At 68.0% G+C, this 55,540-nt stretch carries 54 protein-coding genes (1 of these 54 only partly in view); 25 read left to right on the top strand and 29 right to left on the bottom strand.

What is annotated here, in order from left to right; translation table 11 throughout:
* Both AB7U46_RS06695 and der read left to right on the top strand, forming a co-directional pair.
* Positions 1-441, top strand: partial view of a PQQ-binding-like beta-propeller repeat protein gene (locus tag AB7U46_RS06695; protein ID WP_428336173.1) — the 3' end only. It extends 876 nt beyond the left edge of the window; 441 of the gene's 1,317 nt are visible here — the last part of the coding sequence; its start codon lies off the left edge, out of view; its stop codon occupies positions 439-441.
* Between the two features lie 79 nt (positions 442-520).
* Positions 521-2,077: a ribosome biogenesis GTPase Der gene (gene der, locus AB7U46_RS06690; RefSeq protein WP_428336172.1), complete on the top strand. Its 1,557-nt coding sequence runs from the start codon at positions 521-523 to the stop codon at positions 2,075-2,077.
* 144 nt (positions 2,078-2,221) lie between these two features.
* Here the strand turns inward: der and AB7U46_RS06685 are convergent, their stop codons facing one another.
* Positions 2,222-2,923, bottom strand: coding sequence for a hypothetical protein (locus AB7U46_RS06685; RefSeq protein ID WP_428336171.1), 702 nt, complete (start codon positions 2,921-2,923; stop codon positions 2,222-2,224).
* 82 nt (positions 2,924-3,005) lie between these two features.
* The gene (gene serS / locus AB7U46_RS06680; protein WP_428336170.1) at positions 3,006-4,295 is read right to left on the bottom strand and encodes a serine--tRNA ligase; all 1,290 of its coding nucleotides are present in this window, start codon (positions 4,293-4,295) and stop codon (positions 3,006-3,008) included.
* 209 nt (positions 4,296-4,504) lie between these two features.
* Between serS and AB7U46_RS06675 the strand changes: the two genes are divergently transcribed.
* From AB7U46_RS06675 to AB7U46_RS06660, 4 genes are all read left to right on the top strand, one after another.
* Complete coding sequence (locus AB7U46_RS06675) at positions 4,505-5,482, top strand: efflux RND transporter periplasmic adaptor subunit (protein ID WP_428336169.1); 978 nt, start codon at positions 4,505-4,507, stop codon at positions 5,480-5,482.
* Complete coding sequence (locus AB7U46_RS06670) at positions 5,472-8,735, top strand: efflux RND transporter permease subunit (RefSeq protein WP_428336168.1); 3,264 nt, start codon at positions 5,472-5,474, stop codon at positions 8,733-8,735. Before AB7U46_RS06675 ends, AB7U46_RS06670 begins: the two co-directional genes overlap by 11 nt.
* Positions 8,736-8,818: 83 nt before the next feature.
* Positions 8,819-10,897 carry a calcium-binding protein gene (locus AB7U46_RS06665; RefSeq protein WP_428336167.1) on the top strand — a complete coding sequence of 693 codons (2,079 nt, stop codon included), beginning with the start codon at positions 8,819-8,821 and terminating at the stop codon, positions 10,895-10,897.
* Positions 10,898-11,135: 238 nt separating this feature from the next.
* Positions 11,136-12,302: a calcium-binding protein gene (locus AB7U46_RS06660; protein WP_428336166.1), complete on the top strand. Its 1,167-nt coding sequence runs from the start codon at positions 11,136-11,138 to the stop codon at positions 12,300-12,302.
* Positions 12,303-12,376: 74 nt separating this feature from the next.
* Here AB7U46_RS06660 and AB7U46_RS06655 read toward each other — a convergent pair whose 3' ends face one another.
* From AB7U46_RS06655 to AB7U46_RS06645, 3 genes are all read right to left on the bottom strand, one after another.
* Complete coding sequence (locus AB7U46_RS06655; RefSeq protein WP_428336165.1) at positions 12,377-13,423, bottom strand: YeeE/YedE family protein; 1,047 nt, start codon at positions 13,421-13,423, stop codon at positions 12,377-12,379.
* A gap of 24 nt (positions 13,424-13,447) precedes the next feature.
* The gene (locus tag AB7U46_RS06650; protein WP_428336176.1) at positions 13,448-13,732 is read right to left on the bottom strand and encodes an ArsR/SmtB family transcription factor; all 285 of its coding nucleotides are present in this window, start codon (positions 13,730-13,732) and stop codon (positions 13,448-13,450) included.
* A gap of 233 nt (positions 13,733-13,965) precedes the next feature.
* Complete coding sequence (locus AB7U46_RS06645) at positions 13,966-14,403, bottom strand: hypothetical protein (RefSeq protein WP_428336164.1); 438 nt, start codon at positions 14,401-14,403, stop codon at positions 13,966-13,968.
* A 95-nt stretch (positions 14,404-14,498) separates the two neighbouring features.
* Here AB7U46_RS06645 and AB7U46_RS06640 point away from each other — a divergent pair, with 95 nt between their 5' ends.
* The 10 genes from AB7U46_RS06640 to AB7U46_RS06595 all read left to right on the top strand — a co-directional run bounded on the left by AB7U46_RS06640 (position 14,499) and on the right by AB7U46_RS06595 (position 23,877).
* Positions 14,499-15,239 carry a cytochrome c biogenesis CcdA family protein gene (locus AB7U46_RS06640; protein WP_428336175.1) on the top strand — a complete coding sequence of 247 codons (741 nt, stop codon included), beginning with the start codon at positions 14,499-14,501 and terminating at the stop codon, positions 15,237-15,239.
* 11 nt (positions 15,240-15,250) lie between these two features.
* On the top strand, positions 15,251-15,805 hold the full coding sequence (locus AB7U46_RS06635) for a thioredoxin family protein (protein ID WP_428336163.1): 555 nt from the start codon (positions 15,251-15,253) through the stop codon (positions 15,803-15,805).
* A 259-nt stretch (positions 15,806-16,064) separates the two neighbouring features.
* A complete protein-coding gene (gene soxX / locus AB7U46_RS06630; protein ID WP_428336162.1) occupies positions 16,065-16,469 on the top strand; it encodes a sulfur oxidation c-type cytochrome SoxX in 405 nt (134 codons plus the stop codon).
* Between the two features lie 26 nt (positions 16,470-16,495).
* Positions 16,496-16,915: a thiosulfate oxidation carrier protein SoxY gene (gene soxY / locus AB7U46_RS06625; RefSeq protein ID WP_428336161.1), complete on the top strand. Its 420-nt coding sequence runs from the start codon at positions 16,496-16,498 to the stop codon at positions 16,913-16,915.
* 21 nt (positions 16,916-16,936) lie between these two features.
* Positions 16,937-17,263, top strand: coding sequence for a thiosulfate oxidation carrier complex protein SoxZ (gene soxZ / locus AB7U46_RS06620; protein ID WP_428336160.1), 327 nt, complete (start codon positions 16,937-16,939; stop codon positions 17,261-17,263).
* 87 nt (positions 17,264-17,350) lie between these two features.
* On the top strand, positions 17,351-18,223 hold the full coding sequence (gene soxA / locus AB7U46_RS06615) for a sulfur oxidation c-type cytochrome SoxA (protein ID WP_428336159.1): 873 nt from the start codon (positions 17,351-17,353) through the stop codon (positions 18,221-18,223).
* Between the two features lie 121 nt (positions 18,224-18,344).
* Positions 18,345-20,036 carry a thiosulfohydrolase SoxB gene (gene soxB, locus AB7U46_RS06610; RefSeq protein ID WP_428336158.1) on the top strand — a complete coding sequence of 564 codons (1,692 nt, stop codon included), beginning with the start codon at positions 18,345-18,347 and terminating at the stop codon, positions 20,034-20,036.
* Positions 20,037-20,074: 38 nt separating this feature from the next.
* The gene (soxC, locus tag AB7U46_RS06605) at positions 20,075-21,379 is read left to right on the top strand and encodes a sulfite dehydrogenase (RefSeq protein WP_428336157.1); all 1,305 of its coding nucleotides are present in this window, start codon (positions 20,075-20,077) and stop codon (positions 21,377-21,379) included.
* On the top strand, positions 21,360-22,436 hold the full coding sequence (locus tag AB7U46_RS06600) for a c-type cytochrome (protein WP_428336156.1): 1,077 nt from the start codon (positions 21,360-21,362) through the stop codon (positions 22,434-22,436). The genes soxC and AB7U46_RS06600 overlap by 20 nt, the downstream gene beginning before the upstream one ends.
* A 472-nt stretch (positions 22,437-22,908) precedes the next feature.
* On the top strand, positions 22,909-23,877 hold the full coding sequence (locus tag AB7U46_RS06595) for a magnesium transporter CorA family protein (protein WP_428336155.1): 969 nt from the start codon (positions 22,909-22,911) through the stop codon (positions 23,875-23,877).
* A gap of 39 nt (positions 23,878-23,916) precedes the next feature.
* On the opposite strand, the gene AB7U46_RS06590 is transcribed toward AB7U46_RS06595, so the two are convergent.
* From AB7U46_RS06590 to AB7U46_RS06575, 4 genes are all read right to left on the bottom strand, one after another.
* Positions 23,917-24,387: a hypothetical protein gene (locus AB7U46_RS06590; RefSeq protein ID WP_428336154.1), complete on the bottom strand. Its 471-nt coding sequence runs from the start codon at positions 24,385-24,387 to the stop codon at positions 23,917-23,919.
* Between the two features lie 93 nt (positions 24,388-24,480).
* Positions 24,481-25,056: a retropepsin-like aspartic protease family protein gene (locus tag AB7U46_RS06585; RefSeq protein ID WP_428336153.1), complete on the bottom strand. Its 576-nt coding sequence runs from the start codon at positions 25,054-25,056 to the stop codon at positions 24,481-24,483.
* Positions 25,057-25,125: 69 nt separating this feature from the next.
* On the bottom strand, positions 25,126-25,770 hold the full coding sequence (locus AB7U46_RS06580; RefSeq protein ID WP_428336152.1) for a MarC family protein: 645 nt from the start codon (positions 25,768-25,770) through the stop codon (positions 25,126-25,128).
* A 9-nt stretch (positions 25,771-25,779) separates the two neighbouring features.
* Positions 25,780-26,226, bottom strand: a complete 447-nt coding sequence (locus AB7U46_RS06575) for a helix-turn-helix transcriptional regulator (protein WP_428336151.1) — start codon at positions 26,224-26,226, stop codon at positions 25,780-25,782.
* Between the two features lie 168 nt (positions 26,227-26,394).
* Here AB7U46_RS06575 and AB7U46_RS06570 point away from each other — a divergent pair, with 168 nt between their 5' ends.
* The 5 genes from AB7U46_RS06570 (at position 26,395) to AB7U46_RS06550 (ending at position 29,469) form a co-directional block, all read left to right on the top strand.
* Complete coding sequence (locus tag AB7U46_RS06570; RefSeq protein ID WP_428336150.1) at positions 26,395-26,607, top strand: twin-arginine translocase TatA/TatE family subunit; 213 nt, start codon at positions 26,395-26,397, stop codon at positions 26,605-26,607.
* A 22-nt stretch (positions 26,608-26,629) separates the two neighbouring features.
* Positions 26,630-27,208 carry a Sec-independent protein translocase protein TatB gene (gene tatB, locus AB7U46_RS06565; RefSeq protein ID WP_428336149.1) on the top strand — a complete coding sequence of 193 codons (579 nt, stop codon included), beginning with the start codon at positions 26,630-26,632 and terminating at the stop codon, positions 27,206-27,208.
* Positions 27,205-28,035 (top strand): twin-arginine translocase subunit TatC, encoded by an 831-nt coding sequence (gene tatC / locus AB7U46_RS06560; protein ID WP_428336148.1) that lies wholly within the window; start codon positions 27,205-27,207, stop codon positions 28,033-28,035. The genes tatB and tatC overlap by 4 nt, the downstream gene beginning before the upstream one ends.
* Positions 28,032-28,868: an ATP-binding protein gene (locus tag AB7U46_RS06555; protein ID WP_428336147.1), complete on the top strand. Its 837-nt coding sequence runs from the start codon at positions 28,032-28,034 to the stop codon at positions 28,866-28,868. The genes tatC and AB7U46_RS06555 overlap by 4 nt, the downstream gene beginning before the upstream one ends.
* Positions 28,869-29,049: 181 nt before the next feature.
* On the top strand, positions 29,050-29,469 hold the full coding sequence (locus AB7U46_RS06550) for a DoxX family protein (RefSeq protein WP_428336146.1): 420 nt from the start codon (positions 29,050-29,052) through the stop codon (positions 29,467-29,469).
* A 138-nt stretch (positions 29,470-29,607) separates the two neighbouring features.
* On the opposite strand, the gene AB7U46_RS06545 is transcribed toward AB7U46_RS06550, so the two are convergent.
* The 8 genes from AB7U46_RS06545 to gltX form a co-directional block, all read right to left on the bottom strand.
* On the bottom strand, positions 29,608-31,287 hold the full coding sequence (locus AB7U46_RS06545) for a putative transporter (RefSeq protein WP_428336145.1): 1,680 nt from the start codon (positions 31,285-31,287) through the stop codon (positions 29,608-29,610).
* Positions 31,288-31,415: 128 nt separating this feature from the next.
* Positions 31,416-32,654: a peptidoglycan DD-metalloendopeptidase family protein gene (locus AB7U46_RS06540; protein WP_428336144.1), complete on the bottom strand. Its 1,239-nt coding sequence runs from the start codon at positions 32,652-32,654 to the stop codon at positions 31,416-31,418.
* A gap of 61 nt (positions 32,655-32,715) precedes the next feature.
* Complete coding sequence (locus AB7U46_RS06535; protein ID WP_428336143.1) at positions 32,716-33,381, bottom strand: protein-L-isoaspartate(D-aspartate) O-methyltransferase; 666 nt, start codon at positions 33,379-33,381, stop codon at positions 32,716-32,718.
* Positions 33,378-34,166, bottom strand: a complete 789-nt coding sequence (gene surE, locus AB7U46_RS06530) for a 5'/3'-nucleotidase SurE (protein ID WP_428336142.1) — start codon at positions 34,164-34,166, stop codon at positions 33,378-33,380. The genes AB7U46_RS06535 and surE overlap by 4 nt, the downstream gene beginning before the upstream one ends.
* A 246-nt stretch (positions 34,167-34,412) precedes the next feature.
* On the bottom strand, positions 34,413-35,069 hold the full coding sequence (locus AB7U46_RS06525) for an SDR family NAD(P)-dependent oxidoreductase (protein ID WP_428336141.1): 657 nt from the start codon (positions 35,067-35,069) through the stop codon (positions 34,413-34,415).
* Positions 35,070-35,099: 30 nt separating this feature from the next.
* Positions 35,100-35,552 carry a DUF1284 domain-containing protein gene (locus AB7U46_RS06520; protein ID WP_428336140.1) on the bottom strand — a complete coding sequence of 151 codons (453 nt, stop codon included), beginning with the start codon at positions 35,550-35,552 and terminating at the stop codon, positions 35,100-35,102.
* A 59-nt stretch (positions 35,553-35,611) separates the two neighbouring features.
* The gene (gene gltA, locus AB7U46_RS06515; RefSeq protein ID WP_428336139.1) at positions 35,612-36,907 is read right to left on the bottom strand and encodes a citrate synthase; all 1,296 of its coding nucleotides are present in this window, start codon (positions 36,905-36,907) and stop codon (positions 35,612-35,614) included.
* Between the two features lie 75 nt (positions 36,908-36,982).
* Entirely contained in the window at positions 36,983-38,398 is a 1,416-nt protein-coding gene (gene gltX, locus AB7U46_RS06510) for a glutamate--tRNA ligase (protein WP_428336138.1), read from the bottom strand.
* A gap of 129 nt (positions 38,399-38,527) precedes the next feature.
* On the opposite strand from gltX, the gene AB7U46_RS06505 reads away from it, so the two are divergent.
* Positions 38,528-40,690: a ComEC/Rec2 family competence protein gene (locus AB7U46_RS06505; RefSeq protein ID WP_428336137.1), complete on the top strand. Its 2,163-nt coding sequence runs from the start codon at positions 38,528-38,530 to the stop codon at positions 40,688-40,690.
* 42 nt (positions 40,691-40,732) lie between these two features.
* On the opposite strand, the gene lexA is transcribed toward AB7U46_RS06505, so the two are convergent.
* The 6 genes from lexA to AB7U46_RS06475 form a co-directional block, all read right to left on the bottom strand.
* Positions 40,733-41,428, bottom strand: coding sequence for a transcriptional repressor LexA (lexA, locus tag AB7U46_RS06500; RefSeq protein ID WP_428336136.1), 696 nt, complete (start codon positions 41,426-41,428; stop codon positions 40,733-40,735).
* Between the two features lie 113 nt (positions 41,429-41,541).
* Positions 41,542-42,723 carry a molybdopterin molybdotransferase MoeA gene (locus AB7U46_RS06495; RefSeq protein ID WP_428336135.1) on the bottom strand — a complete coding sequence of 394 codons (1,182 nt, stop codon included), beginning with the start codon at positions 42,721-42,723 and terminating at the stop codon, positions 41,542-41,544.
* Positions 42,720-43,196: a cyclic pyranopterin monophosphate synthase MoaC gene (moaC, locus tag AB7U46_RS06490; protein ID WP_428336134.1), complete on the bottom strand. Its 477-nt coding sequence runs from the start codon at positions 43,194-43,196 to the stop codon at positions 42,720-42,722. Before moaC ends, AB7U46_RS06495 begins: the two co-directional genes overlap by 4 nt.
* Complete coding sequence (gene trpC / locus AB7U46_RS06485; RefSeq protein WP_428336133.1) at positions 43,193-43,987, bottom strand: indole-3-glycerol phosphate synthase TrpC; 795 nt, start codon at positions 43,985-43,987, stop codon at positions 43,193-43,195. The genes moaC and trpC overlap by 4 nt, the downstream gene beginning before the upstream one ends.
* Positions 43,988-43,994: 7 nt before the next feature.
* Positions 43,995-45,002 (bottom strand): anthranilate phosphoribosyltransferase, encoded by a 1,008-nt coding sequence (gene trpD / locus AB7U46_RS06480; protein WP_428336132.1) that lies wholly within the window; start codon positions 45,000-45,002, stop codon positions 43,995-43,997.
* Entirely contained in the window at positions 44,999-45,586 is a 588-nt protein-coding gene (locus AB7U46_RS06475) for an anthranilate synthase component II (protein ID WP_428336131.1), read from the bottom strand. Before AB7U46_RS06475 ends, trpD begins: the two co-directional genes overlap by 4 nt.
* Positions 45,587-45,738: 152 nt before the next feature.
* Here AB7U46_RS06475 and AB7U46_RS06470 point away from each other — a divergent pair, with 152 nt between their 5' ends.
* Entirely contained in the window at positions 45,739-47,385 is a 1,647-nt protein-coding gene (locus AB7U46_RS06470; protein WP_428336130.1) for a divergent polysaccharide deacetylase family protein, read from the top strand.
* A 107-nt stretch (positions 47,386-47,492) separates the two neighbouring features.
* On the opposite strand, the gene trpE is transcribed toward AB7U46_RS06470, so the two are convergent.
* The 6 genes from trpE to fabI all read right to left on the bottom strand — a co-directional run bounded on the left by trpE (position 47,493) and on the right by fabI (position 54,210).
* Positions 47,493-49,001, bottom strand: a complete 1,509-nt coding sequence (gene trpE, locus AB7U46_RS06465) for an anthranilate synthase component I (RefSeq protein ID WP_428336129.1) — start codon at positions 48,999-49,001, stop codon at positions 47,493-47,495.
* A 10-nt stretch (positions 49,002-49,011) separates the two neighbouring features.
* Positions 49,012-50,859, bottom strand: coding sequence for a SurA N-terminal domain-containing protein (locus AB7U46_RS06460; protein ID WP_428336128.1), 1,848 nt, complete (start codon positions 50,857-50,859; stop codon positions 49,012-49,014).
* A gap of 64 nt (positions 50,860-50,923) precedes the next feature.
* The gene (locus tag AB7U46_RS06455) at positions 50,924-52,102 is read right to left on the bottom strand and encodes an aminotransferase (RefSeq protein WP_428336127.1); all 1,179 of its coding nucleotides are present in this window, start codon (positions 52,100-52,102) and stop codon (positions 50,924-50,926) included.
* 151 nt (positions 52,103-52,253) lie between these two features.
* Positions 52,254-52,757, bottom strand: coding sequence for a xanthine phosphoribosyltransferase (gene gpt / locus AB7U46_RS06450; protein WP_428336126.1), 504 nt, complete (start codon positions 52,755-52,757; stop codon positions 52,254-52,256).
* 10 nt (positions 52,758-52,767) lie between these two features.
* Positions 52,768-53,379, bottom strand: a complete 612-nt coding sequence (locus AB7U46_RS06445; protein WP_428336125.1) for a LysE family translocator — start codon at positions 53,377-53,379, stop codon at positions 52,768-52,770.
* Between the two features lie 9 nt (positions 53,380-53,388).
* Positions 53,389-54,210 carry an enoyl-ACP reductase FabI gene (gene fabI / locus AB7U46_RS06440; protein ID WP_428336124.1) on the bottom strand — a complete coding sequence of 274 codons (822 nt, stop codon included), beginning with the start codon at positions 54,208-54,210 and terminating at the stop codon, positions 53,389-53,391.
* 130 nt (positions 54,211-54,340) lie between these two features.
* On the opposite strand from fabI, the gene pdxH reads away from it, so the two are divergent.
* Both pdxH and AB7U46_RS06430 read left to right on the top strand, forming a co-directional pair.
* A complete protein-coding gene (pdxH, locus tag AB7U46_RS06435) occupies positions 54,341-54,964 on the top strand; it encodes a pyridoxamine 5'-phosphate oxidase (protein WP_428336123.1) in 624 nt (207 codons plus the stop codon).
* 154 nt (positions 54,965-55,118) lie between these two features.
* Positions 55,119-55,540 (top strand): cold-shock protein (locus tag AB7U46_RS06430; protein WP_428336122.1); only part of this gene is annotated, 422 nt, incomplete at its 3' end.

The following is a 55,540-nucleotide window of genomic DNA, read 5'->3' as shown; positions in this document are numbered from 1 at the left end:
GACACGCTTTACGCCGGCTCTTCCGCGGGCAAGCTCGCCGCTTTCGAGGTGAGCTCGGGTCAGCAGATCTGGTCCGCCGATCAGGGCGCCAACGCGCCCGCACAGGTCGCGGGCGGCTCGGTCTTCCTCGTCTCCGATCAGGCGCAGCTGATCCGGCTCGACGCTGCGACGGGCGCGCAGATCTGGGCCGTGGACCTGCCCTATTACGTCAAGGAAAAGGTCAAGAAGCAGCAGGAGATCACCGTCAACCGCGGGCCGCTGCTCGCCGGCGGGCGGCTGTTCGTGGCCTCCTCGGATGGCGTGCTGCGGATCTTCGACCCGGCCTCGGGCGCGAAACTCGGTGAGGCGGCGATCCCCGGCGGGGCGGCGACCGATCCGGTGGTGGCGGGCTCGACCCTCTATATCGTCAACCGCGACGGCAAGCTGCTCGCCTATCGCTGAGCGGGCGTGTTGACGCGCGGGGCGAAAGCGGTGTAAGCGGGCGGCTTCGCGTGGGCCCGGCCCGCCAAAGGAGCAGGAAATGAGCTTTACCCTCGCCATCGTCGGGCGCCCGAATGTCGGCAAATCGACGCTGTTCAACCGGCTCGTCGGCCGCCGGCTTGCGCTGGTCGACGACACGCCGGGCGTCACGCGCGACCTGCGCGAGGGCGATGCGCGGCTCGGCGATCTGCGCTTCATCGTGATCGACTCGGCCGGCCTCGAGATGGCCGAGGACGACAGCCTGCAGGGAAGGATGCGGCGCCTGACCGAGCGCGCGGTCGAGGAGGCGGACATCTGCCTTTTCCTGATCGACGCGCGCGCGGGCGTGACCCCGGCCGATGAGATCTTCGCCGATATCCTGCGCCGCAAGAACGCCCATGTGATCGTCGCCGCGAACAAGGCCGAGGGCTCGGCCGGCGATGCCGGCGCGATCGAGGCCTGGAGCCTCGGCCTTGGTGAGCCGATCCGGATTTCCGCCGAACACGGCGAGGGGCTCGACGATCTTTATGACGTGCTGCGCCCGCTCGCCGATGGCTTCGCCGAGAAACACGCGCTCGACGCGCCCGAGGTCGACGTCGATCTCGACGAGGAGAACGAGGACGAGACCACGATCCGCATGCCGACCGCGGCGCGCCCGCTGCAGCTTGCGGTGATCGGGCGGCCGAACGCCGGCAAGTCGACGCTGATCAACAAGATCATCGGCGAGGACCGGCTGCTCACTGGCCCCGAGGCCGGCATCACCCGCGACGCGATCTCGGTCTCGACCGAGTTCATGGGCACGCCGATGCGGATCTGGGACACCGCCGGCATGCGCAAGAAGGCGAAGGTGGCCGACAAGCTTGAAAAGCTGTCCGTCGCCGACGGGCTGCGCGCGGTGCGCTTCGCCGAGGTCGTCGTGGTGCTGCTCGACGTCAATATCCCCTTCGAGACGCAGGATCTGCGGATCGCCGATTTCGCGGAAACCGAGGGCCGCGCCGTCGTCGTCGCCGCGAACAAATGGGATCTCGAGGAGGACAAGCCCGAGAAGCTCAAGGAGCTGCGGGAGAATTTCGAGAAATACCTGCCGCAGCTGCGCGGCGCGCCGCTCGTCACCGTTTCGGCGAAGACGGGCAAGGGGCTCGACCGGCTGCACAATGCGATCATCCGCGCCTATGAGGTCTGGAACCGCCGGATCTCGACCGCGAAGCTGAACATGTGGCTGCAGGCGATGACCGAGGCGCATCCGCCGCCCGCGCCCGGCGGGCGCCGGATCAAGCTGCGCTACATGACGCAGGCAAAGACGCGGCCGCCGGGGTTCGTCGTGATGGCGACGCATGTCGACAAGATCCCGGAAAGCTACGGGCGCTATCTGGTGAACGGGCTGCGCGCCGATTTCGACATGCCGGGCACGCCGATCCGGATCTATTTCCGCGATCAGGGCTCGAAGAACCCCTATAAGGAGCGCAAGAAGTCGATCCCCTCGCGGCTGACGAAACACGTCGAGGCGCGCAAGGCGGCCGAGCGCAAGGGGAAATCGGCTTCGGGTGGCGTCGCGCCGGGGGGCACGATGCGCCCCGACAAGCCGAAGCCCAAGGGCCAGCGCCCGCCGAAGAAATGAGAAAACCCGCCTCCGTCAGGGAGGCGGGTTTTTCCTTGCTCGGCGTCGGATGAGTATTTTTGCCAAGAAGAAGCCAAGGGTCTGGCCCTGGGAGGGCATGGTTTCTGCTTGGTGCAAATACTCCCGCCGGAGGCGTCCGCCTTCTCAACCCGCGCGGCGGATCCAGGCTGTCACGCCAAGGGCCAGGATCGCCCCGCCGGCTGCGGCGACCAGCGCGGTGTTCGCGGTATTCGCGGCGATGATGCCGATCAACGCCCAGATGACGCCCGCCGGATAGGCCACGCCGGGCGCGAGGCGGGCGGTGACGGCAAGGCCCACGATCACCGCCGCCGCGAGCACGACCCAGGTCGCGACGCCCAAGGGCAGCAGGCCATAGCCCACCAGCACCGTGCCGGTGGCGACCATCGTCGCCGCGGTGAGCCAGCCCGCGTAAAGCCCGATCGGTGCGGCGCGCGAGGTGAACTCCGCGCCCTTCGGCACAAGGGCGAGCGCGGCGAGCGAAAGCGCCGCCATCACCCAGATCTGCACCGTGGCGAGCACCGGCGCCTGCATCGCCACCGCAAGCCAGTTTGCGCCAAGCGCCATCGACAGGAAGAGCGCCCAACGCGGCGCGTCCCAGGCGCGGTCTTCGGCCCGGCGGAAGAGGCCGAACCCCGCCTGCACGATCAGCGCGAGAAAGATCACCCCCCAGATCGAGAAGGCCCAGGGCGCGGGCTGGAACGGCGGGTTCACGACCGGCACCGGAAAGGCCGCCGGGTCGTAGCCGCGGAAGTTGCGCGCGCTGTAGGAGGCGGCGGCGAAGGCCAGCGCGGCGGTGAAGGTCAGGATCGCTTTCAGACGCAGCATGATATCCCCTTGGTCTTTCAGTCAAAACGCAAAGGGCGCGGCCAGGTTCCCCCGCCGCGCCCCGGTTTGCAGGAATTTTCGCTCAGACGAGCTTGCCATCCACCAGCCGCGTCTTGCCGCCGAGATAGCGGTGCAGCACGGCGGGCAGCGTGACGGAGCCATCGGCCTCCTGACCGTTTTCCAGGACCGCGATCAGGCAGCGCCCGACGGCGAGGCCCGAGCCGTTCAGCGTGGCGACGAATTCGGGCTTGCCACCCGAGGCGGGCTTGTAGCGCCCGTTCATCCGCCGCGCCTGGAACTGACCGCAGGTCGAGACCGAGGAGATCTCGCGATAGGTGTTCTGCCCGGGCAGCCAGACCTCGAGGTCATAGGTCTTCTGCGCGCCGAACCCCATGTCGCCGGTGCAAAGGACGATCCGGCGATAGGGCAGGCCGAGCGCCTCGAGCACCGCTTCGGCGCGTTTCACCATGCCCTCATGTTCCGCGATCGCGTCCTCGGGGCGGCAGATCGTCACCATCTCGACCTTCTCGAACTGGTGCTGGCGCAGCATGCCGGCGGTGTCCTTGCCGGCGGACCCGGCTTCGGAGCGGAAGCAATTCGTATGCGCGCACATCCGGGCGGGCAGGGCGGCCTCGTCCCAGATCTCGCCCGAGATGAAATTGGTCAGCGTTACCTCGGCGGTCGGGATCATCCACCAGCCGTTCGTCGTCTCATAGCTGTCCTCGGCGAATTTCGGGAGTTGCCCGGTGCCGAGCATCGTTTCCGAACGCACGAGCACCGGGGTGATCGCCTCGGTCAGCCCATGGGTGTCGACATGCAGGTCGAGCATGAACTGCGCGAGCGCCCGGTGCACGCGCGCGACGCCCGATTTCAGCACGACGAAGCGCGCGCCCGAGAGCTTCGCCGCCGTTTCGAAATCCATCTCCTTGCCCACGGCGGGCAGCTGGTAATGCTCGAGCGGGGTGAAATCGTAATTCTTCGGCGCGCCCCAGCGGTGGATCTCGACGTTCTCCGCCTCGTCCGCGCCATCGGGCACGTCCTCGAGCGGCGCGTTCGGCACCCAGAGCAGCTTCTCGCGCAGGTCGTTGTCGAGAAGCCCGGCCTGCGCCTGCATCGCCGCGACCTCGGATTTCTTCTCGGCCACCAGCGCGCGCAGACGCTCGAATTCCGCCTCGTCGCCCTTCGCCTTCGCCGCCCCGACAAGCTTCGAGGCCGCGTTCTGCTCCGCCGTCGCGGTTTCGGCCGCGTGGATCGCCGCCCGCCGCGCCTCGTCGAGCGCGAGGATCTCCGCCGACAGCGGCGAGAGCCCGCGACGCGCAAGCGCGGCATCGAAGAGAGCGGGGTTTTCGCGGATCGCGCGGATATCGTGCATGGCTTCACCTCTTGCGGATTGCGCCCAAGGCTTTAGCGGGAAAAACTGCGGCGTGAAAGCCCCGACGCATCCGGGCCACAATGGCGCGCGCCGCGACCTTGCGCGGCGTAGCGGCCCTTGCGGCGGGATTGTATAATGGTGTAAAGGGTCACACATTCAAAAACCGGAATGTAATTCCGGACGACACCCGGAAGGGAAGGGATGCCGATATGAAATCTTTCGTTCTGCCGCTGGCGCTTGCCACGCTGGCGCTGCCCGGGGTGGCGCTGGCCGGCACCTTCACCGTCACGCCGACCGAAGTGGTCGACTGGAAGACGGTCTATGGCCAGATCGAGGCGCGCGATTCGATCCCGGCGCGCGCGCGGCTTGGCGGCACGCTGACCGAGCTGAGCGTGACCGAGGGCGATCTGGTGCAGGCGGGCCAGCCGCTCGGCAAGATCGTGGACGAGAAGATTTCCTTCCAGCTTTCGGCCTATGACGCGCAGATCGCCGCGCTCGAAAGCCAGCTCGCCAATGCGCAGACCGACCTGACGCGCGCCGAAAGCCTGAAGGCGCGCGGCGTGATGACGGCGCAGGCCTATGACGCGCTGCAGACGCAGGTGAACGTCTACACGAGCCAGATCGAGGCGCAGAAGGCGAGCCGCGCGGTGACCGAGCAGCAGGGCGCCGAGGGCGAAGTGCTCGCGCCGATCACCGGCCGCGTGCTCGAGGTGCCGGTGGCGAAAGGGGCCTATGTGCTCGCGGGCGAGAGCGTCGCGACGGTGGGCGGCGGCGGCTTCTTCCTGCGCGTCTCGGTGCCCGAACGTTTTGCGCCCTCGCTGTCCGCGGGCGACCCGATCACGATGGAGGGCGCGAAGGGCGTCGTCGAGGGCAAGATCGCCAAGGTCTACCCGCTGATCGAGAGCGGCCGTGTCAACGCCGACGTGGAAGTGCCTGATCTCAATTCGAATTTCGTGGGCGAGCGGGTGCTCGTGAAGCTGCCGCTCGCGCGCCGCGCGGCGGTGCTGGTGCCGGCCTCGGTGATGGTCACGCGCTCCGGCCTCGACTTCGTGCGCATCACCGGTGCCGAGGGGCCGGTCGAACGCGCGGTGGTGCCGGGCACGCATCGCACGCTCGACGGCGTCGACATGGTCGAGATCATCTCGGGCCTGACCGGTGGCGAAGAGGTCGTGACCGATGAGCAATGACACCGAAGCCCCGAAGGATGACGAGCACGCGCTCGGCATCGACGAGCACAAGCTCGGCATCGCCGGCCGGCTCACCCGCGCCTTCATTCGCTCGGCGCTGACGCCGCTGATCATCCTCGCCGCGCTGGCGGTCGGCCTCGTCGCGCTGATCTCGCTGCCGCGCGAGGAAGAGCCGCAGATCTCGGTGCCGATGGTCGACATCCACCTGCAGGCCCCGGGCCTGAAGGCCGAGGATGCGATGAAGCTCGTGACCGAGCCGATGGAGACCATCATCAAGGGCATCAACGAGGTCGAGCACGTCTATAGCCAGACCTCGGACGATTATTCCCTCGTGATGGCGCGTTTCATCGTCGGCACCTCCTCGGATGCCGCGATCCTGCGCGTGCATGAGAAGGTGAACGCCAATCTCGACCGGATCCCGACCGGCATCGACGCGCCGATCATCGTCGGGCGCGGCATCGACGACGTGGCGATCGTGGCGCTCACGCTTTCGGGCAAGCCCGGCGCGGATATTCCCGCCGCCGATCTCACCCGCATCGCGCGCGAGCTGCAGACCGAGGTCACCAAGATCGAGAACGTCGGCCTGACCTATATCGTCGGCGAGTCGACCGAGGCGATCCGGATCGAGCCCGATCCCGAAAAGCTCGCGCTTTACGGCGTGACGCTGCAGCAGCTTTCGAACAAGGTCGAGCAGGCGAACCGCGCCTTCAACACCGGCAAGCTGCGCGACAAGGGCCAGCAGATCGACCTCGTCGCGGGCAAGACGCTGACGGCGCCCTCGGAAATCGCGGGGCTGCTGCTGACGACGCGCGACAGCCGCCCGGTCTATGTCGCCGACGTCGCCAAGGTCGAATATGTCGGCGATACCGAGGACCATATCACCGCCAACGTCACGCGCGAGGGCGACACGCTCGACCGCCGCCCGGCGGTGACGGTGGCGATCGCGAAGCGTGCGGGCGCCAATGCCGTGGTCGTCGCGGAGAAGATCCTCGAGCGCGTGCATGAGCTCGAGGGCACGCTGATCCCCGCCAATGTCGAGGTGCAGGTCACCCGCGACTATGGCGAGACCGCGAACGAGAAGGCGAACGAGCTGCTGTTCCACCTCGGCCTCGCGACGGTCTCGATCATTGCGCTGGTGCTGTTTGCGATCGGCTGGCGCGAGAGCATCGTCGTCGCGATCGTGATCCCGGTGACGATCCTGCTCACGCTGTTCGCGGCGAATATCATGGGCTTCACGCTCAACCGCGTCAGCCTTTTCGCACTGATCTTCTCGATCGGTATCCTCGTCGACGATGCGATCGTGGTGATCGAGAACATCGCGCGGCACTGGGCGATGCCCGGCAAGGGCTCGCGCATCGCGCGCGCGATCGAGGCGGTGGCCGAGGTCGGCAACCCGACGATCGTCGCCACGCTGACGGTGGTCGCGGCGCTTCTGCCGATGCTTTTCGTGAGCGGGCTGATGGGCCCCTACATGTCGCCGATCCCCTCGGTGGCCTCGGCGGCGATGATCTTCTCCTTCTTCGTCGCGGTGATCGTGACGCCTTGGCTGATGGTGAAGATCGCGGGCGGTGCCGACATGTCGGCCCATGCCGATCACGACGAGGTCGGCGCCGATGGGCTGCAACACCACGGCGGCAAGCTTGGCGCGCTTTACGAGAAGGTCGCGCGCCCGGTGCTGGCGACGAAGCGCAATTCCTGGATCTTCCTGATCGCGGCGATCGTGCTCAGCTTCGGCTCGCTCGGGCTGCTTTACACCAAGCATGTCACGGTGAAACTGCTCCCCTTCGACAACAAGTCGGAGCTGAGCGTGGTGATCGACCTGCCCGAGGGTTCCTCGGTCGAGGATACCGATGCCGTCGCGCAGAAGGTGGCGGCGGAGGTGACGAAGCTGCCCGAGGTGATCTCGGTGCAGACGCACGCCGGCACCGGGGCGCCGTTCAACTTCAACGGGCTCGTGCGGCACTACTACCTGCGCGAATACCCCTATCAGGGCGATGTGCAGATCAACCTCAAGAACAAGGCCGATCGCGACCGCACCTCGCATGACATCGCGCTCGATGTCCGCGAGCGGATCAGCAAGCTCGAGGTGCCCGAGGGCACCAGCCTGAAGACGGTCGAGCCGCCGCCCGGTCCGCCGGTGATCGCGACGCTGCTCGCCGAGGTCTACGGCCCCGATGCCGCCACCCGGCGCTCGGCCGCGACGAAGATCGAGCAGGCGTTCAAGTCGGTGCCCTTCGTCGTCGACGTCGACAACAGCTTCGGCACCCAGACGCGCCGGCTGCGGGCGACGGTGAATTCGGACAATCTCGAATTCTACTCGGTCGAGGAAAGCGACGTCTTCGATACGCTCGGCATGCTGAACGGCTCGACGACGGTGGGCTATTCGCACCGCGGCGACGAGCGGATGCCGCTGCCGATCGTGATGGAGCGCGACAAGGGCGCGCGGGTGATGGACGAGGCGACGCTCTCGACCCCGATCCCGGCGAACGTGCTGCCCGGCGCGCGCGGCGTGGTCGAGCTGGGCGATGTCGTCGACGTGACCGAGGAGAAGGCCTCCTATCCGATCTTCCGCCACAACGGGCGCGAGGCGGAGATGGTCACCGGCGAACTTGCCGGCCAGTTCGAGGCGCCGCTTTACGGCATGATCGCGGTGGACGAGGCGCTCGACAAGATCGACTGGGCGCCGGGCGAGAAGCCCACGGTCTCGCTGCACGGCCAGCCCGACGACGAGAGCCATGTGACGCTGCTTTGGGACGGCGAGTGGGAAGTGACCTGGGTCACCTTCCGCGACATGGGCGCGGCCTTCGGCGTGGCGCTTCTGGGGATCTATATCCTCGTGGTGGCGCAGTTCGGCTCGTTCCGGCTGCCGCTGGTGATCCTGACGCCGATCCCGCTCACCTTCCTCGGCATCATGGTCGGTCACCTGATCTTCCACGCGCCCTTCTCGGCGACCTCGATGATCGGTTTCATCGCGCTGGCGGGCATTATCGTGCGCAACTCGATCCTGCTCGTCGACTTCATCCGCCACGGCGAGCACACCGGGCGCTCGGAGATCGAGGTGCTGATCGCGGCGGGCGCGATCCGGTTCAAGCCGATCCTGCTCACCGCGGTCGCGGCGATGATCGGCGCGGTGGTGATCCTCGCCGACCCGATCTTCCAGGGGCTGGCGATCTCGCTCCTCTTCGGGCTGCTGACCTCGACGCTGCTCACCGTGCTGGTGATCCCGGCGATCTACCGCATCTTCAAGACCTGAGGCCGCATTCTCGTCACAGTTGTGGTTAACAATAGATCACCCGGTGCTGCCCGCGCCGGGTGATTTCACTTGGAGACATAGGGATGGATATTTACGGGACCAACGCGAGCGAGGTTTTGACCGGGACGAGCGGGGCGGATCTGATTTACGGCGGCGGCGGGAATGACACGATCAACGGTAGCTATGGCAACGACATGCTGACCGGGGACGGAATGGATCCGCAGTGGAACGGCAGCGACGACGACGCGGTGCGTGGCGGTGCCGGCAATGACACGCTGCTCAGCGCGACGGGGGCGGATACGCTCTGGGGCGAGCTGGGGAACGATCAGCTTGGCGTATCGCATGACCAGGTGAATGCCGTCGATCTCTACGGTGGGGATGGGCAGGATTCGCTTTACGCGGGGCTTGCGGGGGGGGTACTCGACGGCGGTGCCGGCAACGACCTGATCGCGCTTGTCGGGGCGGATGGGGCGGATTACGCAATCACGCTCGGCACGGGTGACGATGTGGTGCAGGTCTTTGACGGCGTCGGAGCAGTCAGCGCGACCTATACTTCTGGCGCCTTCACCGCGACGATCTCGGATTTCAACATCTACGCCGATACGATCTCGCTCTACGGGCTCTTCGACGAAACTGCGAATGCCTTCGGTCAGCCCCGCGGCGCCACCGGTCCGGAGCAGTTCGCAATCTCCGAAGTGGCGGGCAACGCGGTGCTCGCCACGCCGACCGGCGGACAGATCACCCTGGTCGGCGTCTCGATGGAAGAGCTGATCACCTTCACCTCAATGACCTTTTCCAATGTCACCTACAACCCGATGCCGGGGCGACCGGTTTCGGGCACGGCGGGGGGTGACCTGATCGCCCTGGAGGACGGTGACGCCCTCGCAAATGGCTTCGGTGGCGATGACACGATCTTCGGGGGCACGGGAAACGACAGCTTCTCCGGTGGCGAGGGGAATGACTTGCTTTATGGCGGCATCGGTAACGATACGATCCACGGCGGGGCCGGCGACGACATGATCGACGGCGGCTGGTCGGAGGATTTCATCATCGCCGACGGCGGGAACGACACGATCTACGGTGGGCTCGATCACGACTTCATCATGGCGCTCGACAGCAGCGGTTCGCTCTGGATCGACGGCGGAGACGCACTCGACGAGATCTCGGTGATGCACGGGACCGGCGATGACACCATCTTCGGCGGGGGCGGCGACGACAGGATCACGCTTTTCACCGAATATGACAGCGCCTTCACCGTTACCGGCGGCGAGGGGCGCGACGCGATCGACATCGAAACTGCGAGCGGTACGCGCGTGGCGGGCGGCTATACCGTCCATGTCACCGATTTCACCCTGGGCGAGGATCGCGTCACCTGGGGGGCCGAGCAGAGCGCAAGCGCGGCGCGCCCCTTCACGCTGAGCGAGCAGGGCGGATCGGTCATGCTCGAAACCGGGGAGGGCGCGTGCGTCGTGCTCGACGGCGTGAGCCTGCGCGCCTTGCTCGAGACCCCGGAGGCGAGCCGCGGGATCCTGATCGCGGGATTGACCGAGGGCACCGCGGACGACGACCGGATGGTGAGCGCGGCGGGGACGGATGACGTGCTCTCCTGCGGGGATGGCGACGACCTCGCCAATGGCGGGGCGGGGAACGACATCCTGCTCGGGGGTGCCGGGGCGGATACGCTGGGCGCCAATGCCGGCGATGACACGATCGACGGCGGCGCGGGCGACGACGTGATCTATGGCCACAAGGGCAACAACCTGCTCCTCGGCGGCGATGGCAGTGACTGGATCTCCTCGGGCGATCAGAGCTCGACGCTCGAGGGCGGCGCGGGCGACGACATTCTCGATCTGCGGATGAAGGCGGGCGGCGATCATGTCGCCTCGGGCGGCGAAGGGGCGGACACATTCGTCTTTTCCTATCTCGACGCGCGCAAGCAGGGCGACGTCACGATCACCGATTTCGAGATCGGCACCGACAGCCTGGTGATCGCGGGGCAGAGCGCGGAGGACTACCTCGCAAGCCATGCCGGCGCGACGCTCGCCGACACCGGGGAGGGCGCGCTGCTGACGCTCGCCGAGGGCGACACGATCCTCTTTGCCGGGCTCGCCGCCGCCGATCTTGGCGCGGCCTTCGGGGCGGGCGATCTCCTTTTCGCCTGAAACGGGCGCGACACTCCGGGGAAGGGGCGCGGGACACCGCGCCCCTTTTGCATCTTTGTCGGGCAGATCGTTTCGCATTCTGTGCGAACCCCCGCGCCGCGCCGCGATTGTCGCTGCGATCGGGCCAAAACCACAGCAAATGCGGCAAAATCTGGGCCGAAGGCTTTGACGAATCGCCCGTTAACCAAGTTAACCTTTTCGCGAAAAGTCATTTTACCGCTCTTTCGGAGGCTTCCCGATGGCCCTTTCTGCGACGACATTCGACCAGATCCTCACCGGAACCGCCGGTGACGACAGCCTCACCGGCGGCGACGGCGCCGACTGGATCCTTGGCGACGGGGGCAACGATACGCTCAACGGCGGCAAGGGCAGCGACCTGCTCGAGGGCGGGGCGGGCGACGACAAGCTCTATGGCGTGCGCGGCGACGACACGCTCGACGGCGGCGACGGCAACGACCTGCTCGACGCCGGGCGCGGCAACGCGGTGCTCGACGGCGGCGCGGGCGACGATCTGCTGATCGCCAACCTCTTCTCCGGTGCGAGCCAGACCCTCTCCGGCGGCAGCGGCGCCGACACGTTCCAGATCACCCAGGCGGTGACCGGCACCGGCCATGTCACGATCACCGATTTCGAGACCGGCCTCGACACGCTCGACCTCGGCACCGCGACGGTGGCGGGCTTTGCCGCCGGCGCGGGTGGGATCGAACTCACGCTCGGCTCGGGCGACGGCATCACCCTCGCGGGGCTGAGCCTCTGGGACGGGGTGCAGATGTTCGGCGCCGAGCTTGCCGCGGGCGCGGTGATCGGCACGGCGGGGGAGGACCGGATCTTCGGCACGGCGGGCGACGACGTCACCACCGGCGGCGAGGGCGACGACCTGCTCACCGGCGAGGCCGGCAACGACATCCTGATCGGCGGCGCCGGCAACGACACGCTCGGCGGCAATCAGGGCAATGACACGCTCGACGGCGGCGCGGGTGACGACGTGATCTATGGTCACAAGGGCAACAACCTGCTCCTTGGCGGCGATGGCAGTGACTACATCTCCTCGGGCGATCAGAGCTCGACGATCGAGGGCGGCACCGGCGACGACGTGATCGAGCTCAGGATGAAGGCGGGCGGCGATCATGTCGCCTCGGGTGGCGAGGGGGCGGACGAGTTCGTCTTTTCCTATCTCGACGCGCGCAAGCAGGGCGATGTCACGATCACCGATTTCGAGATCGGCACCGACAGCCTGGTGATCGCGGGGCAGAGCGCCTCCGACTACCTCGCGAGCCATGCCGGCGCGACGCTCGCCGACACCGGGGAGGGGGCGCTGCTGACGCTCGCCGAGGGCGACACGATCCTCTTTGCCGGGCACAGCGCGGCGGAGATGTCGGATGCGCTCTTCGGGCTGATGGCCTGACGGCTGCGAAAACACCAGAAAGGAAAAGCCCCGGGGAAATCCCGGGGCTTTGACGTTTTTGGGGGGCGGGGGCCTCAGCCCGGCTGGAAACCGTGGATCAGCTGGCGCAGCCCGATCAGCCCGCCGATCGCGATGCAGGCCAGCGTGACGGGGGCGGAGAAGGCGAGCACCGACATCGCGCTCACGCCCTGACCGATCGAGCAGCCCATCGCCACCGTGCCGCCGATCCCCATCAGCGCGGCGCCGGTGATCTGCCGGCCCAGCTCGCGCGGGTCTTCGCAGGCCTCCCAGCGGAAGAGCCCGCGGATCGAGGAGCCGAGGAAGGCGCCGGCCAGCACGCCCGCGACGAGGCCGACGGAAAAGCTCAGCCCCCCCGCGGTCGAGGTCATGAAGTAAAGGATCGTGCGGCCGAGCGGCGCGGTGAAGGAGGGCGCCTCGACGCCGATCTCGCCCAGGCTTTCCGCCTCGAGCAGCGAGGTGCCGACGAGGCACCAGGTGATCGCGGCGCCCGCGGCCACGCCCCAGAGGAGGCGGCGCGGATCGCGGCGCAGCGGCGCATGGGCGAGCGCCCAGGCAAGGAACCCGGCCGCGATCGGCAGCGCGATGGCGAGATGCGGCAGCCCGGTCTTTGCGCTCAGCCAATGCGCGATGCCCTGCGGCGCGGCGGCCGGGGTCTGATCGAAAAGCGCGATGCGCAGCGGCGCGAGCGGGCCCGAAAGCGTGACGAAGGCGAAGATCCCCATCACCACCACGACGACGAGCGAGCGCAGATCGCCGCCGCCGAACCGCGCGAGCGCGCCAAAACCGCAATTGCCCGCAAGTGCCATGCCATAGCCGAAGAGCAGCCCGCCCACGATCGAGGCGAGCGGGTTCCATCCGATCGAGAGGTAAAAGCTTTTCTCCGGCGCGGCGAACCCCAGCGCCTCGGCGCCGAAGACCCCGGCGATCGCCACCGCGAGCACCACGCCCCAAAGCCGCAGCCGCCGCTGATCCTCCCCGTAGGCCGCGCTTTCGAGCGCGCCGAGCGTGCAGAAATCGCCCAGCCGGGCCGCGAGGCCCAGCACACCGCCGCCGATCAGACCGACCAGCGCGGCAAGAACCTCCACCGGCATTTCCGCCATCTCTCCCCCCCGGTTGCCCCCTCCTCAGGGCTGGTTGCAATACATCTCGTAGATCAGCTCGACGATCCGCGCCGCGCGTCGGTCGGCCAGCGAATAATAGATCGCCTTGCCCTCGCGCCGGCAGCTCACCAGCCCCTCGAGCCGCAGCCGCGCCAGCTGCTGGCTCACCGCGGCCTGGCGCGATTCGAGCAGGTTCTCGAGTTCGGTCACCGATTTCTCGCCCGAGGAGAGGTGGCACATGATCATCAGCCGCCCCTCATGGGCGAGCGCCTTGAGCAGGTTCGCCGCCTGCTGCGCGCGACCGATCATCTCCTCCGGGTCGAGCAGCGCGCAGCGCTCCGGCCCGCCGGCCGCCCCGTCGGTCAGCCCGGTCTCTGTCGCCACCGCCCCTTGCGGGACATCGCGCCCCTCTGCCGTCATCCGGCCAGATCCCCTCGTCATCCGTGTCGCATGTCATCATGCCGTTTCATCGGCGATAGCATGCCCGCGCGGGGGAATCGAGTCGCATCCCGCGCGCGGCGGGGGCCGTCGGCGGCGCGCCGTCAGTTGACGATCAGCTCCGCCCCCGCGCCGGTAAGCGCCTGATCGAGCAGCCCCCAGAAGAAGTCCTCGCCCGGGTAGCCCTCGATCCGGCCGACCTCGCGCTTGCCCTGAAGGAGCACGAAGGTGGGGGTGAAAACCGGCGCCGGCCCGGTTTCGAGCCCCGTGGCCCAGTCGTCATGGATGTCGACGCGGGTGAGCGGGGCGGCCTTGCCCTCGGGCGTGAGCGGGTATTTCGGCGCGATCTCGGCATTCCAGCGCGCACAATAGACGCAGCCAACGCGCTCGACCATGATCAGGCGGAAAGCGGGGGTTTCCACTTCGGCAGAGGGCTGACCGCTGGCCTCCGGGGCAGGGGGCGCGGGTGATTCGGCACGCGCCGCGGGCAGGGGGATCCCCAGCGCCGCCGCAGCCAGCAGCGAAAAAAATGCAATGCGCATGATTGACGCACCCCCCGTTACATATAAAGATCGTAATATGTTCAGCGGGGCGGATCAAGAAACGGATCCGGGGAGGCCCTGCGGGAGGGACCATGATCATCGACCCGACGTTCGGGGGCGCGCTTCTCGCGGGCCTCCTCAGCTTTCTCACGCCCTGCATCCTGCCGATGGTGCCGTTCTACCTCAGCTACATGGCGGGGATCTCGATGTCCGAGCTGCGCGGCGATGGTGCGATCGCGCCGGGGGCGCAGCGCCGGCTCGTCGCCTCGGCGGTGGCCTTCGCGCTGGGCGTGACCACGATCTTCATGGCGCTCGGCCTTGGCGCCACCGCGCTTGGCGCCGCCGTGCGGCAATGGATGGGGCCGCTGAGCCTGATCGCCGCCGCGGTGCTCTTCCTCTTCGGGCTGCATTTCCTGGGTGTGCTGCGCATCCCCTTCCTCTATCGCGAGGCGCGGATCGAGGCGAAGGCCGATCCCTCGACGATCCTTGGCGCCTATGTCACCGGGCTTGCCTTCGGCTTTGGCTGGACGCCCTGCGTCGGCCCGGCCCTAGCGGCGATCCTGATGGTCGCCTCGGGGATGAACGGGGATCTTTTGCGCGGCACCGCGCTTTTGTTCTTCTACGGCATCGGCATGACGGCGCCCTTCGTGATCGCGGCCTTCTTCGCGAAGCCGTTCCTCGCGCTGATGCGCCGGCATCAGGCGAAGCTCGCCTATGTCGAGAAGGCGATGGGGGCGATGCTGATCCTCTTCGCCGTGCTGATCGCCACCGGCAAGGTCAGCGTGATCGCCGATTGGTTGATCCGCGCCGTGCCCTCTTTCACCACGCTTGGCTAGGGAGGAACCCCATGCGTTCGATCGTCACCGCCGCGCTCACCGCGCTTGCGCTCGCGCTGCCCGCCGCCGCCTCCGACCTTGGCGACGACGGGCTGCACAAGGAAAGCTGGTTCCAGGACACGTTCAAAGACATGCGCGAGGATCTCGCCACGGCCAATGCCGAGGGCAAGCGCTTCCTCGTGATCTGGGAGCAGCGTGGCTGCATCTACTGCAAGAAGATGCATGAAGAAGTGTTCTCCGACCCCGAGATCGCCGGGCTGATCGAGGACGGCTATTACGTCGTGCAGATGAACCTTTTCGGCGATGTCGAGGTCACCGATTTCGACGGCGAATCACTGCCCGAAAAGCAGATGGCGATGAAATGGGGGATCATGTTCACGCCGACGATGATGTTCTTCCCCGAGGAGGTGCCGGAGGGCGAGAGCGCGCAAAAGGCCGCCGTCGCGGCGATGCCGGGAGCCTTCGGAAAGGGCACGACGAAGGCGCTTCTGACCTGGGTAAAAAATCACGGTTACGAGAGCGGCGAGAATTTCCAGAAATACGTCGCGCAGCAGATGGGCCAGTGAGGGCGCTGCGCTGCGGCGGGAAAATCCGCTGCGGCGCAGAAATTATGATTTGAAATCAGTGTGTTGATTCGACCCCCGTTATGTTTCGCGGAACACAATGTTAAACATATAGATCTGTGAATTTAACTGTTGCGTCACTCCGCCGCATACGACTATCGTCGATGCAGGGAGAAGAAATGGGAGGTCTTCGATGAAACGCCATCTTGCGCTGCTTGTCGGCGCAACCGGATTCGCTGCGACTCTTGCTCACGCAGATGTGATGCCGACCGATGTTGCTTTCGGGGAAACGGGGGAGGTCGAGACCTCGCTCACCGGTGCGCCGGGCAACCCCGAGGAAGGCTCGAAGATCGCCACCACCCGCGCGCTCGGCAACTGTGTCGCCTGCCATCAGATCTCGTCGAACAAGGCGGATTTCCAGGGCAATGTCGGCCCGGTACTCGACGGCGCCGCCGACCGCTACAGCGAGGCGCAGCTGCGCGGCATCGTGATCGACGCCAAGCACACTTTCGCGGAGTCGGTGATGCCCGGCATGTACAAGACCGGCCCCTTCATCCGCCCCGGCGACGGCTACACCGGCAAGGCCGCGCCCGCCGATCTGCCGCCGATCCTCACCGCCGCCCAGGTCGAGGATGTCGTGGCTTACCTCATGACGCTCAAAGAGTGATCGACGCAATTCCAGGAGGACACTACATGAAACTGACGAGACGTGACGCGCTGACGCTGGCCGGGGCCGGCCTCGCCGCCACCGCGCTGCCCGGCGCGCTTTGGGCCGATGCCGCGACCGACGCGATCGCCGCCTTCACCGGCGGCGCCACCCCGGGCACCGGCGGGCTGACGCTCACCGCCCCCGAGATCGCCGAGAACGGCAACACCGTTCCGGTTTCGGTCGATGCGCCCGGCGCCACCGCGATCGCGGTCTTCGCCACCGGCAACCCGACGCCCGCCGTCGCCACCTTCACCTTCGGCCCGGCCGCCGGCTCGCAGATGGCCGCGACCCGCATCCGCCTGTCGAAGACGCAGGACGTGCTGGCGATCGCCAAGATGGCCGACGGCAGCTTCGTTCAGGCGAGTTCGACCGTGAAGGTCACCATCGGCGGCTGCGGCGGCTGATCTCGGTTCAGGGAGAGAAAAATGGATAACGTCAAACCCCGCGTGAAAGTCCCCTCCAAGGCGAAGGCCGGCGAGGTCGTCACCCTCAAGACGCTGATCTCGCATCCGATGGAATCGGGCCAGCGCAAGGACGACAAGGGCGCCCTGATCCCGCGCGAGATCATCAACCGCTTCACCTGTGAATTCAACGGCGCGATGGTGATCGACATCACCCTCGAACCGGCGATCTCGACCAACCCCTATTTCGAATTCGACGCCAAGGTCGATGCCTCGGGGGAGTTCAAGTTCACCTGGTATGACGACGACGGCTCGGTCTACGAGGACGCGAAGAAGATCGAGGTGGCCTGAGGCCGGAGCGGGGGCAGGGCGCGGGGGAGCGCGCCCGCCCGACATCCCGGCGCCGCAGATGCGCCGGGCAATCAGGGAGGAAAAAGCATGACTTCGCGCATCCGCGCCACCACTCTTGCCGTGGCGCTCGCCTGTCTGGCGGCCCCGGCGCTCGCCGACGAGATGGCGGACAAGCAGATCTCGACCGAAGAGCTCAACATCAACGGCGACACGCCGATCACCACGGTCGCGCCCGCCTCCGAGCTGCTCAAGGGCCATCTCGACACCGTCTATTCCGGCTGGCTCTTCCGCGAGGCGGACACCCGCCAGATGGAGCAGGACGATTTCGAGAACCCGAATTTCGTCTTCGTCGAACAGGCGCAGGACGTCTGGAACACCGCCGAGGGCACGGTCGGCAAGAGCTGCGCCGATTGCCACGGCACGCCGGAAGAGGGGATGAAGGGCGTGCGCGCCACGATGCCCAAGATCAACGCCGGCGGCGATCTGTGGTCGCTCGAGGACTACGTCAACGACTGCCGCGTGACCCGGATGGGCGCGGAGAAGTGGAAGTGGAACTCGCCCCAGATGAAGAACATGACCGCGCTGATCTCGGTGCAGTCGCGTGGCATGCCGGTGAATGTCGCGATCGACGGGCCCGCCGCTCCGCATTGGGAGAAGGGCAAGGAGATGTATTACACCCGCTATGGCCAGCTGGAGCTGAGCTGCGCGAGCTGCCATGAGCAGAACTACGGCAACTTCATCCGCGCCGACCACCTGAGCCAGGGCCAGGTCAACGGTTTCCCGGTCTACCGGCTGAAGGACGCGGGGCTCGTCTCGATCCATCAGCGCTTCGTCGGCTGCATCCGCGACACCCGCGCCGAGACCTTTGCCGCCGGCTCGCCCGAGTTCCACGATCTCGAGCTCTACGTCGCCTCGCGCGGCACCGGGCTCGACATCGAAGGCGCCGGCGTCCGTCCGTGATCCCTGACGCGGAGGGGCGACCCTCCGCGTTCTCCCCCCTGAAAACATTCACATATCGCTATGTCTCGGAGGTCTCCCGATGCCTCCGGCCGGTGGCCCCCGCAAGGGGAAAGGAGAGAGCATGATTTCGCGGCGCGAATTCCTTCAGGCGGGTCTGGCCGCCTCGACCATCCTCGGTGCGACGGGGCTGTCGCGCTGGTCGCGCGTGATGGCGCAGCAGGCGCTGACGCAGGACCAGCTTCTGCAGTTCGACGCTTTCGGCAATGTCACGCTGATCCATATCACCGACCTGCATGCGCAATCGGTGCCGATCTTCTTCCGCGAGCCGGAGGTGAATATCGGGGTGGGCGACGCCCGCGGCCAGCCGCCGCATGTGACCGGCGCCGACTTCCTGAAGATGTTCAAAATCGAACCGAATTCGCCCGAAGCCTACGCCCTGACCTATGAAAACTTCACTGATCTTGCAAAATCCTATGGCAAGATGGGCGGCATGGACCGCGTCGCCACGGTGGTGAAGGCGATCCGCGCCGAGCGCCCCGAGGCGCTGCTGCTTGACGGCGGCGACACCTGGCACGGCTCGCTCTCCTCGCTGAAATCGGCGGGGCAGGACATGGTCGACATCATGAACACGCTGAAGGTCGATGCGATGACCTCGCATTGGGAATGGACCTTCGGCCAGGACCGGGTGAAGGAGATCGTCGACGGGCTGCCCTTCGCCTTCCTCGGCGCGAATATCTTCGACGTGGAATGGGACGAGCCCGCCTTCGAGCCCTACAAGATCTTCGAGACGGGCGGCGTGCGCGTCGCCGTCATCGGCCAGGCCTTCCCTTACCTGCCGATCGCGAACCCGAAATGGATGTTCCCCGATTACTCCTTCGGCATCCGCGAGGAGCGGATGCAGGCGGTGGTCGACGAGGTGCGCGCCGAGGGCGTCGATCTGGTCGTTTGCCTGTCGCACAACGGTTTCGACGTCGACCGCAAAATGGTGAGCCGCGTCAAGGGGATCGACGTGATCCTGACGGGCCACACCCATGACGCGGTGCCCGAACCGGTGCTGATCGGCGACACGATCCTGATCGCCTCGGGCTCGAACGGCAAGTTCGTCAGCCGCGTCGATCTCGACGTGCGCGAGGGCAAGATGATGGGCTTCCGCCACAAGCTGATCCCGATCTTCTCCGACGTGATCACCCCCGATGCCGAGATGACCGCGGTGATCGAGGCCGGCCGCGCCCCTTACAAGGCCGAGGCCGAGGAGGTGATCGGCACCACCGAAAGCCTGCTTTACCGGCGCGGCAATTTCAACGGCACCTGGGACGATCTGATCTGCGACGCGATGCTGACCGAGCGCGACGCGGAGATCGCGATGTCGCCCGGCGTGCGCTGGGGCACGACGCTGCTTCCGGGCGACAAGATCACCCGCGAGGACATTCTCAACTGTACCTCGATGACCTATGGCGCCTGCTACCGCACCGAGATGACCGGCGAGACGATCAAGACCGTGCTCGAGGATGTCGCCGACAACCTCTTCAACACCGACCCCTATTATCAGCAGGGCGGCGACATGGTCCGCATCGGCGGCATGGGCTACGCGATCGACGTCTCGAAGCCGATCGGGCAGCGCATTTCCAACATGACGCTGGTCAAGGACGGCTCGGCGATCGACCCGGCGCGCAAATACACCGTCGCCGGCTGGGCCTCGGTCAACGAGGGCACCGAGGGGCCGCAGATCTGGGACGTGATCGAGGATTACGTGCGCAAGCAGGGCACGATCACGCTTACGCCGCGTGAGAACGTGACCGTCACCGGCGCCTGAAGATCGCCGTGCAAGAGATTGAACCAAGGGAGAAAAAGATGGACGAGAAGGAACGCGACAGCGCCGTTTCCGGCTCCCCGGTGATGGGGCGGCGCGGCTTTCTGCGCGCGGGCGCCTCGGTCGGTGCGCTCGCCGTGGGCGCGGGCGCCGGGGCCAGGGCGATGGCCGAGGGCACGCCCGATCCGCTGATCACCGAGCAGCAGCCCTGGGCGAGCCAGTGGGGCGACGGCGTCGACGCCACCCCCTACGGCCTGCCGATCCGGTTTGAGGGCGACGTGATCCGGCGCAACGTGCCCTGGCTCACCGCGGATGTGGTCTCCTCGATCAACTTCACGCCGATCCACGCGCTTGACGGCACGATCACGCCGACCGGCTGCGCCTTCGAGCGCCACCACTCGGGCGCGATCGAACTGGCGAAGGAAGACTACCGGCTGATGATCAACGGCCTCGTCGAGACGCCGCTGGTCTTCACCTACGAAGACCTCGAACGCTTCCCGCGGGTGAACCGCACCCTCTTCCTCGAATGCGCGGCGAACTCGGGCATGGAATGGGCGGGCGCGCAGCTCAACGGCGTGCAGTTCACGCAGGGCATGATCCACAACATGCAATATTCCGGCGTGCCGCTGCGCACGCTCCTCGAAGAGGCAGGCGTCAAGCCCGAGGGCAAATGGGTCTATGTCGAGGGCGCCGATGCCTCCTCGAATGGCCGCTCGATCCCGCTCGAGAAGGCGATGGACGACGTCATCGTCGCGATCAAGGCCAATGGCGAGGCGCTGCGCAAGGAGCATGGCTATCCCGCGCGGCTCTGCGTGCCGGGCTGGGAAGGCAACATGTGGGTGAAGTGGCTGCGCCGCGTCGAGGTGACCGACGAGCCGGTGCAGTCGCGCGAGGAGACCTCGAAATACACCGACACGCTCGCCGATGGCACCTCGCGCAAATGGACCTGGGTAATGGATGCGAAATCGGTCATCACCTCGCCCTCGCCGCAGATGCCGATCCGGCATGGCAAGGGGCCGCTGGTGATCACCGGCCTCGCCTGGTCGGGCCGCGGCGCGATCACCCAGGTCGATGTCTCGATCGACGGCGGCAAGAGCTGGCAGGTCGCGCGGCTCGCCGAGCCGGGCGTCGCGATGGCGCTCACTCGCTTCTATCTCGACTTCGACTGGGACGGTTCGGAGATGCTGTTGCAATCCCGCGCCCATGACGAGACCGGCTATGTCCAGCCGACGAAGGACCAGCTGCGCGCCATTCGCGGCGAGAACTCGGTCTATCACAACAACGGGATCCAGACCTGGTGGGTCAAGCCGACGGGGGAGGCCGAGAATGTCGAAGTGTCTTCGTAATCTGATGCTGGGCGCGGCGCTGCTCGCGCCGCTCGCGGCCCCGGCGCAGGCCGAGAAGATGGGCCTTGGCCGTCCGGCGCTGCCCGAGGAGATCGCGGCCTGGACGGTCGAGGTTTTTCCCGATGGCAAGAACCTGCCCGAGGGCTCGGGCTCGGTCGCCGATGGCGAGGAGCTGTTTTCGGAGAAATGCGCGGTCTGCCACGGCGAGTTTGCCGAGGGCGTCGACAACTGGCCGAAGCTGGCGGGCGGCGACGGCACCCTTGCCGACAAAGATCCGCTGAAGACGGTGGGCAGCTATTTCCCTTATCTTTCAACGGTCTGGGACTATGCACACCGCTCGATGCCGTTCGGCAATGCCGGCACGCTCAGCACTGACGAGACTTATGCGATCGTCGCCTATATCCTCTATTCGAACGATCTCGTGGAGGATGACTTCGTGCTGTCGAAGGAGAATTTCCTCGACGTGAAGATGCCGAATGCGGAGGGGTTCATCGTCGATGACCGGCCGGAAACGGAATATCCGGAATTCTCGAAACCGGCCTGCATGACCGATTGCAAGACCGACGTGAAGATCACGCGGCAGGCGACCGTGCTCGACGTGACCCCGGACGAGGCGAAGGGGGAGGCGGTGGCGGCCGCCGAACCGGCCGCAGAACCGGCCGCAGCCGCAGCCGACACCCCGGCCGAGGCGGCCCCGGCCCCGGAGGCGCCCGCCGCGGCGGCGATCTCCGAGGATCCGGCGGTGATCGCGCAGGGCGAGAAGATCTTCGTCAAGTGCAAGGCCTGCCACATGATCGGCGCGGGCGCGAAGAACAAGGTGGGCCCGGTGCTCAACGGCGTGATCGGCCGCACCGCCGGCACCGCCGAGGGCTTCAAATATTCGCCGGCGATGAAGGATGCCGGCGCCGGCGGGCTCGTCTGGAACCCCGAGACGATCGCCACCTATCTGCATGATCCGAAAGGTTTCGTGCCGAAGAACAAGATGGCTTTCGCCGGGCTGAAGACCGCCGAGGAAGCCGCCGCGGTGATCGCCTATCTCAATTCCGCCGGGAAGTGATCCCTGAAACCCGGCGTCCCTGGCCCGCCCCCTCGGGGGCGGGTTTTTCGTTCGGGCCCCGGCCCCGGGCAAATGCGAAACGCCCCCGAAGGGGCGTTGCAGCGTCTTGCGGACGCGGGCGGCGCAGGGACGGAGCGGCCGCCGGAAACGGTCCGATCAGGCGCGCGCGGCGCGCTTGTCGGTGGGGGCGGTCGGATGCAGACGGATCATCACTTCGCGCGCGGCCGCGATGCCGATGACGATAAGCGCGATCGTGTCGAAGCTGAGCATTTCCATCTGGTCCTCCATCCGGCGTTTCTTTCGGTTGCTTAACCATTCGCTTCCGATTGCGGCGGAAACAAGGCGCAACTTCGGTCATTCCACGACGGGCCGGGCGGCGGATCACGCGCCGGATCACGGGGAGGGCCGCGCGCGGGGGCTTGACCTCGGCGGTGCCTCCGATACCGATGGGGCAGCAATGACCGGAGGCCCCATGCTCTACGCCTTCACCGCGGGAACGCGCGGCCTTGCCCGGATGGGGCAGGAAACCCCGATGTCGCCCGGGGCGCAGATCTCGCATGCGCTCTGGATCGACCTCTATCGCCCGCTCGACAGTCAGATCGCGGCGGTCGAGGGGCTTGGCGTCGAGGTGCCGACGCTCGCCGACATGGAAGAGATCGAGATCTCGAACCGGCTTTACCGCGAGGACGGCACCGATGTGATGACCGTGGTGCTGCCCGGGATCACCCCCGATGGCGGGCAGATCTCGGGCCCGGTCACCTTCATCCTGAACAAGGAGCGGCTGATCACCGTGCGCCACCACGCGCCGCGCAGCTTCGACACTTTCCCCGAGCGCGCCGACCGCTCCACCGCCGGCTGCACCACGCCCGAACGCATCTTCCTGGGCCTGATCGAGGAGATCGTCGCACGGCAGGCCGACCTGCTCGAGGGGATCGGCCGTGCGCTCGACCAGGTCTCGGCGCATGTGCTGGGGGACGCGAATTCGGAGGAGCTGCAACGCGCGCTCGGCGATGTCGGGCGGCAGGGCGAACTCCTCGGCCGGATCCGGCTTGCGCTGCTCACGCTCGAACGGGCGCTGTCCTTCTACGATCAGACGCTGAGCACCAGCCCGCAGGGCAAGGATCTGCATGCGATCGTGAAAAGCCAGATCCGCGACATCGGCTCGCTCGCCGTGCACGGCGATTTCCTCTCCTCGCGCGTCTCGCTTTCGGTCGATGCCACGCTCGGCATGATCAACCTCGCGCAGAACGACACGGTGCGGATCGTCTCGGTCGTCACCGCCTTGTTCCTGCCGCCGACGCTGATCGCCTCCGCCTATGGCATGAACTTCGCCTCGATGCCCGAGCTCGACAAGAGCTGGGGCTATCCTTTCGCGATCGGGCTGATGGTGGTTTCGGCGGTGGGCACCTGGGCCTTCTTCAAGTGGAAGAACTGGCTCTGACCGCGCGTTCGAGTATTTTTTCCAAGAAAAAGCAGCGGCTTACTTGCAAAGCTTCATCTGCGGGTCGAGCCGGTGATATTCGCGCCCGCTGATCGTCTGCATCTTCGTCGAGCGGCTCCAGACCGCGTTCCACTTCTGCAGCACGCCGGCGCGGTAATAGCGCGCCATCAGCTGGTTCATGATCGGCGCGGGCTTGCCCGAGGCGATGAAATGCGGCGCGTGGAAGCCGATCAGCGCGTCGGGGGCGACGCAGGCATTGGGGATCGTCATCAGGAGCGTGCAGGCGGAGGCGCAATAGCCGCGGAACTCGACCCGGCGGCCGGAATTGGCAAGCTCGTCGCGGCGCATCACATAGCCGGTGACATTGCCGCCGTCGTCGTCGCGGATCACGATCGGCCCCTTGCTCGAGACCGTCGCGCTTTGCCGCGCGCTGGCGGGGGCGGCGGTTTCGGTGACGCAGCCGGCAAGCGCCGCGACGGTGAGGAGAATCGGGAACAGGGTCGATCGCATCAGGGCCTCCGTTTTGGCGGCAGGATAGCGGTGGCGGCGCGGGGGGCAAGGCCGGGGCAGGGGGCTCGGCGGCGGCCCGCTCAGCCGGGTCGCTCAGCGGGTGAGGACCATCCGCGTGCCGTCGAACTCGACCTTGGCGAAACCGGTGAGATAGCTCATGCCCAGAAGCGAGGTGTCGAGCTCCCCGCCATTCACCGCCGCGCGCACGTTGCTCGCATGGATCGGGCCGAGATCGAGCGTGTCGAGCCGCACCGGCGCCATCGCCACTGTGCCATTCGCGGTGCTCGCCATCCCGGTATAGGCGAGGTTAGCGGTGTCGATGCCGACGCGGGCGGCGTCGCGCTGGGTGAGCGTCACGCCACTCGCCCCGGTGTCGACGAGAAAGCGCAGATCGACCCCGTTCACCGTCGCGGTGAGGTAGTAATGCCCGTCCATCGCGAGCGGCGCCTCGATCCGGCCGTCGCCAAGCACCGCCTGCCGCGGCAGGAGCGCGCCCTTGATATCGGTCCACATCCCGGCGACCGCGACGAGGCCAAGGAAGATCAGCGCCCAGATCATGATCTGTTGCAGCGTCTGGCCCGGGCGGCGGCGCAGGCTCGCGATCACCGAGGCGCCCACCACCATCAGCAGCAGGACGAGATAGACGATGTTCGGTGTGTTGCTGCCCATGTCCGGCCTCCTCGCCCCGATGTAGGGGCGGGGGCGCGGCTTGTCACCCCCCGCGCGGGCGCGCGCCGCTCAGCGCGCGATCGGCAGGGAGGCGATGATCCCCGCGCCGCGCAGCCCGTCGAGGATGAATTGCACCGCAAGCGCGGCGAGCAGCATGCCGAGCAGCCGGGTCACCACCATCGTGCCGGTGCGTCCGAGCGCGCGTTCGAGCGGCGTGGCGAGCAGGAAAAGCGCCAGAACGCAGGCGAGCACCGCGAGCATCACGCCATGCACCTCGAAAAGATGCAGCCCGCCGTGGCCCGAACCGGCCAGGAGGATCATCGTCGCCATCGCGCCCGGGCCCGCGATCAGCGGCGTGGCGAGCGGAAAGACCGAAGGGTCATGCGCGGGCTCGAGCGCGGCCTCGGCCGATTGCCCCTCCCGCCGCTGGGTGCGCCGCTCGAAGAGCATGTCGAGCGCGGTGAGGAAAAGCAGCATGCCCCCCGCGATGCGGAAGGCGGGCATCGAGATGCCGATCCCGGCGAGCAGCCGGTCGCCGAAGAGGCCGAAAAGCGTGAGCAGGATCGCCGCGATCACCAGCGCGCGCAGCCCCACCGCAAGCCGCGCCCGGGCGTCCATCCCCTGCGTCAGCGCAAGGAAAAGCGGCACGAGGCCGATCGGATCGACCACGACGAAAAGGGTGACGAAGGCGGTGATGAATTCGCTCGTGGTCATGGCCGGAGCCTAGCGGCTTTCGCCGCGCTCCGCCAGCGGCGGCGCGGCGTCACCGGGGGCATCACCGGGGGCGTCGTCGTCCGGGGCGTCGTTGTCAGGGGCGGTGTCACCGGGGGCGGGCTCGCGTGGCAGGGCGGCGGCGATCTTGCGCGCAAGGCTCGTCGCGCCCGCGCCGATGCGGGTATCGGCATGGGCCTCGGCGAGGCGCAGCAGGTGATCGAGCGCGGCGAGCTCGTCTTGCGTGAGCACGAGCGGCGGCAGCGCGACCGCGCGGCGCAGCATGTAGCCCATGCCGCGGCTGCCCACCACCGGCACGCCGAACTCTGCCAGCGCCGCCATGTCGCGCCAGATCGTGCGCTCGGACACGCCGAGCCGCGCCGCCATGTCCGAGGCGCGCAGCACCGCACCGTCGCGCAGCATCTCGATCAGTTTCTGCAGCCGGTCCGGTCGTGCCATGGCGCCCTCCGCCCGCGAGATTAGCCGATCGCGGCGCAACTGACAAATAACTGTCAGTAATCTGCGCTACGGGGGCGGGCCGCGCCGGAATCGCTCTTTGCCGGCGCGCCGCCAGACCGTAAACCGGAGAAAACGACAACCGGCGCCAGGGCGCCAAAGGGGAAAGACATGCTCAACAACATCGGTATTCCGGGCCTTCTGCTGATCGCGGTCGTGGTTCTCGTGCTTTTCGGCAAGGGCAAGGTCAGCTCGCTCATGGGCGAGGTCGGCAAGGGCATCACCGCCTTCAAGAAGGGCGTGGACGACGGCGCCAAGGAAATCGAGAGCGCCAAGGCCGACGAGGCGAAGGACGTCACGCCCGCCGACAAGGACAAGGCCTGATCCGGCGCCCGGGGGCTGAAAGATGTTCGATATCGGTTGGAGCGAGCTTCTGCTGATCGGCGTGGTGGCGCTGATCGTGGTGGGGCCGAAGGATCTGCCCGTGATGTTCCATTCGCTCGGGCGGATGACCGCGAAGGCGCGGGCGATGGCGCGCGAATTCTCGCGCGCGATGGAGGATGCGGCGAAGGACACCGGGCTCGACGCGGCCGCGGCGGATCTCAAGGACATCGCCTCGAAGAAGTCGCTCGGCATCGCCGCGCTCGAACGCGCGACCGAGAAATTCGAGAAATGGGAGCCGAAGCTGCCCGGCGCGACCAAGGTCGCGGGTTGCGATACGGCGGCGAAGCCCGCCTTCGAGCCCGATCCCGACCTGCTGGCCGAGCTTGACGCGGCCGAGCTCGAGGGCGAGCCGGAGATCGAGGCCGCCCCGGCGCCCGCCGCCGCCCCCGTCGCAGCCCCGGCCCCGGCGGCGAAGGCCGCGAAACCGAAGGCCGCGAAGCCCAAGGCGGAGAAATCCGCCGAGGCAAAGCCCAAGGCCCCGCGCAAGACCGCCGCGAAAAAGGCGCCGGCGAAGAAATCCGCGCCGAAGGACGAAGCATGAGCACCGAAGAGATCGACGATTCCGCCGCCCCGCTGGTCGAGCATCTGGCCGAGCTGCGCACCCGCCTGCTTTACGCGCTCGGCGCTTTCGTCGTGGCGATGGTGATCTGCTACACCTTCTGGCAACCGGTCTTCAATTTCCTGACCCATCCGATCTGCGAATCCCTCGCCGAGCGGCACCAGCAATGCGGCCTTTACCTGATCAAGCTGCAGGAAGGCTTCTTCGTCGCGATCAACATCTCCTTCCTCGGCGGCTTCGCGATGAGCTTTCCGGTGATCGGCTATCAGCTCTGGCGCTTCGTCGCGCCCGGGCTCTACCGCTCCGAGAAACAGGCGTTCCTGCCGTTCCTCGTCGCTTCGCCGGTGATGTTCTTCGCGGGCGCGGCCTTCGCCTATTACGTGATCCTGCCGATGGCCTTCAATTTCTTCCTCGGCTTCCAGCAGGGCGGCCTCGGCGAGGAGGGCACGAACCAGCTCGCCTCGATCGGGTTTCAGGGCTCGGTGCAGGAATATCTGAACCTGACGACGAAATTCATCCTCGCCTTCGGCATCTGCTTCCAGCTGCCGGTGCTGCTCACGCTGATGGGCAAGGCGGGGCTCGTTTCGTCGAAGGGCCTCGCCAGCGTGCGCAAATACGCCGTCGTCATCATCCTGATCGTCGCCGCCGTCGCCACGCCGCCCGATGTGATCAGCCAGGTGACGCTGTTCTCGGTGGTCTACGGGCTTTACGAGATCTCGATCCAGCTCGTCGCCCGCATCGAGCGCAAGCGCAAGGAAAAGGCGATCGCCGAGGGCACCTGGGACGAGGACGAGGAGGAGGGCGAATGACCGACGCGCTCAAACGCATCGCCGAGGCGCTCGAGCGCCTCGCGCCGGCGCCGCGCCCTGCGCCTGACTTCGGGCAGGCCGAGGCCTTCCTCTGGCACACTTCCCCCGACCGGCTTGAACCGGTCGCAAAGGTGAACCGGGTCGATCTGAACCTGTTGCAGGGGATCGACCGCGCGCGCGACACGCTTCTGGCGAACACGCTGCAATTCGCGCGCGGCGCGGCGGCGAACAACGCGCTCCTCTGGGGCGCGCGCGGCATGGGGAAAAGCTCGCTCGTGAAGGCGGTGCATGCCGAGGTGCTGCGCCAGGGGCTCTCGCTCAAGCTCGTCGAGCTTGCGCGAGAGGATCTGCCCTCGGTCGGGCGGCTGCTGACGATCCTGCGGGCCTCCGGCCAGCGCTTCGTGCTTTTCTGCGACGACCTGAGCTTCAGCCATGACGATCAGCATTACAAATCGCTGAAAGCGGTGCTCGACGGCGGCATCGCCGGGCGACCGGCGAATGTGCTCTTCTACGCCACCTCGAACCGGCGCCATCTGATGCCGCGCGACATGATCGAGAATGAGCGTTCGACCGCGATCAACCCCTCCGAGGCGGTCGAGGAGAAGGTCTCGCTTTCGGATCGCTTCGGCCTCTGGCTCGGCTTCCACCCCTGCGGGCAGGACGAGTTCCTGAGCATGATCGAGGGCTATTGCGCGGCCTATGGCGTCGAGATCGGCGCGGAGGAGCTGCGCGCCGAGGCGATCGAATGGCAGGCGACGCGCGGCGCGCGCTCGGGCCGTGTCGCCTGGCAATATTTCACCGATCTCGCGGGCCGGCGCGGCATCGCGCTCTGATCCCCAGACCCCGGAACCCCGAACCCCGCGGCCATAACCGCGGGGTTTTTGCTGCGCTGATTACGAATGAATTGGCGAAAGTCATCCAATAACTCCGCCATTTCATACGCAATCACCGGGGCGTATCTCCTGCTGCATCGAACACAGCCACCGCGGGACACGGTGCATCAGGAGAATGAAAATGACCAATCTGCTTCAGGACTTCGGCTTCGGCTCGGCTGGCGGCATCGCGCTTGCGGCGCTGCTTCTTCGGCTTGCGCTGGGCGGGCTCTTCCTCGCCCATGCCGGGCTGAAATATTTCGTCTTCACCCCGGCCGGCGCCGCGGGCTACTTCAAGTCGCTGGGCCTGCCCGGTTTCTTCGCCTATCTCACCATCGCGGCGGAAACGCTGGGCGGCATCGCGCTGATCCTCGGCTTCCAGACGAGCCTCGTCGCCCTTCTGCTCGTGCCGGTGATCGGCGGCGCCACCTTCTTCGGCCATCGCAAGAACGGCTTCTGGTTCACCAATGCGAATGGCGGCTGGGAATATCCCGCCTTCTGGACGCTGGCGGTTCTGGTGCAGGCGCTGATCGGTGGCGGCGCGCTGGCGCTCACGGCCTGACCGGGGAGGGGGGCGCTGCCCCCCGCTGACGCTCCCCCCGAGGTATTTTTGGCAAGATGAAAGCCTTTTTCTTTTCATCTTGCCCAAAATACCTCGGGGGTGAATGCCGAAGGCAGAGGGGGCAGCGCCCCCTTTCTGCTACATCAGCAAGAGCACGATGATCTGCGGCGCGAGGATGCGCAGACACATCACCAGCGGGTAGACGCTCGCATAGCCGATCGACTGCGCCGCCGAGGGCGACATCGCATTGGCGAAGGCGAGCGCGGGCGGATCGGTCATCGAGCCCGCCAGCACGCCGACAAGGCTCAGATAGTTCACTTTCCACACGATCCGCGCCGCAAACCCGACGAGAAGCAGGGGCAGAAGGGTGATGATCGAACCATAGAGCATCCAGCTCAGCCCGTCGCCCGAGACCAGTGTCTCGACGAAATGATCGCCCGCCTTCAGCCCCACCGCGGCGAGGAAGAGCACGATGCCAAGCTCGCGCAGCGCGTGGTTCGCGACCGGCGGCATGAAGAAGACGAAGGGGCCGAAGAAGCCGATGCGCGAGAGCAGGATCGCCACGACGAGCGGCCCGCCGGCCAGGCCGAGCTTCAGTGGCGCGGGCAGGCCCGGCACCAGGATCGGGATCGAGCCGACCAGAACGCCGAGGATGATGCCGAAGAACACGCCCGAGAACTGCACGATCTCGAGGCTGCCCTTCTTGTCGCCGATCAGCGGCTTCACCGCTTCGATGTCCTCCTTCGCGCCGACGACGGTCAGGATGTCGCCGAATTGCAGCGCCAGCCCGCCATCCGCCGGCAGCTGCGTGCCCGCCCGCATCACCCGCGAGATCGTCACGCCGCGGCCCTCGAGCCCGAGATCGCGGATGTGCCGGCCAAGCGCCTTCTGCGCGGTCACCGCGACGCGCTGCCAGGCGAGCGCGGTGCCCTTCGTCGTGGTCGCGCCGCTCTCGACCTCCTCGCCGAGGATCAGCACCATCGCATGCAGCCGCTCCGCCGGGCCGACGAGATGCAGCACGTCACCCAGCGCGAGCTTCATCCCGCGGTCGGGGTGCATCAGCGTCTCACCGCGCCGCAGCCGGGAGACGACGACGCCGCGGTCGTAAAGATCGGGCACTTCGCCAAGCGTGATCCCGGTGAAATTCGGGTTGCGCACGGCGACGTTCAGCGCCGGCAGCTCTGCCGCGCCGCGTTTGCGCGCGGCGTCGAAGGCGGCCTCCTCCTCGGTCAGGCGGATGCGCAGCACCGCGCGGATCACCAGCATCGCGGTGAGAATGCCGACGATGCCGAAAGGATAGGCCACGGCATAGCCGAGCGGGGGCGCGGCGAGCGCCTCGGGCGGGGCGCCGATTTCCTTGAGCACCTGCGTCGCGGCGCCAAGGCCCGGCGTATTGGTCACCGCGCCCGACATCAGCCCGACGAGCGCGGGCACCGGGATGCCGGCGATGAAATGCAGCGCGACGGCGGTAAGCACGCCGACCACGACGATCGCCGCGGCGATCAGGTTCAGCTGCAGCCCCGCCTTTTGCAGCGTCGCGAAGAAGCCGGGGCCGACCTGGATGCCGATCGTGAAGACGAATAGGATGAGCCCGAATTCGCGCGTGAACTCGAGCATCTCGGCGTTGAATTCGATCCCCGCAGCGGAGGCCACATGGCCGACGAAGATCCCCGCGAAAAGCACGCCACCGATGCCGAGACCGACCCCGCGCCAGTTCAGCCCGCCCAGCAGCAGGCCGAGCGCGGCGGCGAGCGAGAGCCCGGCGGAGACGAGCGCGACGGGAGAAAGCGCCTGGATGAAGGCAAGAATCGCAGCCATCGACGACACTCCGGACAATGATGGGCCTAGGGCGGAGGCTGCGCTGCTTTGCAGCACAAATCAACGGGCGGCTTCCTCAAATGCAAAAAAGCGGGCCAATGGCCCGCTTTTTCAGCGTGTTAGCCCTCTCATTGCAGATAGGGCACCGGATCGACCGAGTTGGTGAAGCCCTGCCGCACCTCGAAATGCACGAAGCTCGGATCGCCGGCATGCACCTTGGCGATGCTCTGGCCGCGCTTCACCGTGTCGCCCTTCTGCACCGAGATGCCGTCGATATTGGCATAGACGGTGACGAGGTCGTTCGCGTGCTTGATCGCGAGGAAATAGACGTTGTCGGTGTCGCGCGAGATCAGCAGAACGGTGCCCGCCTCGGCGGCCTGCACCGCGGTGCCGGGCGCGGCGGAGATGTCGACGCCGTCATACTTGCCCTTGACATAGGGGCGGATGATCGAGCCCGCGACCGGCATCGCCAGCTTCGATCCGCCCGAGGCGGCGGTGCGGTTCGCGCCGAGATCGGGGGCGGCGGACTTGTCGACCGGCGCGCTCGCCTTCGGCGGGTTCTCCGCGGGCAGGGGCTTGGCGGCCGAGGGCGGCTCGGGCGTGGGCGAGCCCGCGCCGGGCTGGGTCACCTCGGTCGCGGCGACCTTCGGCGCGGTGCCGGAGGCGACCGGGATCAGCAGATATTGCCCCTCGCGCACCGACATGTCGGCGGGCAGGCCGTTCCATTCGGCGAGCGATTTCGCCGAGACGTTGTAATAGCGCGCGATCGAATAGGCGGTCTCGCCGCGGGCGACCTTGTGCCGGACCGGCTCCGAGGCGGCGGGCTGCATCCCGGTCGCGGGCTTTGCCGCGGGGGCGGCGGCGGCCGTGGTCGTGGTCTTGCTCACCGCGCTCGTCTGCGCCGGGCGGTTCGCCTCCGCGCGGTCGATCGCACCCGAGGCGAGGGTGGTGATGTCGATCTTCTCGCTGCCGGTGGTGGCGCTTGCCACAGCGGTGCTGGCCGCCGGCTCCGCGACGCGCCGCGGCAGGGCGAGCACCTCGCCCTTGTTGAGCGTGCTCGCCGCGGTCACCGCATTGTATTTCGCCAGCTCGCCGGCATCGACGCCGACGCGGGAGGCGACCGAGGCGACGGTATCGCCGCGCCGCGCCACCGCGACCTGATAATTCGGATAGGAGATCACGCCGCGGCTGTCGGGCTCGGGGCGCGGGGCGGTGGCCTGACGCGCGGCCTCCGACGTGTCGAGGCCGATCTGGCCGAAGCGCCGCAGATCGGGGTCGAACTGGCCGTTGCTGCAGGCGGTGAGCGCGGCAAGGGCGCAGCCGGCCAGCAAAAGCCGGGGGAATTGGCGGGCGGGGGCTCGATTCATCGCTCTGTCCTCGTCTTGGCGGACCCCTGTCGCCGGGGCCTTCGTCCGGTTTCGCCCCGGTTCAGTCGCTCGCCATACCCTCGACGAGGGGAACGAAACGCACCGGGCGCAATTCCTCGTAATTCAGTCCCGTTTCGGTCCGGGTCACCCGGATCAGGCTTTGCACCGTGTCCGACTGCCCGACGGGCAGCACCATGATACCGCCGATCTTCAGCTGGGACAACAGAGGGCCGGGCGGATCCTCGGCCGCGGCGGTGACGATGATGCGATCGAAAGGCGCCTGATCGGGCAGCCCGCGGGTGCCGTCGCCCGCGATCGCGACGATATTGGGCAGGCCGAGCCGGTCGAAGAGCGCCGAGGCCTCGCGCACGAGGCGGCGGTGGCGGTCGATCGTGTAGACGCGCCGCGCGATCTGGCTCAGTACCGCGGCCTGGTAGCCCGAGCCGGTGCCGATCTCGAGCACGGTGTCGCGCGGGCCGACGGCGAGCGCCTGCGTCATCAGCCCCACGATCGAGGGCTGCGAGATCGTCTGGCCGCAGGCGATCGGCAGCGGCATGTCCTCATAGGCGCGCTCGGCGAAGAGGCCGCGCACGAAGGGGCCGCGATCGACCGCCTCCATCGCGGAAAGCACCCGCGCCTCCGTCACGCCCTTCGAGCGCAGCGCGAAGAGGAAGCGCATCTTGCGCTCGGCGAGGTCTTCGCCTTCCTCTTCGGGCTGCTCGGTCATGCGAGACGCGCCTCCAGTTCGGCCAGGACGTCATGGGCGGTGAGATCGGCGCGCATCGGCGTGACCGCGATATAGCCCTCGAGATTGGCGGCGGCATCGGTGCCCGGCGCGGTCGCGGTGTGCTGCGGGCCGCCCTTGATCCAGAGGAAACGCCGCCCCGTCGGCGAGCGATGCGGCTCGACCGTGAAGAAGCTGTCGGTGCGATAGCCCTGAGCCGCGACGCGCGTGCCCTTCACCTGTGCGGCCGGCACCGGCGGGAAGTTCACGTTGTAGAAGACGCGATAGGGCCCGTCGTCCCAGACGCCGTTCTCCCAGAGCCGCCGCACGAGGGCGGGGCCATGCACGCGCGCGGCCTCGAACGGGTCGATCCCGGGGCCCATGCAGTCGGGGCCGAGGAACTGGCTCAACGCGATCGCCGGGATGCCCTGCAGCGCCGCCTCCATCGCGCCGCCGATCGTGCCGGAATAAAGCGCGTTCTCGGCGGCGTTGTTGCCGCGGTTCACCCCCGAGAGCACGAGATCGGGGCGCCCGCCCTCGAGCACGTCGTAAAGCCCGGCCAGCACGCAATCGGCGGGGCTGCCTTCGGCGGCATAGCGGCGCTCGGAGAGCCGCGCGATCATCATCGGATGGGTGTAGGAAATGCAATGCCCGACGCCCGATTGCTCGAAGGCGGGGGCGACGGTCCAGACCTCGCCCTCCGGCCCGGCGAGATCGCGCGCGATCATCTCGAGAACCTCGAGCCCGGGCGCGTTGATGCCGTCGTCATTGGTGATGAGAATGCGCATGTGGTCCCCTTTCGCCCCTGCTTAGCGTGGCCCGGGCAGGGCGACAAGCGCCGGGGGGGAGCGGGGTGAATTTGGGGGGAACTGTGCCCGATGGGACTCGGTCGGGCGGCCGGGGAGGGGGGCGCTGCCCCCCGCTGCCGCTCCCCCCGGGATATTTCCGCTCTATAGAAACAGCTTTCTACAGAGTGCAAATATCCCGGGGGTGAAGGCGCGGCACGCGCCGAGGGGGCAGCGCCCCCTTCCGGCTCAGAGTTCGGAAAGCAGGCGCAGGGCCTCGGCGCGGAAATCGGCGAGTTTCGTGCGGTCTTCGGTCGGGAAGAAGCGGGCACGGGTGGCGGTGGCCATCGGCTGCGGTTCGGCGATCACCACGCGCGGGCCGATCTTCACCGTCTCCGCCTGCCAGCTGCGCGCAAGCGCGATCTGCCCGGCCTTGGTCGCGCCGTAGCTGCCGAAGAACTTCTGCCCGCCGCGCGGATCGTCGAAGAAAAGCGCGGTGCCCTGACCGGCCAGCAGCAGCGGCTCGATCAGCGGGATCAGCGTCGCGGTCGCGGTCATGTTCGTCGCCACCGATTTCGCGAAATCCTCGGCGTCGAGATGGCCCGTCGGGCAAAGCGGCGCGGCGTGGATCGCGGCATGCACCCAAAGCTGCAGCGCGCCCCAGCGCCCGGCGATCGCATTCGCCATGTAGTCCATCTGCTTCGGATCGGTGATGTCGAGCGGCGCGAGCGTCGCCTCGCCGCCCCGTGCCTGGATCCGGTCGTCGAGCTCCTCGAGCCCGCCCTGGGTGCGCGCGACCGCCATCACATGCCAGCCCTGCGCGCCGAGCTCCTCGGCGATGGCGCAGCCCAGCCCGCGCGAGGCGCCGGTGACAAGGGCGAGTTTCTTCGGCTCAGTGGTGCTCATCGGGCATCTCCCTTCGGTTGGCGCCTTCTGTCAGAGCGCATCCCGGCTGGCAAGGGGCGAGAGGCCGCAGGGGGCGGCCTGCAACCGGGCGAGCGCCGCGGCGCACATGCCAAAGCCGAGCCAGGGGCATTCGGCGCAGATCGAGCGGTGGATCTCGGGCGGCAGGGCGCGCATCCGGTCGAGCGCGGCGCCCCAGCTCAGCCGGTCTCCCTCGGCAAGGCCGAGCGTCTGCGCATGGGCGGCATCGAGCGCGGCGATCCGCGCGCCGCTTTCGCAGCCGGTGCCGCGGCGCGAAGGGCAGGGGGCGCAGACCGCATCCGCCGCGAAGGTGACCTCGATCACCTCCGCCGCGCCGCCCGGCGCGCGCAGCCGTCCCTCGACCAGGGCGGCCATGTTCGCGGTGAATTCGGGGCTGTAGCCCTTGCCCTCGAAACCGAGCGCGCAAAGGAAATGATGCGGGCGGAAGCGGATCGGATCGCTCATCGGAGTTTCCATGCGAAAGGCCGGGGTTTCCCCCGGCCCTGTCCGTCGTTTCGACCGGTTCAGCGCTTTTCGACCGGGACGTAGTCGCGGAAGGTCGCGCCGGTGTAGAGCTGGCGCGGACGGCCGATCTTGCCGGTGGGATCGCCGATCATTTCCTTCCACTGCGAGATCCAGCCGACGGTGCGCGAGAGCGCGAAGATCGGGGTGAACATCGCGGTCGGGAAGCCCATCGCCTCGAGGATGATGCCCGAGTAGAAGTCGACGTTCGGGTAGAGCTTCTTCTCGATGAAGTAGGGGTCCTGAAGCGCGATCTTCTCGAGCTCCTTGGCGACCTGGAGCGTCGGGTTGTCGTGGATGCCGAGCAGGTCGAGCACCTCGTCCGCCGATTCCTTCATGACCTTCGCGCGCGGGTCGAAGTTCTTGTAGACGCGGTGGCCGAAGCCCATCAGCTTGAACGGATCGTTCTTGTCCTTCGCGCGGGCGATGAACTCGGGGATACGGTCGACGGTGCCGATTTCGCGCAGCATCTCGAGGCAGGCCTGGTTCGCACCACCATGCGCCGGGCCCCAGAGGCAGGCGATGCCGGCCGCGATGCAGGCAAACGGGTTCGCGCCCGAGGAGCCCGCCAGACGCACGGTCGAGGTCGAGGCATTCTGCTCGTGGTCGGCGTGCAGCGTGAAGATGCGGTCCATCGCCTTGGCGAGCGCCGGTTCCACCGTGTAGGGCTCGGCCGGGACCGAGAAGCACATGTGCAGGAAGTTCTCGGCGTAGCTCAGCTCGTTGCGCGGATAGACGAAGGGCTGGCCGATCGAGTATTTGTAGGCCCAGGCGGCGATCGTCGGCAGTTTCGCGATGAGCCGCATCGAGGCGACTTCACGCTGCCACGGATCGTTGATGTCGAGAGAGTCGTGGTAGAAGGACGAGAGCGCGCCGACCACGCCGACCATCGTCGCCATCGGGTGGGCGTCACGACGGAAACCGCGGAAGAAGTACTGGATCTGCTCGTGCAGCATGGTGTGCCGCGTGATCCGGTATTCGAAATCGTACATCTGCTTTTCGGTCGGCAGCTCGCCGTTCAGCAGCAGATAGCAGACCTCGAGGTAATGCGACTTCTCGGCCAGCTGGTCGATCGGGTAGCCGCGATAGAGCAGCTCGCCCTTGTCGCCGTCGATATAGGTGATCGCCGACTCGCAGGCCGCGGTCGAGGTGAAGCCGGGGTCGTAGGTGAACACGTCAGCCTGGCCGTAGAGCTTGCGGATGTCGAGGACATCGGGGCCCACGGAGGGCGAAAGCACCGGAAGATCGTAGGTCTTGCCGTCGAGCGTAAGCGTGGCAACGCGCTTGGTATCTGCCATGAAGTTCCCTTTCCTGTCGTCCGGCAAGGCCCCGCCGGTCTCTCGTTCCGGTTTCCCGGCTAAGGCGGCCAGGCCTCAGGCCACCTGATCGTTCAGTCGGGCCAGCGTTTCCTCCCGGCCCAGCAGCACCATCATCTCGAAGATGCCGGGGGTGACCGTCCGACCCGTCAGCGCAGCCCGCATCGGAGCCGCGAGCTTACCGAGCCCGAGCCCCTGTGCCTGTGCTTCCTGGGTGATGATCGCCTCCAATTCCTCGCGCGTCCAGCTAGCATTTTGCAGCTGCGGCGTCAATTGTTTCAGTATACCACGGGATACCGGATCGAGCTGTTTCGCCGCCTTCTCGTCCATTTCCACGGGGCGGGAGATCAGGGTAAAGCGCGCCTTTTCAAGCAGTTGCGGCAGGGTCTTCGCGCCCTGCTTGACCACCGGCAGCGCCGCCAGAAGCGCCGTTTCCTGCGCCGCGCTCAGCGCCGGCAGCTCCGCCGCCGCGAGATAGCCGGAAATTTGGGCAAGCAGCACGTCATCGGGGGTCACGGCAATGTGCTGGCCGCAGATGTTCTCGAGCTTCTTGAAGTCGAGCCGGGCCGGGGCGCGGTTGATTCCTTCCAGCTCGAACCAGCTTTTCGCCTGCTCGTCGGTGAAGAATTCGTCATCGCCATGGCTCCAGCCGAGTCGCGCAAGATAGTTGCGCATCCCCGGGGCGGGGTAGCCCATCGCCTGATATTCCTCGAGCCCGACCGCGCCGTGGCGCTTCGAGAGCTTCTTGCCATCGGGGCCGTGAATGAGCGGGATATGGGCGAAGACCGGCACGTCCCAATCCATCGCGTGATAGATCTGCATCTGCCGCGCGGCATTCACCAGATGGTCGTCGCCGCGGATCACATGGGTCACGCCCATGTCGTGATCGTCGACCACCACCGCATGCATATAGGTCGGCGTGCCGTCCGAACGCAGGCAGATCATGTCGTCGAGCTGGTCGTTGCGGATCGTGACATCGCCCTGCACCGCGTCGCGGATCACGGTGACGCCCTCGCGCGGGGCCTTCAGCCGGATCACATAGGGCGCATCGGGGAAGGTCGCGGGGTCCGCGTCGCGCCAGGGCGAGCGGAACAGCTGCGAGGTGCCCGCGGCCTTCGCCGCTTCGCGGAAGGCGGCGATTTCCTCCTGGGTGGAGAAGCACTTGTAGGCCGCACCGCGGGCCAGCATCTCGCGCGCGACCTCGGCATGGCGCGGCGCGCGTTCGAACTGGCTCACCACCTCGCCGTCATGGTCGAGGCCGAGCCAGTCGAGGCCCTTGAGGATCGCCGCCGTCGCCTCGGGGGTCGAGCGCGCGCGGTCGGTATCCTCGATGCGCAGCAGGAACGTGCCGCCGTGGCCGCGGGCAAAGAGCCAGTTGAACAGCGCGGTGCGCGCGCCGCCGATATGGAGATAACCCGTCGGCGAGGGGGCGAAACGGGTGACGATCTTCTGTTTTTGCGGTGCTTGCGACATTGGCGCCTTTCCCGCGCCTTCGCCGCCAGAGGGCAGGCGCGTTAACCTTTTGGAAACCATGAAGCCCGTAGGCTGTTCGCGGCTTTCCTAATGCACGAAGGGGTTCGAGGACAAGTGGCAGAGCCAGCGGTGAGTGCATCTCCCCCTGTGCGCGGGCGCAGGGTCTGGCCGGCGGCACGGCCGGGCGCCGATCTGCCGGTGCCTTTCGCGCTGCGCCGCGCGCGGGCGGGGCGCTGGCTGCGCCGGGCGCTGACGCGCGGCCTTGCCGATCCGCTCACCACGCTCGACGAGGCGCGGGGCGAGGTGGTGCTCTGGGCGCCGATCGCGCTCGCCTGCGGGATCGGCGGCTATTTCCTGCTGCCGGCCGAACCCGGGGCGGGGCAGATCGCGCTTGCCGTTGCACTTGCGGGGGCGGGGCTTCTCGTCTGGGCGCGCGGTCCGGGGTCGGCGAAATTCCTCGCCGCCCTCGTCGCGCTCACCGCGATCGGCCTCCTCGCCGCCGTGCTGCGCGCCCAGTCCGTCGCCGCGCCGGTGCTGAGCACGCGCTATTACGGCCCGGTCGAGGGGCGCATCGTCGAGATCGACCGCTCCGCGCGCGACGCGATCCGCCTCACCCTCGACCGGATCGTGCTGCGCGACCTCGCGCCCGACCGCCGCCCGGCGACGGTGCGGGTGGCGCTGCTCGGTGCGCCGCGGGATTTCGCGCCCGAACCCGGGATGCGGGTGATGCTCACCGCCTCGCTCAGCCCGCCCTCCGGCCCGGCCGAGCCCGGCGGCTGGGATTTCCGCCGCAGCGCCTTTTTCGAGCGGCTCGGCGGCGTCGGCTATTCCCGCACGCCGGTGATGCTCGTCGCGCCGCCCGAACCGGGGGACTGGGGGCTTGCCGGCTATCGGCTGCGGATGCGGCTTTCGGCGGCAATGCAGGCGCAGATCGGCGGCCAGGCCGGCGCCGTCGCCGCGGCGCTGATGACGGGCGACCGCTCCGGCATCGCGGCGGCGACGAATGACGTGATGCGCGGCTCGAACCTCTATCACCTCGTCTCGATCTCCGGGCTGCACATGGGCATGCTCGCCGGTTTCGTCTTCGGCGCGCTGCGCTATGGCCTTGCCGCGCTTGGCAATCGCACGCTGACCTGGCCGGTGAAGAAGATCGCCGCCGCCGTCGCGCTTGTCGCCGCGACGCTTTATCTCTGGGTCGCGGGGCCGCAGGTGGCGACGCAGCGCGCCTGGATCATGGTCTCGGTGATGCTCGTCGCGGTGCTGCTCGACCGGCGCGCGATCAGCCTGCGCACGGTGGCGATCGCGGCGCTCGTGCTGCTTTTGTGGCAACCCGAAAGCCTCGCCGCGCCCGGCTTCCAGATGTCCTTCGCCGCGACCGTGGCGCTGATCCTCGCCGCGCGGCCCTGGGGGCGCGTCGCCCATCGCCTGCCGGTCTGGGCGCGCCCGGTGCTGATGCTGCTGCTGACCTCGCTCGTCGCCGGGCTCGCCACCGCGCCGATCGCCGCCGCGCATTTCAACCGGATGTCGCAATATGGCATGCTCGCGAACCTGCTCGCGGTGCCGGTGATGGGCACGCTGGTGATGCCCGCCGGCGTGATCGCGGCGCTGCTCGCACCCTTCGGCCTCGCCGCGCCCGCGCTCTGGGTGATGGGGCTCGGCACGCGCTGGGTGCTGGCGGTGGCGGCCTGGGTCGCGGGCCTCGACGGATCGGTGAGCATGATCCCCGCGCCGGCGCCGCTCGTGCTGCCGCTCCTCGCGCTCGGCGCCACGCTCGCCGTCGTCGCGCGCGGGCCGCTGCGCCTTGCCGCCACCGCGCTCGCCTGCGCCGCGCTCGTCAGCTGGGCGATCCCCGCGCGCGCCCCGCTGCTGATCGCGCCCGAGGGGGCGCTCGTCGGGCTGATCGGGCCGGAGGGGCGGGTGCTTTCGAAATCGGCGAACAGCTTCGTCGGCGACCGCTGGCTCGAGGCGGATGGCGACCGCGCCATCACCGCCGAGGCCGCGGCGCGTCCCGGCTTTTCCGGGCCGAAGAACGCGCGCCGGACGGAATGGCGGGGCCGGGCGCTCGTGCATCTCACCGGCAAGGGCGCGGAGGAGCGCCTCGCCGAGGTCTGCCACGACGGCGCGCTCGTCGTGCTCGGTGCCTTCGCGCCGCGCGGCTTTTCCGGCGATTGCACCGTCTACGATCGCCGGTCGCTTGCGCGGAGCGGTGCGCTCGCGCTCTGGCCCGACGGGCGGATCACCGCGGCGGCCGAGGTCGCTGGCGACCGGATCTGGACCCGCGCGAGCAAGTGAAAAGGGCGCCCGAAGGCGCCCCGCATCCAGCCCGTGGGGGCCTCAATAGGTGCGGATCAGCCCGACGAGGCGGCCCTGCACCTTCACCTGATCCTCGCGCAGCAGCCGCGTCTCATAGGCCGGGTTCGCCGCCTCGAGCGCGATCATCCCGCCGCGGCGGTAGAACCGCTTCAGCGTCGCCTCATGCCCCTCGACCAGCGCGACGACGATATCGCCATTGTCGGCCGTGCCCTGTTCGCGGATCACCACGATGTCACCATCGTTGATCCCCGCCTCGATCATCGAATCGCCTTTGACTTCAAGGGCATAGTGCTCACCCCGGCCGGAGAGCATCGAGCCGGGAACGGCGACGTGATGGGAGACCTCGGCGATCGCTTCGATCGGCACGCCGGCGGCGATGCGCCCCATCACCGGCAGCTCGAGCGCGCCCACCGCCTCGACCGCCAGCGCGCCGCGCGGCGGGTCGCTGCGGTCGCCCGCGATCACCTTCGGCTCGAAGCCGGCTTTCGCATTGCGCTCCATCGCCTCGGGCAGTTTCACGATCTCGATCGCGCGCGCCCGATGGGCGAGGCGGCGGATGAAACCGCGCTCCTCGAGCGCGGTGATCAGCCGGTGGATGCCCGATTTCGACCGCAGGTCGAGCGCATCCTTCATTTCGTCGAACGACGGGGGCACGCCATCGCGCGCCATCCGCTTCTGGATGAATTCCAGCAATTCCAATTGTTTGCGCGTCAGCATCGGGTGTCCCTCGCTCGATCATCGACACGGAGTTCTGAAAACGTTCTAAGCCCGTTCCCCTTTCGTGTCAATGAATCTGACATGCGCCGTCTTAATGTTCGGTTAACCATGCCTCAGAGCGGCAGGTAATCCACCACCTCGCCCGCCGCCCGCGGCCCGTCGCCGATCGGGCGGATCAGGAGCGCGTCTGCCTCGGACAGAACGCCGAGCAGCGCGGAATCCTGATTGCCGAAGGGGGTGATCGCGGGCAGTTCCGCGCCGGGGGCAAGCCGCGCGCGCATGTAATGCGTGCGCGCGCCATTCGCGCCGACCGGGGCGGCGAGCACGGCGCGCCGCGGCTCGGGGCGCGCCTCGAGCCCCTGCATCCGCGCGAGCATCGGGCCGAGGAAAAGCGTCGCACAGACGGTCGCCGAGACCGGGTTGCCCGGCAGTCCAAGCAGCGCCGAGCCGCCCATCCGCCCCGCCATCAGCGGCTTGCCCGGGCGCATCGCGATCTTCCAGAACGCACGCTCGAGGCCGAGCCCCGCCGCGACCGCGCCGACGAGGTCATGCTCGCCGACCGAGGCGCCGCCCGAGGTCACGATCAGATCCGCCCCCTCGGCAAGGCCGAAAACCATGCGCAGGCTCGCCTCGCTGTCGCGCGCGATCGGCAGCATGCGCAGCTCGGCGCCCGCCGCCTCGGCCATCGCGCCGACGACGAAATTGTTCGAGCAGAGGATCTGGTCGGGCCCCGGTTCTTCGCCCGGCATCACCAGCTCGTTGCCGGTGGCGATCACCGCGACGACGGGGCGGCGGTGCACCGCAACCTCGGCGACATTCATCGCGGCGAGCAGGCCAAGATCGCGCGCAGTGAGCGCCCGGCGCGGGAAGAATTCGGCGCCTTCGGCAAAATCCTGGCCGCGGGGGCGGATGTTGTCGGTCTGCGCCAGCGTCTCGGAGAGGGTGATCCGGTCGCCCGCGCGCGCGACGTCCTCCTGCAGCACGACGACGCCGCCTGGCGCGGGGCAGGGCGCGCCGGTGAAGATCCGCACCGCCTGACCGGGGGCGAGGGGGCCGGTGTAGCCCTTGCCCGCCGCGGCCTCGCCCTCGACGCGCAGCACGGCGCCCGGGCGGTGATCGGCGGCGGCGAGCCAGTAGCCATCCATCGCCGAGGCATCGAAGGGCGGTTGCGTCAGTCGCGCGGCGGCCGGCGCGGCCATCACCCGGCCAAGCGCGGCGCGCAGCGCCACGGTTTCCGCGGGCAGCGGCGCGACCAGCGCGAGCACCTTTTCCAGCGCCTCCTCGACCGGGATCATGCCTCGGCCTCGTAGCGCCCGGATTTGCCGCCATCCTTCAGAACGACGCGTATCCCCTCGATCTGCATGGATTTTTCCACCGCCTTGAGCATGTCATAGACGGTCAGCGCCGCGGTCGAGACGGCGGTCAGCGCCTCCATCTCGACGCCGGTCTGGCCGGTCGTCTTCACCGTCGCCTCGATCCGCACGCCGGGCAGGTCGGGGTCGGGGGTGAGATCGAGCGAAACCTTGGTGATCGGCAGCGGATGGCACAGCGGGATCAGCTCGGCGCATTTCTTCGCCCCCATGATCCCGGCAACCCGCGCGATGCCAAGCACGTCGCCCTTTTTCGACGTGCCTTCAAGCACATAGGCCAGCGTTTCTGGGCGCATCACGACGCATCCCTCGGCCACCGCCACGCGCGACGTGACGGGTTTCTCCGACACATCGACCATATGCGCCTGACCGGCGGCGTCGAAATGGCTCAGCGTCATGCGACCTCCAGAAGCGCCTTCGTCGCCGCCGCCACATCGGCCTGCCGCATCAGGCTTTCGCCGATCAGGAAGCGCCGCGCGCCGACCTCGGCCATCGCGGCCATGTCGGTGCGGGTGAAGATGCCGCTTTCGCAGACGAGATCGCGCCCGGCCTCGAGGATCACTGGCGCCAGCGTGCGGGTCACATCAAGAGTGACCTCGAAGGTCTTGAGATTGCGGTTGTTCACGCCAAGCAGCGGCGAGCGCAGATGCTTGAGCGCGCGGTCAAGCTCGGCCCCGTCATGCACCTCGACGAGCACATCCATCCCCCAGCCGAAGGCGGCGTCTTCCAGCTCGCGGGCGAGGCTGTCCTCGACCGAGGCCATGATGATCAGGATGCAATCCGCCCCCCAGGCGCGCGCCTCGGCGACCTGATAGGTGTCGTAAAGGAAATCCTTGCGCAGCGCGGGCAGGGCACAGGCCGCCCGCGCGGCCCGCAGGAACTCGGGCGCGCCCTGGAAGGAGGGCGCATCGGTCAGCACCGAAAGACAGGCGGCGCCACCGGCCTCATAGGCTGCGGCGAGCGCCGGCGGGTCGAAATCGGGGCGGATCAGCCCCTTCGAGGGCGAGGCTTTCTTGATCTCCGCAATCAGCCCATAGCCGTGCGCCGCCTTCTGCGTCAGCGCGGCGGCAAAACCGCGGGTCGGGGCCTGCGCCTGCGCCTCGGCCTCGACGCCGGAAAGCGGGCGCGCCGCCTTCGCCGCGGCGATCTCCTCGAGCTTGTAGGCCTTGATCTTGTCTAGAATGTTCATCGGCCCCTCACGCCAGCGCGCGCATCAGCGCCTCGAGCTTGCGAAGCGCGGCCCCGGAATCGATGCTTTCCGCGGCGATCCCCGCGCCCTCGCGCAGCGTGCCCGCCTTGCCGGCGACGATCAGCGCCGCGGCGGCGTTGAGCAGCACCGCGTTGCGATAGGCGCCCTGCGCCCCTTCGAGCAGCGCCGCGAAGGCCTTGGCGTTCTCCGCCGGCTCGCCGCCGATCAGATCCTCGAACGGGTGGACGGGCAGGCCGGCCTCCTCCGGGTGGACCTCGAATTCGGTGATCGCGCCATCCTTCAGCGCCGCGACCCAGCTGATGCCGGCAACCGACAGCTCATCGGTGCCGTCACCGCCATGCACCAGCCAGGCGGCCTCGGAGCCGAGCTTCTGCAGCACCTCGGCCATCGGCCGGATCCAGTCGCGCGAGAAGGCGCCAGTGAGCTGGCGCTTCACCCCCGCGGGGTTCGTCAGCGGGCCGAGCAGGTTGAAGACGGTGCGCGTGCCCAGTTCGACCCGGGTCGGGCCGATGTGCTTCATCGCCGGGTGGTGCATCGGCGCCATCAGGAAGGCGATGCCGGCGCTGTTCAGCGAGCGCTGCGCCACCTCCGGCCCCTTCATCACGTCAAGCCCGAGCGCGGTGAGCGCATCGGCCGCGCCGGATTTCGACGACAGATTGCGGTTGCCGTGCTTTGCCACCGGCACGCCCGCGCCCGCCACCACGAAGGCCGTCGCGGTCGAGATGTTCAGCGTCCCCTTGCCGTCGCCGCCGGTGCCGACGATGTCGATCGCCCCCTCGGGCGCGGTGATCCGGTTCATCTTCGCGCGCATCACCGAGGCGGCGGCGGTGATCTCCTCCACCGTCTCGCCGCGGGTGCGCAGCGCCATCAAAAGGCCGCCCATCTGCGCCGGGCTCGCCGCCCCTTCGAAAAGCGCGTCGAAGGCGTCCTCCGCCTCCGCCCGCGTCAGCGGACGCTCCGCCGCGATCCCGATCAGCGGTTTGATGTCGCTCATGCCGTCACCTTCACTTTCGCTTCCTCGAGGAAATTGCGCAGCATCTGGTGGCCGTGTTCGGAGGCGATCGACTCGGGGTGGAACTGCACCCCCTCGATCAGCCGCTCCTTGTGGCGCAGCCCCATGATCATGCCGCCTTCGAGCCATGCCGTGACCTCGAGGCACTCGGGCAGGCTCTCGCGTTCGACGATCAGCGAATGATAGCGGGTCGCGAGGAAAGGGGAGGGCAGGCCGCGGAAGACGCCCTGACCGGCGTGGTGGATCTCGCCCATCTTGCCATGCACGATCTCGCCCGCGCGCACGACCTTGCCGCCGAAGGCCTCGCCGATCGTCTGATGGCCAAGGCAGACGCCGAGAAGCGGCACCCCGGCCTCCGCCGCCGCCATGGTGAGCGGAATGCAGATCCCCGCCTGCGCCGGATCGCAGGGGCCGGGGCTCAGAACGATCGCCTCCGCGCCCAGGCCCATCGCCGCCTGCACATCCATTGCGTCGTTGCGCACGACCTTCACATCCGCGCCGAGCTCGCCGAAATAATGCACGAGGTTGTAGGTAAAGCTGTCGTAATTGTCGATGAGCAGGAGCATGGCGGCATTTTCCCCTTCGCGCCCGAAATCCGGGGGTGATCCGGGCTTTGCGTCGGGCTATAGATGCTCAGAGCGGCGCGCCGGGGTCAAGGCCCGGAGGGCAGGTTTGACTGCCCGAAAACGCCGGAAAGCGGGATTCGAGGGAGCGGCGGATGGTGCGCGGGTTCATCACGGGGATCGGGGCGGGAAGCCTTGTTGCGGTGCTCGGGCTGGGCGCGCTGATGCTGGTCGCGCCGGCGCCGCAGCCCGCGAACGAGGCCGGCGCCCCGCACGCGGGTAGCGCGACGCCCGCCCCCGATCTGCCCGCGCCGAGCGGAAGCCCCGCGGTCGCGGTGCCCGCGGGCTCCGAATTCGCGCGCAGCGGCACCGATCAGCCGCCGCAGACCGCCCCCGAAAGCGCCGCGCCCGAGGCCGATACCGCGGCCCCCGAAGCCCCCGTCGCCGAGGCGGGCGCGCCCGCGCCCGCGCCGATGCCGGGGACCGAGCCGCCCGCGCGGCCCGAGGCCGAAAGTGCCGCCCCCGCGGTGCCCACCGCGCCCGAGGTGCCGGCCGCCGCGCTCGATCAGGCGCCCCCGCCCGAGGCGCCGGTCGGCGTGCCGCCGCCGGGCGAGGCGCGCGCCCCCGATCTGCCGATGGCGGAAACGCCGGCCCCCGTCGCGCCCGCCGCGCCCGAGCCCGCGCCGGAAACGGCCGAGGCTCCGCAAGCTGCGCCGGTGCCCGCCCCCGAAGTTCCCGCCGAGGCGCCTGCCGAGGAAATTACCCTGATGCCGGATGGCGCGATCGTGCCGCCCGGCGGCGATGCGAAGCCGCGGGTGTTCCGCCCGGGCGACGGCACCGGTTTCGCCAATGCCGAGGGCACCACGGTGAACCGGCTGCCAAGCGTCGGCGCGCGCCCGATGGCGCCCGCGATGCCAAAGATCGGCGGGGCGGAGACGCCGAAGACCGGCTTCAAGCGGCCGCCCTCGGCCGAGGCGCCCGAGCCCGCGCCCGAGAGCGCGCCGGCCGACCCCGCGCCCGCCGCGGTGCCGAAATTCTCCGATGCGGTGCCGGTCACCCCGGCGCCGGGCGCCGAGAGCTTCGGCTCCGTCGCGAGTGCCGCGCCGCTGACCGATGACGCCCCGCTCAAGCGCTTTGCCGGCACCTGGACCTCTCGCCCCGGGGTGCCCTATTTCGCGGTGGTGCTCGTCGATGTCGGCACCGCGGCGGGTGGGCTCGACCGCGAGACGATCAAGGCGCTCGGCCTGCCGCTGACCGTGGCGATCGACCCCGCGCGCCCCGATGCCGCCGAGGCTGCCGCCGATTACCGCGCCGCCGGGATCGAGGTGGCGATCCTCGCCGATGCGCTGCCCGCGCAGGCCGCGCCGCAGGATGCCGAGGTCGCGCTCGAGGCCTGGCGCCAGCGCCTGCCCGAGGCGGTCGCGCTGATCGAGGCGGGGCGCCCGGTGTTCCAGGACGACCGCCGCCTCGCGCAGGAATACGTCCGCGCGCTCGGCGCCGACGGGATGGGGCTGGTGACGCAGGCGACCGGGGTGGACAGCGCCGGGCAGATCGCCGCCGCCGCCAGGCTCGCCCGCGCGCAGGTCTGGCGCGAGCTCGACCAGCGCCGGGACAAGGCGGCGGTGCTGGTGCGCACCCTCTCGCGCGCGGCCTTCGAGGCGAGCCGGCGTGGCGGGGTCACGGTGATGCTCTCGAGCTGGCCGGAATCGATCGCCGCGCTCGGCGAATGGAAGGCCGAGGTGGGCGAGGGTGTGAACTTCGTCCCGGTCTCGGCGGTCGCGGTGAAATCGCTGGAGAAATAGGCCGGGCCGGTCACTTCGTCCGCGCGGCGCAGGAGTATTTGGACCAGGAAAAAGCTGATTTTCCTTGGTCCAAATACTCGAATTTCCCCGCTGGAACGGGCGCGCCCTCAGGCGTTGCCGTGCCGCACGAACAGGCCCGCATCCTCGGCCGCCTTGCGCAGCGCCTTGGATTTGTTGACGGTTTCCTGATATTCGGCCTCGGGGTTGCTGTCGAAGACGACGCCGCCGCCGGCCTGGATGTAAAGGGTCTGATCCTTCACCACCGCGGTGCGCAGCGCGATGCAGAAATCCATCTCGCCATTGGCCGCGAAATAGCCGATGCCGCCGCCGTAGATGCCGCGCTTTTCCGGTTCCAGCTCGTCGATGATCTCCATCGCCCGCACCTTCGGCGCGCCCGAGACGGTGCCCGCAGGCAGCCCGGCGAGCAGCGCGGAGAGTGCGTCCTCCCCCTCGGCGAGTTCCCCAACCACGTTCGAGACGATGTGCATGACGTGGGAATAGCGCTCGATGATGAACTTCTCGGTCGGATGCACCGAGCCGATCTTCGCCACGCGCCCGACATCGTTGCGGCCGAGATCGAGCAGCATCAGATGCTCGGCCAGCTCCTTCTTGTCGGCGAGCAGATCGGCCTCGAGCGCCTTGTCCTCGGCCGGCGTCGCGCCGCGGGGGCGGGTGCCGGCGATCGGGCGGATCGTCACCTCGCCCTCGCGCAGCCGCACGAGGATCTCGGGCGAGGCGCCGACGATCTGATAGCCGCCAAAGTTCAGGAAGAACATGAAGGGCGAGGGGTTGGTGCGCCGCAGCGAGCGGTAAAGCGCGAAGGGCGGCAGCGGGAAATCCGCCGACCAGCGCTGCGCCGGCACCACCTGGAAGATGTCGCCCGCGCGGATATATTCCTTCGCCTTCTCGACCGCGGCCTTGTAGCTCTCGGGCGTGAAGTTCGAGCGCAGCGGCCCGACCTGCGCCGTCTCGCCCATCTCGCGGCTTTCCGCAGGGGCGCGGTCGAGGTCGCGCAGCGCGTCCATCACCCGTTCGGCGGCCTGCGCATAGGCCGCCCGCGCATTCAGCCCCGCGCCTTGGAAGGCGGGGGCGCACAGGATCACGTCGCCCTTCACCCCGTCGAGCACGGCCACGACCGAGGGGCGCATCAGCACCGCATCGGGCACGCCGAGCGGATCGGGGTTCACGTTCGGCAGATGCTCGACCAGCCGGATCATGTCATAGCCGAGATAGCCGAAGAGGCCGGCCGCCGCGGCGGGCAGATCCTCGGGCATCTCGATCCGGCTCTCGGCGATCAGCGCGCGCAGGCTCTCGAACGGATGGCCCGGCAGATCCTCGAAGCGCTCCTCGAACCGCGCCTGGCGGTTGATCCGCGCCTGGGTGCCGCGGCACTGCCAGATCACGTCGGGCTTCATGCCGACCATCGAATAGCGCCCCCGCAGCTCGCCGCCGGTCACCGACTCGAGCATGAAGGAATTCGGCGCCGCATCGGCGAGCTTGAGCATCAGCGAGACCGGCGTGTCGAGATCGGCGGCGAGCCGCGCATAGACGAGCTGGTTCTGCCCGGCGTTCCAGGCTTTTTCGAAGATCTCGAACGAGGGGGAAAGGGCGACCACTTGCGCCTCCTTACTGCATCTGGGCCTGCACCGCGTTGATCGCGGCGCTGTCGATGGTGATCCCGGCCTCGGCTTCGACCGCGCGCGCATAGAAGGCGGTCAGATCGTTCGCCATCGACTGTTCGATGCGGGTGCCGAGCTGGTCCTGCATCTTGCGGAAATCGTCACTCTGGGCCTCGGCCTCGATCGCGCGCTCGGGCTGCACGACGAAGACCTGGCCGCCCTCGGCCGCCACCGCGGCCTGGCCCGGCGCGGTTGCAAACGCGGTCGCGACGAGGTTCGCGGGCACGCCCTCAAGATAGCCGTCGCGCGCGACATGCGCGGCCTGCGCCACGATCACGCCCTGCGCGCCAAGCCCGGCGCCGCCGTTCACCGCAGCGACGATCGCCTCGGCCCGGGCGGTCTTCAGCCGCGCGAGCTCGGCCGCGCGCCAGCTTTCTGCGACCTTGTCCTTGACCTCGTCGAAGGGGATCGGCGCCGCCGGCGTCACCCCGTCGAGGCGCAGCGCGAAGATGCCGCCATCCTCGAGATTGGCAAGCTCGGGGAAGTCCTCGGCGGTGACCTTCGCCGCCGCGTCGCGGAAGTTTTCATAGGCGGCGATGCCGTCCTTGGTATCGGGGCCTATCGAGATCTTGCCAAGCTCCATGTCGCTTTCCTTGGCCAGCTCCTCGAGCGTCGCGCCGGAGGCGAGCTTGTCCTCGAGATCCGAGGTCAGATCGCCGATCATCCGCCGCGCGCGGTCGATCTGCGCCTCGGCGAGCAGGTCGGGTTTCGCCTCCTCGAAGCTCGTCGTCTCGGCCGGCACGATGCCGTTCATCTGGAAAAGCGCGGGGCCGAGGTCGGTCGCGATCGGGCCGACGATCCCCGGCGCGGTCAGCGCGAAAACCGCATCGCCCGCGGTGCCGAGTTCGTCCTTCGAGACCTCGCCGAGATCGGTGTCGGCGAGCGTCAGCCCGCGATCGCTCGCGAGATCGGCAAAGGAGGCGCCGGCCTCGAACTTCGCCTTCGCCGCCGCGGCCTCTTCCTCGGTCGGGTAGACCAGCTTGTCGACGCGGCGCCGCTCCGGCTGGACATAGTCGCCGATACGCTCCTGATAGGCCGCCTGCAGCGTGGCGTCGTCGATCGTGACCTTGTCCTTCAGCATCTCGGGGGTGAGCCAGAGATAGGAGATCTCGCGCGTCTCGGGCTTGGTGAATTCGCCGATATGGTCGTCATACCAGGCTTTGAGCTGCTCGTCGCTCGGCGTGCCGACCTGTTCGGGCAGATCCGCCGGGGTGATCTCGGCCCAGGCGAGGTCGCGCGTCTCGGTCAGATAGGTCGCATAGGCCTGGCTCAGCGTGGCCGGGGCGCGCAGCCCGCTCGCCACCGCGCCCTGCAGGATCGAGCGCGCGATATCGGCGCGCAGCTGCGCCTCGAACTGCGGTTCGGTCATGCCCTGCTGGCGCAGCGCGAGGCGGTAGGTCTCGCGGTCGAATTTGCCGTCGACGCCCTGGAAGGCCTTGATCTGCCTGATCTGATCGGTGATCTCGCCATCGCCCGCCGAGATCCCGAGGCGGCGCGCCTCCTCGCTCATCGCGGCCTCGGAGAAGAGCTGCGCCTGCACCTGGCGGTCGATGCCGAAGCTCTTCGCTTCGGCGAAGCTCAGCGGGCGACCGATCTGCGCCTGCGCGGCGCTCATCTCGGCGCGCAGCGCGCGGGCGTAATCCCCGGTGGTGATCTCGGTCTCGCCGACGGTGCCGATCGTCTGCACCCGGCCCGAGAAATTGCGCACGCCAAAGCCGCCAAGGCCGAGCACCAGCATCGCGAGCAAGACCCAGACGACCATGCTCTTGCCATGGCTGCGCAATCTCGTGGACATCTGAGGGATCCTCTCGCTTGAGTTCTGAGCGGTTCTTAGGGCTTCGGCGCCTGTGCCGCAAGGCTCAGGGCGCAAGCGCGCCAAGCCGGCGCATCAATTCGGCGATCCCCGCGGTATCGACATTGGCGAAGGCGATGCGCAGCTGGCGCGCCCCGGCCGGGTCGGAGGCGGGCATGAACATCGTGCCGGGCAAAAGCAGCACCCCCGCCTCGCGCACGAGCGATTTTGCAAACTCCGGCGAGGGCAGGGGGGAGGGATGCTCGACATAGGCGAAATAGGCGCCGCAGCCGAGGGTCTTCCAGCCCGGCAGCGTGGCAAGCCCGGCTTCCATCGCGGCACGGCGCGCGAGGATCTCGGCGCGCTCGCCCGCGACCCATTGCGCGAGGTTGCGCATGCCCCAGAGCGCGGCGATCTGGCCAAGCTGGCTGGGGCAGATCGCCACCGTGTCGAGGAATTTCTCGACCTCGGCAAGGCGTGCGCGCGAGGCGACGATCGCGCCGACGCGGTGGCCGGTGAGGCGATAGGCCTTCGAGAAGGAATAGAGGTGGATGAAGCTCTCGTCCCAGTCGGGATCGGTGAAAAGATCATGCGGCGCGCCGGAACGGCTGTCGAAATCGCGATAGGTCTCGTCGACGATCAGCGCGAGGCCGTGCTTTTGCGCGAGATCGTGGAAGGCGCGCAGAAGATCGCCGGGGTATTCCGCCCCGCCCGGATTGTTGGGCGAGACGAGCACGATCGCCCGCGTCGCGGGCGTGATGAGCGTCGCGGCGCGTTCCGGATCGGGCAGCAGGCCCGGCCCGGTCGGCAGCGGCACCGCCGTCACTCCCGACATGTCGAGCCACATTTTATGGTTGAAATACCAAGGCGTTGGCAGGAGAACTTCATCCCCCGCGCCGGCGAGCGTCGCCATCACCGCACAGAACGCCTGATTGCAGCCCTGGGTGATCGCGACCTGATCGCCGGAAATCGCGCCGCCATAGGCCGCCGACCATTGCACGGCGAGTTCCTCGCGCAGCTCGCGATTGCCGAGCACCGGCCCGTAAAGATGCGCGGCGGGATTATCGAGCGCGGCCTCCGCGATCGCGCGGCGCAGCGCCTCGGGCGGCGGATCGACCGGCGCGGCCTGGCTCACGTTGATCAGCGGGCGTTCGGGAGGGAAGCTCACCCCCTCGAGCCAGCGCCGCGCCTCCATCACCGGGGGCGCGAAAGTGGTGCCGAGGGCGGGGTTGAGCGGGTGCAGCATCGGGGCCTCCTGAATATCGGCGCCAGATCAGCACCCGCGCGCGGCAATGGCAAGGGAGGACGCTCCGCGGGGGATATTTACGCTCTATAGAAGGGGCTTCTACAGAGCCGGAAATATCCCCGCCGGAAGCATCGGTCGGGTTGCCGCAGGCTCAGTCGGTGCCGCGGAACGGGCTGACATATTGCAGCGCAGTGTCCCAGGGGAAGAAGATCCAGGTGTCCTGGCTCACCTCGGTGATATAGGTGTCGACCTGCTCGCGGCCCTTCGGCTTGGCGTAGATCGTGGCGTAATGCGCCTTGGGATAGAGCTTGCGGACAAGCTCGATCGTGCGGCCCGAGTCGACGAGATCGTCGACCACCAGGATGCCGGTGCCGTCGCCCATCAGATCGGCCTGCGGCGCCTTGATCACGACCGGATCGTGCTGCGTCTGGTGGCTGTAGCCCTTGACCGAGATCGTGTCGATCACCCGGATGTTCAGCTCGCGCGCGATGATCGCCGCGGGCACCAGCCCGCCGCGGGTGATGCCCACGATCGCGCGCCAGGCGCCATTGTCGGGCCCCTTGCCGTCGAGCCGCCAGGCGAGCGCGCGCCCGTCGCGGTGCAGCTGGTCCCAGCTCACGAGAAAGCCTTTTTCATGCGGCAGGCGTTCGGACATCGGATCCCTCTCAGGTCAGCGCGAGTTTCAGCCCAAGCAGTGCCAGCAGCCCGCCGAACACCCGCTCGAACACGGTCTTGAGCCCGAGGTAGCGCCGGCGCGTGGCCTCGAGCGAGAAGAGCCGCGCGACCAGCATCGCACAGCCCGAGTCATTGAAGAAGACGATCGCAAGGATCACCGGATAGGCCCAGGCGGGGGCCTCGGGCGGCACGAAGGTCAGGAATACGGTGCCGAAGAAGATCGCGGGCTTCGGATTGGCGAGCTGCGTCGCAAGGCCAAGCCGCCAGAGCCCGAAGCGGGTGCGCTGCGTGGCCGGGCCGCCCGCGGCGATCGGGTCGGCGGCGTGGCGCCACATCCCGAAGGCGATCCAGAGCAGATAGGCCGCGCCGCCGAGTTTCAGCACGATCAGAAGCGTCGGCGCGAGCTTGAAGAGCACCGAAAGCCCGAAAAGTGCCGCGGCGGCCCAGATCGTGGCGCCGGTGCCGATGCCGACCGCAAGCCAGGCGCCGCGGGCGAAGCCCTCGCTCAGCCCGGTGCGCGCAGCCATCAGGATCGCGGGCCCCGGCGAGATCGCCGCCGCGAGCTGCACGAGATAGATACCGAGAAAGGCGGCGAGGGTCATCGCGCGCGATTACTCCTTGCGGCCGGTCACCACGTCGATGTCGGGCGCGTCGACCGCCTTCATGCCGACGACGTGATAGCCTGCGTCGACATGCAGCGTCTCGCCGGTGGTGCCCGAGCCGAGATCGGAGAGCAGATAAAGCGCGGCCTTGCCGACCTCTTCCTGCGTCACGTTGCGGCGCAAGGGCGAGTTCAGCTCGTTCCACTTCATGATGTAGCGGAAATCGCCGATGCCCGAAGCGGCGAGCGTCTTGATCGGGCCGGCCGAGATCGCGTTGCAGCGGATGCCGTTCTTGCCCAGATCCTCGGCGATATATTTCACCGAAGCCTCGAGCGCGGCCTTGGCGATGCCCATCACGTTGTAATGCGGCATCACCTGCTCGGCGCCGTAATAGGTGAGGGTGAGCAGCGAGCCGCCCTCGGGCATCAGCTCGGCGGCGCGTTTGCAAACTGCGGTGAAGGAATAGACCGAGATGTCCATCGTCATCGAGAAATTGCCGCGCGAGGTGTCGACGTAGCGGCCGCGCAGCTCGTTCTTGTCGGAGAAGCCGATCGCGTGGACGACGAAGTCGATCGTGCCCCAGCTTTCCTTCAGCGCGGCGAAGAGCGCATCCATGCTCTCCTCGCTTGCGACGTCGCATTCGAAGAGCATCGGCGTGCCGAGCGAGGCGGCGAGCGGTTCGACGCGCTTCTTCAGCGCCTCGCCCTGATAGGAGAAGGCCAGCTCGGCGCCCGCGTCGGAGAGCGCCTTGGCGATGCCCCAGGCGATGGATTTGTCATTCGCGAGGCCCATGATCAGCCCGCGTTTTCCCGCCATGAGACCATTCGACATATCCGGTTTCTCCCGCTTCCCTCTGGTAAGTGCGCAAGCATTAGGCGAAACATTCGGGAGCATCAAGGCTGGTTGAGGGCTGCGGGTGTCGACACACGCAGCGCTTGTGGCCGGGCAGAGGAGAGGTGAGATGAGCGACAGAAGCGGGATCTTTGCGGGCGACGACCCTTTCGAGATCGCGAAGCGCTGGCTTTCCGAGGCCGAGGCGAGCGAGATCAACGATCCGAACGCGATCGCGATCGCCACCGTCGACCGCGACGGGCTGCCCAATGTGCGCATGGTGCTTTTGAAGGAGATCGAGGGGCAGGAGGCGCCCTCGGGCGGGGCCTTCGTCTTCTATACCAACTACACCTCCGCCAAGGGGCAGGAGATCGAGGGGGCCGGCAAGGCCGCTTTCGTGATGCACTGGAAGAGCCTGCGCCGGCAGATCCGCGTGCGCGGCCTCGTGACCCGCGAGGAGGGCGAGCAGGCCGACCATTACTATGCCTCGCGCGCGCTGACCTCGCGGCTCGGCGCCTGGGCCTCGCATCAGAGCCAGCCGCTCGCCTCGCGCGGGGCGCTGATGGCGGAGGTGGCGAAGCTCACCGCCCGGCTCGGCCCCAATCCGAAGCGTCCGCCGTTCTGGGGCGGCTACCGGATCACCCCGCTCGAGATCGAATTCTGGGCCGACGGCGCCTTCCGGCTGCACGACCGCTTCCGCTGGCGCCGCGCGACGCCGGCCGATGCCTGGGAAATCAGCCGCCTGAACCCGTGACTCCACTGCGCATTTCACGCTTCGTGAAATGCGCAGGTCTGGAATACCTTGCTTTTTCGCTTGAATCTCCCGGCCAGCGTATGACAGTTGGCTTCTGTCACCGCCGCACCGGCCTGACGGCCGACGGTGGGATTACTGCGATGGACAAAGACGGATGACGGACGAAAGAAGCGATTTGCGGCTCGTTGCGGGGCGCGTGAAATGGTTCGACCCAGGTAAGGGCTTTGGTTTCATCGTCGATGTCGAGGGCGGGCCCGATATCCTGCTCCATGCCAATGTGTTGCGGAACTTCGGCCAGGGCTCGGTGGCCGACAATGCCGGGATCACCGTGCGCGTGCAGGCCACGCCGCGCGGGGCGCAGGCGATCGAGGTGCTCACGATCGAGCCGCCCGAGACCGAGACGCGCGCCGCCTCGATGGAGGATCTGGGCGATACCGATCCCGAGGAGATCGCCGCGCTGCCGCTCGAACCGGCCCGGGTGAAATGGTTCGACAAGGGCAAGGGATTCGGCTTTGCAAATGTCTTCGGCCGTGCCGATGATGTGTTCATTCACATCGAGGTGCTGCGCCGCTCGGG

The sequence above is a fragment of the Paenirhodobacter sp. genome (assembly GCF_050177655.1).
GTDB lineage: Bacteria > Pseudomonadota > Alphaproteobacteria > Rhodobacterales > Rhodobacteraceae > Rhodobacter.
The sequence above is the reverse complement of the archived record's forward strand: the minus strand, read 5'-3'. Positions and strand labels throughout refer to the sequence as shown.

What these genes read in the sequence shown, in the direction of transcription:
- der (WP_428336172.1), top strand. Translation starts at nt 521, where the DNA reads ATGAGCTTTACCCTCGCCATCGTCGGGCGCCCGAATGTCGGCAAATCG.
- AB7U46_RS06685 (WP_428336171.1), bottom strand. Translation starts at nt 2,923, where the DNA reads ATGCTGCGTCTGAAAGCGATCCTGACCTTCACCGCCGCGCTGGCCTTC.
- serS (WP_428336170.1), bottom strand. Translation starts at nt 4,295, where the DNA reads ATGCACGATATCCGCGCGATCCGCGAAAACCCCGCTCTCTTCGATGCC.
- AB7U46_RS06675 (WP_428336169.1), top strand. Translation starts at nt 4,505, where the DNA reads ATGAAATCTTTCGTTCTGCCGCTGGCGCTTGCCACGCTGGCGCTGCCC.
- AB7U46_RS06670 (WP_428336168.1), top strand. Translation starts at nt 5,472, where the DNA reads ATGAGCAATGACACCGAAGCCCCGAAGGATGACGAGCACGCGCTCGGC.
- AB7U46_RS06665 (WP_428336167.1), top strand. Translation starts at nt 8,819, where the DNA reads ATGGATATTTACGGGACCAACGCGAGCGAGGTTTTGACCGGGACGAGC.
- AB7U46_RS06660 (WP_428336166.1), top strand. Translation starts at nt 11,136, where the DNA reads ATGGCCCTTTCTGCGACGACATTCGACCAGATCCTCACCGGAACCGCC.
- AB7U46_RS06655 (WP_428336165.1), bottom strand. Translation starts at nt 13,423, where the DNA reads ATGGCGGAAATGCCGGTGGAGGTTCTTGCCGCGCTGGTCGGTCTGATC.
- AB7U46_RS06650 (WP_428336176.1), bottom strand. Translation starts at nt 13,732, where the DNA reads ATGATCGGTCGCGCGCAGCAGGCGGCGAACCTGCTCAAGGCGCTCGCC.
- AB7U46_RS06645 (WP_428336164.1), bottom strand. Translation starts at nt 14,403, where the DNA reads ATGCGCATTGCATTTTTTTCGCTGCTGGCTGCGGCGGCGCTGGGGATC.
- AB7U46_RS06635 (WP_428336163.1), top strand. Translation starts at nt 15,251, where the DNA reads ATGCGTTCGATCGTCACCGCCGCGCTCACCGCGCTTGCGCTCGCGCTG.
- soxX (WP_428336162.1), top strand. Translation starts at nt 16,065, where the DNA reads ATGCCGACCGATGTTGCTTTCGGGGAAACGGGGGAGGTCGAGACCTCG.
- soxY (WP_428336161.1), top strand. Translation starts at nt 16,496, where the DNA reads ATGAAACTGACGAGACGTGACGCGCTGACGCTGGCCGGGGCCGGCCTC.
- soxZ (WP_428336160.1), top strand. Translation starts at nt 16,937, where the DNA reads ATGGATAACGTCAAACCCCGCGTGAAAGTCCCCTCCAAGGCGAAGGCC.
- soxA (WP_428336159.1), top strand. Translation starts at nt 17,351, where the DNA reads ATGACTTCGCGCATCCGCGCCACCACTCTTGCCGTGGCGCTCGCCTGT.
- soxB (WP_428336158.1), top strand. Translation starts at nt 18,345, where the DNA reads ATGATTTCGCGGCGCGAATTCCTTCAGGCGGGTCTGGCCGCCTCGACC.
- soxC (WP_428336157.1), top strand. Translation starts at nt 20,075, where the DNA reads ATGGACGAGAAGGAACGCGACAGCGCCGTTTCCGGCTCCCCGGTGATG.
- AB7U46_RS06600 (WP_428336156.1), top strand. Translation starts at nt 21,360, where the DNA reads ATGTCGAAGTGTCTTCGTAATCTGATGCTGGGCGCGGCGCTGCTCGCG.
- AB7U46_RS06595 (WP_428336155.1), top strand. Translation starts at nt 22,909, where the DNA reads ATGCTCTACGCCTTCACCGCGGGAACGCGCGGCCTTGCCCGGATGGGG.
- AB7U46_RS06590 (WP_428336154.1), bottom strand. Translation starts at nt 24,387, where the DNA reads ATGCGATCGACCCTGTTCCCGATTCTCCTCACCGTCGCGGCGCTTGCC.
- AB7U46_RS06585 (WP_428336153.1), bottom strand. Translation starts at nt 25,056, where the DNA reads ATGGGCAGCAACACACCGAACATCGTCTATCTCGTCCTGCTGCTGATG.
- AB7U46_RS06580 (WP_428336152.1), bottom strand. Translation starts at nt 25,770, where the DNA reads ATGACCACGAGCGAATTCATCACCGCCTTCGTCACCCTTTTCGTCGTG.
- AB7U46_RS06575 (WP_428336151.1), bottom strand. Translation starts at nt 26,226, where the DNA reads ATGGCACGACCGGACCGGCTGCAGAAACTGATCGAGATGCTGCGCGAC.
- AB7U46_RS06570 (WP_428336150.1), top strand. Translation starts at nt 26,395, where the DNA reads ATGCTCAACAACATCGGTATTCCGGGCCTTCTGCTGATCGCGGTCGTG.
- tatB (WP_428336149.1), top strand. Translation starts at nt 26,630, where the DNA reads ATGTTCGATATCGGTTGGAGCGAGCTTCTGCTGATCGGCGTGGTGGCG.
- tatC (WP_428336148.1), top strand. Translation starts at nt 27,205, where the DNA reads ATGAGCACCGAAGAGATCGACGATTCCGCCGCCCCGCTGGTCGAGCAT.
- AB7U46_RS06555 (WP_428336147.1), top strand. Translation starts at nt 28,032, where the DNA reads ATGACCGACGCGCTCAAACGCATCGCCGAGGCGCTCGAGCGCCTCGCG.
- AB7U46_RS06550 (WP_428336146.1), top strand. Translation starts at nt 29,050, where the DNA reads ATGACCAATCTGCTTCAGGACTTCGGCTTCGGCTCGGCTGGCGGCATC.
- AB7U46_RS06545 (WP_428336145.1), bottom strand. Translation starts at nt 31,287, where the DNA reads ATGGCTGCGATTCTTGCCTTCATCCAGGCGCTTTCTCCCGTCGCGCTC.
- AB7U46_RS06540 (WP_428336144.1), bottom strand. Translation starts at nt 32,654, where the DNA reads ATGAATCGAGCCCCCGCCCGCCAATTCCCCCGGCTTTTGCTGGCCGGC.
- AB7U46_RS06535 (WP_428336143.1), bottom strand. Translation starts at nt 33,381, where the DNA reads ATGACCGAGCAGCCCGAAGAGGAAGGCGAAGACCTCGCCGAGCGCAAG.
- surE (WP_428336142.1), bottom strand. Translation starts at nt 34,166, where the DNA reads ATGCGCATTCTCATCACCAATGACGACGGCATCAACGCGCCCGGGCTC.
- AB7U46_RS06525 (WP_428336141.1), bottom strand. Translation starts at nt 35,069, where the DNA reads ATGAGCACCACTGAGCCGAAGAAACTCGCCCTTGTCACCGGCGCCTCG.
- AB7U46_RS06520 (WP_428336140.1), bottom strand. Translation starts at nt 35,552, where the DNA reads ATGAGCGATCCGATCCGCTTCCGCCCGCATCATTTCCTTTGCGCGCTC.
- gltA (WP_428336139.1), bottom strand. Translation starts at nt 36,907, where the DNA reads ATGGCAGATACCAAGCGCGTTGCCACGCTTACGCTCGACGGCAAGACC.
- gltX (WP_428336138.1), bottom strand. Translation starts at nt 38,398, where the DNA reads ATGTCGCAAGCACCGCAAAAACAGAAGATCGTCACCCGTTTCGCCCCC.
- lexA (WP_428336136.1), bottom strand. Translation starts at nt 41,428, where the DNA reads ATGCTGACGCGCAAACAATTGGAATTGCTGGAATTCATCCAGAAGCGG.
- AB7U46_RS06495 (WP_428336135.1), bottom strand. Translation starts at nt 42,723, where the DNA reads ATGATCCCGGTCGAGGAGGCGCTGGAAAAGGTGCTCGCGCTGGTCGCG.
- moaC (WP_428336134.1), bottom strand. Translation starts at nt 43,196, where the DNA reads ATGACGCTGAGCCATTTCGACGCCGCCGGTCAGGCGCATATGGTCGAT.
- trpC (WP_428336133.1), bottom strand. Translation starts at nt 43,987, where the DNA reads ATGAACATTCTAGACAAGATCAAGGCCTACAAGCTCGAGGAGATCGCC.
- trpD (WP_428336132.1), bottom strand. Translation starts at nt 45,002, where the DNA reads ATGAGCGACATCAAACCGCTGATCGGGATCGCGGCGGAGCGTCCGCTG.
- AB7U46_RS06475 (WP_428336131.1), bottom strand. Translation starts at nt 45,586, where the DNA reads ATGCTCCTGCTCATCGACAATTACGACAGCTTTACCTACAACCTCGTG.
- AB7U46_RS06470 (WP_428336130.1), top strand. Translation starts at nt 45,739, where the DNA reads ATGGTGCGCGGGTTCATCACGGGGATCGGGGCGGGAAGCCTTGTTGCG.
- AB7U46_RS06460 (WP_428336128.1), bottom strand. Translation starts at nt 50,859, where the DNA reads ATGTCCACGAGATTGCGCAGCCATGGCAAGAGCATGGTCGTCTGGGTC.
- AB7U46_RS06455 (WP_428336127.1), bottom strand. Translation starts at nt 52,102, where the DNA reads ATGCTGCACCCGCTCAACCCCGCCCTCGGCACCACTTTCGCGCCCCCG.
- gpt (WP_428336126.1), bottom strand. Translation starts at nt 52,757, where the DNA reads ATGTCCGAACGCCTGCCGCATGAAAAAGGCTTTCTCGTGAGCTGGGAC.
- AB7U46_RS06445 (WP_428336125.1), bottom strand. Translation starts at nt 53,379, where the DNA reads ATGACCCTCGCCGCCTTTCTCGGTATCTATCTCGTGCAGCTCGCGGCG.
- fabI (WP_428336124.1), bottom strand. Translation starts at nt 54,210, where the DNA reads ATGTCGAATGGTCTCATGGCGGGAAAACGCGGGCTGATCATGGGCCTC.
- pdxH (WP_428336123.1), top strand. Translation starts at nt 54,341, where the DNA reads ATGAGCGACAGAAGCGGGATCTTTGCGGGCGACGACCCTTTCGAGATC.